This window comes from Cohnella yongneupensis (assembly GCF_042655785.1).
In the GTDB taxonomy this organism is placed as follows: Bacteria; Bacillota; Bacilli; order Paenibacillales; family Paenibacillaceae; genus Cohnella; species Cohnella yongneupensis.
The window spans coordinates 1-57,671 of sequence record NZ_JBHSNC010000045.1 but is presented as its reverse complement, the minus strand read 5'-3'; the positions used below and the strand labels follow the sequence as shown (position 1 = coordinate 57,671).

39 protein-coding genes, 1 pseudogene and 1 riboswitch (1 of these 41 running past the window's edge) are annotated in these 57,671 nt (G+C 54.6%); of the genes and pseudogenes, 29 read left to right on the top strand and 11 right to left on the bottom strand.

Features of this window, described 5'->3' with window-relative positions; translation table 11 throughout:
- Window positions 1-565, bottom strand: partial view of a hypothetical protein gene (locus ACFPQ4_RS14745; RefSeq protein ID WP_378112635.1) — the 5' portion only. It extends 296 nt beyond the left edge of the window; the window shows 565 of its 861 coding nt (coding positions 1-565); it begins with the start codon at window positions 563-565; its stop codon lies beyond the left edge, outside the window.
- Between the two features lie 556 nt (window positions 566-1,121).
- Between ACFPQ4_RS14745 and ACFPQ4_RS14740 the strand changes: the two genes are divergently transcribed.
- From ACFPQ4_RS14740 to ACFPQ4_RS14725, 4 genes are all read left to right on the top strand, one after another.
- Window positions 1,122-3,962 carry a glycosyl hydrolase family 28-related protein gene (locus ACFPQ4_RS14740; RefSeq protein ID WP_378112634.1) on the top strand — a complete coding sequence of 947 codons (2,841 nt, stop codon included), beginning with the start codon at window positions 1,122-1,124 and terminating at the stop codon, window positions 3,960-3,962.
- Window positions 3,963-4,059: 97 nt separating this feature from the next.
- Complete coding sequence (locus ACFPQ4_RS14735; RefSeq protein ID WP_378112633.1) at window positions 4,060-4,284, top strand: DNA-binding protein; 225 nt, start codon at window positions 4,060-4,062, stop codon at window positions 4,282-4,284.
- A gap of 127 nt (window positions 4,285-4,411) precedes the next feature.
- Window positions 4,412-5,218, top strand: coding sequence for a VCBS repeat-containing protein (locus ACFPQ4_RS14730; protein ID WP_378112632.1), 807 nt, complete (start codon window positions 4,412-4,414; stop codon window positions 5,216-5,218).
- 60 nt (window positions 5,219-5,278) lie between these two features.
- The gene (locus ACFPQ4_RS14725; RefSeq protein ID WP_378112631.1) at window positions 5,279-7,081 is read left to right on the top strand and encodes a methyl-accepting chemotaxis protein; all 1,803 of its coding nucleotides are present in this window, start codon (window positions 5,279-5,281) and stop codon (window positions 7,079-7,081) included.
- Between the two features lie 40 nt (window positions 7,082-7,121).
- Here ACFPQ4_RS14725 and ACFPQ4_RS14720 read toward each other — a convergent pair whose 3' ends face one another.
- The 3 genes from ACFPQ4_RS14720 to ACFPQ4_RS14710 all read right to left on the bottom strand — a co-directional run bounded on the left by ACFPQ4_RS14720 (window position 7,122) and on the right by ACFPQ4_RS14710 (window position 9,440).
- Complete coding sequence (locus ACFPQ4_RS14720) at window positions 7,122-8,390, bottom strand: MFS transporter (RefSeq protein WP_378112630.1); 1,269 nt, start codon at window positions 8,388-8,390, stop codon at window positions 7,122-7,124.
- 181 nt (window positions 8,391-8,571) lie between these two features.
- On the bottom strand, window positions 8,572-8,970 hold the full coding sequence (locus tag ACFPQ4_RS14715; RefSeq protein ID WP_378112629.1) for a DUF6691 family protein: 399 nt from the start codon (window positions 8,968-8,970) through the stop codon (window positions 8,572-8,574).
- Complete coding sequence (locus tag ACFPQ4_RS14710; protein WP_378112628.1) at window positions 8,967-9,440, bottom strand: YeeE/YedE family protein; 474 nt, start codon at window positions 9,438-9,440, stop codon at window positions 8,967-8,969. Before ACFPQ4_RS14710 ends, ACFPQ4_RS14715 begins: the two co-directional genes overlap by 4 nt.
- 131 nt (window positions 9,441-9,571) lie before the next feature.
- Here ACFPQ4_RS14710 and ACFPQ4_RS14705 point away from each other — a divergent pair, with 131 nt between their 5' ends.
- Complete coding sequence (locus ACFPQ4_RS14705) at window positions 9,572-12,352, top strand: glycoside hydrolase family 3 C-terminal domain-containing protein (protein WP_378112697.1); 2,781 nt, start codon at window positions 9,572-9,574, stop codon at window positions 12,350-12,352.
- 64 nt (window positions 12,353-12,416) lie between these two features.
- Here the strand turns inward: ACFPQ4_RS14705 and ACFPQ4_RS14700 are convergent.
- A pseudogene (locus ACFPQ4_RS14700) lies at window positions 12,417-12,536 on the bottom strand (VOC family protein); the annotation flags it as partial.
- A gap of 169 nt (window positions 12,537-12,705) precedes the next feature.
- Between ACFPQ4_RS14700 and ACFPQ4_RS14695 the strand changes: the two are divergent.
- From ACFPQ4_RS14695 to ACFPQ4_RS14660, 8 genes are all read left to right on the top strand, one after another.
- Window positions 12,706-14,430 (top strand): sensor histidine kinase, encoded by a 1,725-nt coding sequence (locus ACFPQ4_RS14695; RefSeq protein ID WP_378112627.1) that lies wholly within the window; start codon window positions 12,706-12,708, stop codon window positions 14,428-14,430.
- Window positions 14,431-14,482: 52 nt separating this feature from the next.
- On the top strand, window positions 14,483-16,078 hold the full coding sequence (locus tag ACFPQ4_RS14690; protein ID WP_378112626.1) for a response regulator: 1,596 nt from the start codon (window positions 14,483-14,485) through the stop codon (window positions 16,076-16,078).
- Between the two features lie 147 nt (window positions 16,079-16,225).
- Window positions 16,226-17,128: an ABC transporter permease gene (locus ACFPQ4_RS14685; protein ID WP_378112625.1), complete on the top strand. Its 903-nt coding sequence runs from the start codon at window positions 16,226-16,228 to the stop codon at window positions 17,126-17,128.
- A gap of 12 nt (window positions 17,129-17,140) precedes the next feature.
- Window positions 17,141-18,067, top strand: a complete 927-nt coding sequence (locus ACFPQ4_RS14680) for a carbohydrate ABC transporter permease (protein WP_378112624.1) — start codon at window positions 17,141-17,143, stop codon at window positions 18,065-18,067.
- 58 nt (window positions 18,068-18,125) lie between these two features.
- A complete protein-coding gene (locus ACFPQ4_RS14675; RefSeq protein WP_378112623.1) occupies window positions 18,126-19,670 on the top strand; it encodes an ABC transporter substrate-binding protein in 1,545 nt (514 codons plus the stop codon).
- A 78-nt stretch (window positions 19,671-19,748) separates the two neighbouring features.
- Entirely contained in the window at window positions 19,749-21,041 is a 1,293-nt protein-coding gene (locus ACFPQ4_RS14670) for a glycoside hydrolase family 125 protein (protein ID WP_378112622.1), read from the top strand.
- Window positions 21,042-21,332: 291 nt separating this feature from the next.
- Window positions 21,333-21,533, top strand: a complete 201-nt coding sequence (locus ACFPQ4_RS14665; protein ID WP_169282690.1) for a cold-shock protein — start codon at window positions 21,333-21,335, stop codon at window positions 21,531-21,533.
- A gap of 87 nt (window positions 21,534-21,620) precedes the next feature.
- Window positions 21,621-21,833: a cold-shock protein gene (locus tag ACFPQ4_RS14660; protein WP_378112621.1), complete on the top strand. Its 213-nt coding sequence runs from the start codon at window positions 21,621-21,623 to the stop codon at window positions 21,831-21,833.
- Between the two features lie 142 nt (window positions 21,834-21,975).
- Here the strand turns inward: ACFPQ4_RS14660 and ACFPQ4_RS14655 are convergent, their stop codons facing one another.
- Window positions 21,976-23,355, bottom strand: a complete 1,380-nt coding sequence (locus ACFPQ4_RS14655; RefSeq protein ID WP_378112620.1) for a glycosyltransferase family 4 protein — start codon at window positions 23,353-23,355, stop codon at window positions 21,976-21,978.
- 183 nt (window positions 23,356-23,538) lie between these two features.
- On the opposite strand from ACFPQ4_RS14655, the gene galA reads away from it, so the two are divergent.
- The 10 genes from galA (at window position 23,539) to ACFPQ4_RS14605 (ending at window position 48,193) form a co-directional block, all read left to right on the top strand.
- Window positions 23,539-25,914 (top strand): beta-galactosidase GalA, encoded by a 2,376-nt coding sequence (gene galA, locus ACFPQ4_RS14650; RefSeq protein WP_378112619.1) that lies wholly within the window; start codon window positions 23,539-23,541, stop codon window positions 25,912-25,914.
- Window positions 25,915-25,917: 3 nt separating this feature from the next.
- Window positions 25,918-28,179, top strand: a complete 2,262-nt coding sequence (locus tag ACFPQ4_RS14645) for a hypothetical protein (protein ID WP_378112618.1) — start codon at window positions 25,918-25,920, stop codon at window positions 28,177-28,179.
- 135 nt (window positions 28,180-28,314) lie between these two features.
- Window positions 28,315-28,644, top strand: a complete 330-nt coding sequence (locus ACFPQ4_RS14640) for a helix-turn-helix domain-containing protein (RefSeq protein WP_378112617.1) — start codon at window positions 28,315-28,317, stop codon at window positions 28,642-28,644.
- Between the two features lie 18 nt (window positions 28,645-28,662).
- Complete coding sequence (locus ACFPQ4_RS14635) at window positions 28,663-28,959, top strand: hypothetical protein (RefSeq protein WP_378112616.1); 297 nt, start codon at window positions 28,663-28,665, stop codon at window positions 28,957-28,959.
- 124 nt (window positions 28,960-29,083) lie between these two features.
- Window positions 29,084-29,938, top strand: a complete 855-nt coding sequence (locus ACFPQ4_RS14630) for an SDR family NAD(P)-dependent oxidoreductase (RefSeq protein WP_378112615.1) — start codon at window positions 29,084-29,086, stop codon at window positions 29,936-29,938.
- Between the two features lie 121 nt (window positions 29,939-30,059).
- On the top strand, window positions 30,060-31,853 hold the full coding sequence (locus tag ACFPQ4_RS14625) for a sensor histidine kinase (protein WP_378112614.1): 1,794 nt from the start codon (window positions 30,060-30,062) through the stop codon (window positions 31,851-31,853).
- On the top strand, window positions 31,850-32,986 hold the full coding sequence (locus ACFPQ4_RS14620) for a response regulator (RefSeq protein WP_378112613.1): 1,137 nt from the start codon (window positions 31,850-31,852) through the stop codon (window positions 32,984-32,986). The genes ACFPQ4_RS14625 and ACFPQ4_RS14620 overlap by 4 nt, the downstream gene beginning before the upstream one ends.
- Before the next feature lie 167 nt (window positions 32,987-33,153).
- A complete protein-coding gene (locus tag ACFPQ4_RS14615; RefSeq protein WP_378112612.1) occupies window positions 33,154-46,911 on the top strand; it encodes an S-layer homology domain-containing protein in 13,758 nt (4,585 codons plus the stop codon).
- 140 nt (window positions 46,912-47,051) lie between these two features.
- The gene (locus ACFPQ4_RS14610; protein WP_378112611.1) at window positions 47,052-47,402 is read left to right on the top strand and encodes a DUF3243 domain-containing protein; all 351 of its coding nucleotides are present in this window, start codon (window positions 47,052-47,054) and stop codon (window positions 47,400-47,402) included.
- A gap of 194 nt (window positions 47,403-47,596) precedes the next feature.
- Window positions 47,597-48,193, top strand: a complete 597-nt coding sequence (locus ACFPQ4_RS14605; RefSeq protein WP_378112610.1) for a DJ-1/PfpI family protein — start codon at window positions 47,597-47,599, stop codon at window positions 48,191-48,193.
- Window positions 48,194-48,276: 83 nt separating this feature from the next.
- Here ACFPQ4_RS14605 and yyaC read toward each other — a convergent pair whose 3' ends face one another.
- Window positions 48,277-48,903 carry a spore protease YyaC gene (gene yyaC / locus ACFPQ4_RS14600; protein WP_378112609.1) on the bottom strand — a complete coding sequence of 209 codons (627 nt, stop codon included), beginning with the start codon at window positions 48,901-48,903 and terminating at the stop codon, window positions 48,277-48,279.
- 144 nt (window positions 48,904-49,047) lie between these two features.
- On the opposite strand from yyaC, the gene ACFPQ4_RS14595 reads away from it, so the two are divergent.
- Both ACFPQ4_RS14595 and ACFPQ4_RS14590 read left to right on the top strand, forming a co-directional pair.
- The gene (locus ACFPQ4_RS14595; RefSeq protein ID WP_378112608.1) at window positions 49,048-49,359 is read left to right on the top strand and encodes a DUF1806 family protein; all 312 of its coding nucleotides are present in this window, start codon (window positions 49,048-49,050) and stop codon (window positions 49,357-49,359) included.
- Window positions 49,356-50,075: a PIG-L family deacetylase gene (locus ACFPQ4_RS14590; protein ID WP_378112607.1), complete on the top strand. Its 720-nt coding sequence runs from the start codon at window positions 49,356-49,358 to the stop codon at window positions 50,073-50,075. Before ACFPQ4_RS14595 ends, ACFPQ4_RS14590 begins: the two co-directional genes overlap by 4 nt.
- On the opposite strand, the gene ACFPQ4_RS14585 is transcribed toward ACFPQ4_RS14590, so the two are convergent.
- Entirely contained in the window at window positions 50,076-51,233 is a 1,158-nt protein-coding gene (locus ACFPQ4_RS14585; protein ID WP_378112606.1) for an acyl-CoA dehydrogenase family protein, read from the bottom strand.
- Window positions 51,234-51,398: 165 nt separating this feature from the next.
- Between ACFPQ4_RS14585 and ACFPQ4_RS14580 the strand changes: the two genes are divergently transcribed.
- The 3 genes from ACFPQ4_RS14580 to ACFPQ4_RS14570 are packed head-to-tail and all read left to right on the top strand — an operon-like array spanning window position 51,399 to window position 53,885.
- A complete protein-coding gene (locus ACFPQ4_RS14580; protein WP_378112605.1) occupies window positions 51,399-52,250 on the top strand; it encodes a patatin-like phospholipase family protein in 852 nt (283 codons plus the stop codon).
- 43 nt (window positions 52,251-52,293) lie between these two features.
- Entirely contained in the window at window positions 52,294-53,160 is an 867-nt protein-coding gene (locus tag ACFPQ4_RS14575; RefSeq protein ID WP_378112604.1) for an HAD family hydrolase, read from the top strand.
- Window positions 53,142-53,885: a GNAT family N-acetyltransferase gene (locus ACFPQ4_RS14570; RefSeq protein ID WP_378112603.1), complete on the top strand. Its 744-nt coding sequence runs from the start codon at window positions 53,142-53,144 to the stop codon at window positions 53,883-53,885. The genes ACFPQ4_RS14575 and ACFPQ4_RS14570 overlap by 19 nt, the downstream gene beginning before the upstream one ends.
- 290 nt (window positions 53,886-54,175) lie before the next feature.
- Here the strand turns inward: ACFPQ4_RS14570 and ACFPQ4_RS14565 are convergent, their stop codons facing one another.
- Window positions 54,176-54,742 (bottom strand): hypothetical protein, encoded by a 567-nt coding sequence (locus tag ACFPQ4_RS14565; RefSeq protein ID WP_378112602.1) that lies wholly within the window; start codon window positions 54,740-54,742, stop codon window positions 54,176-54,178.
- A gap of 111 nt (window positions 54,743-54,853) precedes the next feature.
- Here ACFPQ4_RS14565 and ACFPQ4_RS14560 point away from each other — a divergent pair, with 111 nt between their 5' ends.
- Window positions 54,854-56,125: a vWA domain-containing protein gene (locus ACFPQ4_RS14560; RefSeq protein WP_378112601.1), complete on the top strand. Its 1,272-nt coding sequence runs from the start codon at window positions 54,854-54,856 to the stop codon at window positions 56,123-56,125.
- A 59-nt stretch (window positions 56,126-56,184) separates the two neighbouring features.
- On the opposite strand, the gene ACFPQ4_RS14555 is transcribed toward ACFPQ4_RS14560, so the two are convergent.
- Window positions 56,185-56,736 carry an Hcp family type VI secretion system effector gene (locus ACFPQ4_RS14555; RefSeq protein WP_378112600.1) on the bottom strand — a complete coding sequence of 184 codons (552 nt, stop codon included), beginning with the start codon at window positions 56,734-56,736 and terminating at the stop codon, window positions 56,185-56,187.
- 115 nt (window positions 56,737-56,851) lie between these two features.
- Window positions 56,852-57,343, bottom strand: a complete 492-nt coding sequence (gene queF / locus ACFPQ4_RS14550) for a preQ(1) synthase (protein WP_378112599.1) — start codon at window positions 57,341-57,343, stop codon at window positions 56,852-56,854.
- 140 nt (window positions 57,344-57,483) lie between these two features.
- Window positions 57,484-57,527: riboswitch (PreQ1 riboswitch) on the bottom strand.
- Between the last annotated feature and the right edge of the window lie 144 nt (window positions 57,528-57,671).

Here is a 57,671-nt window from a genome sequence, read left to right as displayed (position 1 = left end):
TTTTTGATGTAATCTTAATGTAATTATTTGAGAAATTAATAAAAAAACGACAATCGTAATCGCCTTCGTGCCATTGTCCATTTTCATCGAGCATTGCAATACTGGATAAATAATCGACCTCATTATTTTCTTCTATTGCCCCAAATATCGAATAAACTTCCCAAATGGATTTTTGCCCTACCGTGGCGAATTGTCTAAGGGGCACTAGCTTCCCCTTGGTTTCAAAGCCCGATTTTTGAATCATCTCATTCCATCGTGTCAGAGAGCACCCGTAGGGGGTGAATACGTCGCTAAAACAGGACACTAAATATTCAAAGTCTGGACCATTCATTTTCAATATTGAATCCGTCCCTAACTCTGGGTAATGACGATCAGCCAATCTTTCTTGTTTTACCGTGGTATCTAACCGCTCTACCGCACCATTTCGATTAACAATATTTTCGTTTCCCTCTGGTATTTCAAAAGAAGTCTTTTTTCCGAATATGAGAGCTAAAAGGCGGAACTTAGTCATGCCTATCAGCCCCCATAGGACCAGTACACCAAACGCCAAAGCAACCTTCTCCATAATATCTCCTATTTTACATCATTTGATATTAATATTACTGCCATTTTATCATTAAACAAATCTCCCGTTAGCTTAATGAAAGCAAAATTTTTAAATAAACTTCTTCCTAAGTAGACCGAAGGAACGTTTGTTTATGTACTTTATAGGTACCCACTCCCCTCGGCTCCACCATAAAAACTCTGACCGCACGAGGTCAGAGTTTTTTTGTGGGCAAAGATGGGCAGTCACCCCAGTCCGACCGCGCACAGGGAACGAAGTGGACGAGCAGGGCATCTAATTCTACCGCTAAGGTTGTCATCGTCGAGTAGGCTTCGTCAGCCATTCCAATAAAGAATTGAATACTCCCCTGGCGGCGACACCATAGAAAAAGCGACACAAGCCCCGCCATGAAATGAAGCGGGGGCGTTTGGGGAGCGAAAGGGCCATTAAAGGGCTCCCCCAACAAGCCAAGAAAAGCGTATAAACTTTGCATTCATCACATTTGGGAGATCTGTCAATTCACCTATAATGTGTAACTGAGAGGCAAATAGCAAAGGGGACTTTACGAGAGATGCGAATGCTCAAGAAATTGATCGGATATGCGCTAGTTTTTTTAACGCTGTGTGCCAGCATGACTTTCATCGGGGCAGAGCAAGCTTCGGCGGCGGATCCAGCGCCGAGCTGGAGGCTGATCGAGCCGAAATACGATACGATCGATACGTTCGTCGCCGCATACAACGTTGCGGATTACGGTGCGACGGGCGACGGAGTGACCGATGTAACCGCGGTTTTCCAGCAACTGCTGGACTCGCTCTTCAGATTAGGCGGCGGCACCTTGTTCGTTCCTGAGGGTAAATACGTCATTCGCGGCAATCTGGAAGTGCCGAAGGGCGTAACGCTGCGCGGCGAATGGAGCAAGCCTGTGAAGGGTGAGCCAGTCAAAGGCACGATCCTGATGGCTTATGCCGGACGAGGTGACGAGGAAGCGACGCCGTTCATGACGATGGTGACATCGTCGGCCGTGCGGGACATGGCGATCTGGTATCCGGAGCAGCTGCCGGACAGCATTGCGCCTTATCCGCCGGCGATACTGTTCGGCAAGCCGAACTACTTCGGTAACGAATTCGCGAATGCGAAGAACATTACGCTCGTGAACGCATACAGCGGCGTAATCTTTTCCCGAAAGAACGGAGGTACCGCGCCGGTTATTCAAGGGATCTACGGTACGCCGCTCTCCCGAGGCATTGAGATCGATAACATCGTCGACGTCGGGAGAATCGACTTCATCGACCTTTCGCCGGCGTACTGGGCCGGATCGGGGCTTCCGAATTCGCCGGCTGTAGGAAGCGCGTACGAGAAGTGGATTTACGATAACGGAACCGGCATCGTCATGCGGCGGAACGACTGGTCTTACACCGGATTCATTACCGTTGAAGGGTATAGTGTCGGATTTCTATCGGGCCTGTCGAAGACGAGCGAGGGCGCTTCGGCGAACGGACACAACTATGGACTTCATCTAATTAAATGTAAGACGGGCATCAGGTTCGAGGGAACGAGCGATGTAGGCGTCATGTTCACGAACGTGAACATCGAGCAGAGCGAGTCGGGCATCGTAATCGACCCGAATCGCGCGGGCACGATCCAGCTCAGCGGCTGTACGATCGATGCCGTTACGAAAGCGATCGCGGTGGATGCGACTTCGACGACCAAGGTGTTGATGCAGCAATGTACGATTAACAGCGGCGCGGTCGATATGCAAGGCGGCACATTGGTGGCATCGGACTCCGACTTCAACAATGCCGCTCCTCAAATCGTGCTGGGCACCGAGTCTCGCGGTAACATTATAGGCAACCGCTTCAAAGAAGAAGCGAAGATCGAGAACAACTCGCGTTATATTACGATTATTAAGAATGAACCGACCGAAGTGAAGAAGCTGCCTGTTTTCCCGGATGTAACGCCGGAAGAGCACAAACCGGCTAGAATGGCGTTGTATGTCGTCACCGACGCTCCGTTTAATGCGAAGAACGACGGCAACTCAGACAATACGGCGGCTATTCAGTCAGCGCTGGATAAGGCTGAAGCGGACGGGGGCGGAGTCGTATTCCTGCCGCCGGGCAAGTATAAGGTGCTGGGTCATCTGACCGTGCCGACTGGCGTAGAACTGAAGGGATCCGTCGATAACAGCACGGTTCCTACAGGTCCGGGAAGTACGATCGAGGTATACGCAGACCGGGACAACGAGTCGGGCGAGCCATTCCTGAAGCTGTCGGCGGATGCGGGAATCCGTGGTCTAACGTTCAACTATCCGGAGCAAGTGTCCGCGGATCCGTTCGTCGTGGCCGCCTATCCTTATATGATCCAAGTTACGGGAAGCAATGCCTACATCATTAACGTCGGCATTCGCGCCGTCTATAACGGGATCGACCTGTTCACGTACAAGACGGATAACCACTATATCGATTTCGTTGCCGGACATGTGTTCCATAATGCGATCAAGGCGGGAGGGGGTTCAACCGGCGGCAAAATCTACAATCTGCAATTCAATACGCTCGTGTACGCGGCCGGTAGCGAGTCGAAGTTCGGCGGATGGGCGAATTCGCCCAAAGGAAATAACAGCTCGTCCTATGATTACGGAGCGAAAAACTTGAATTTCCTTGTGCTCGGCGACGTCAGTAACGAGACGCTGTATAACGACTTCCATTACGGTTCATATAAGGGCGTTACGCTTACGTCTGAGAACGGCAAGGGGCCGTCCGGCGTTAGCCTCGGTCTGGGCGTCGACGGTTCGACGAAGTCTATGGTGTTCGAAGGCTTGGGCGAGGGCGGAATTGACTTCATCAATACGCAGATCGTCTCGATCGGCGCAGGTGATGATACGCGTTACTTCGAATCCAGTCCGACTTATAGCGGGGAGTCGACGTTCTTCAGCATCGACCTGTGGGGCTCGCCGAAATACGCGCTCGAGTTGGAGAACGGAACGATTGGGTTCCAGTTGGGCAACTTCGCCAATTCGGGTGAATACGGCTTCGGTAAGTTGAATGCCGGCAAGATTAAGCTTGATACGACGTCCGTATCCTCTTCCAAAGCTATGTTGAACGCAGGCAAAGAACCGCAGTTCACCGTGCAAACGTCGATTATAACGCCGACAGGCATCACCTTTAAGAAGGCGGCGGCATGGACGAACAACTTGACGGTGAATCCGTTCGTCGTTCCTGTATCCAGCAAATCCGAGGCTAGCGAGAGCACGCCATCCGCTTCCGCTGCTCCAGCCGAGTCTGCCGCAGTGAATGCGGGCGATGCGAAGGATTCCTCGGGCGGCAACGCCGGCGTCTTGATCGGTATTATCTCGGCAATCGTCATTGTAGGCGCGGTCGGAACGATAATTTATCGTAAGAAGAAGCTCTCGAACAAAGCTTAAGCTACAGACGTTTTAGGTGGAGACCAAAACTTCTGCTATAATAAAAGTACGAAGTCAAGAAAGTTATTGGCTAAGAGTAGGAAGGTTGCGCCGATCTATGAATGTATTCGAAGACTGGAACCTTAAAGTGAAAAAAACCTTTAATGCAACGAGTAATGAAGTTGTGTTAACCGTTATGGAAGCAGGTACTTTGTTAGGCCTTTCTAAAGATCAAATGAAAACCTATGCAGATAAAAGCAGTCTAACCAAAGTGCCGATCAAGAGAAGCGTTCATAGGTACCTTTTATTGAAGAGTGAAATAGAAGAGTTAGTAAAGTTGTGATTTTAACTCCGACCTCATGAGGTCGGAGTTTTTTTTGTTGACGGCATTGTTCAGGCGCTGAAACCTCCCGCTCGCCCATGGCATAAGATGCTAAGCAGGGCAAATGCGGAGAGGTGGAATCATCATTATGGCTGGTGCGCATATCTGGGGAAGTCACTACGTGTTCAGAGCCGGCACTGTCGTATTGGATGCGAAGTGGGGAGATGTAAACGGGGATGGAACGCCAGACCAGGTTTATTTGACAGGTAATCCTACGGGAGACATCAACAGTTCCTTTATCGAGAATATACAACTAACCGTTATGGATGGTCGAAGCGGTGCAAGATACACTAAACAACCGAAGGACAATGCAGGTTATAATCCTCGGCTCTTCTTAGGTGATTTTACTGGAGATCGCGTGGATGATATTTTGGTAAGCATCGAGTCTGGTGGCAGCGGCGCCTTCACATATAATTTCATTTATTCCTTTATGCAGAACGTGTTTCACGAGCTCTATAACAACGATTGGTTTTACGAAACATACAGCGACGCCTCTGTTAGCTATGAGGACAACTACAAGGTTCGAATCGTAAACCGATCGTTGAAGAAAGAATATCTACTGGACATCAGCCAGCGCGATCCGTCGTACTTGTCTGATTTGTATGACTCGAAAGGGAAGTTGAAAAAACCGGTTGAGGGCAGCGTGATGGGCGTAAGCGGAGCTTATCCGATCGACCTGCAAGGGGACGGAGTATACGAAATATGGCCTTTCCAACGCGTGATCGGTTTGTATAATGCCGACGTGTTGGGTTATTTGCAACCCCCCTTAAACTGGGACTCACAAACCTCTAAATTTATCCCTTTGTTTCAATGGGCATCCGTTAACGGTAATGATATCCTTGTCGATATCACTCGTTTAAACGATTATTTACATTGCGATAACACAAAAAGGTAAGGGAGATAATACCAGACCCATAAGCTGATAGTTAAATGGGCCTAGCTGGGGGATGTCAGGATGAGGGAAAAGATCGTACATCTTTCGATGAAATGGAAGTTAATATTAAGTTTCGCGGTCGTTGCTCTACTATTCGCGGGAACGGCCATTTACCAAGGGAATAAAACGAAGCAAGTAGAAGTGTCGATGGAATCGCAAAAGGTAGAGATGGAGAATAGAATCGCCGTAGCCAAAGTGACGCAGTCGCTGCAGCAAATGAACACCTTGGAGTCTGCCGTGGCCAAATCGAGCGATTTGGAAGCCGTCGATCTATTCGCAGAGGCGCAAAAACAGCTTTTCGACGAGATGGCATCCATCAACTTTAAGGTCGATACGGATTCCTACCAAGCATTACAGCAATTGCAAAGCCAGGCCAAGGAGTATACCGCCAACTTTGACGAAATAGTCACTACGATGAACGACACGGAAATGGACCCCTTGGACGTTCTGGAAAAAATCGACGGGTTACATACGAAAGCTCTTGATTCGATTCAAACGATACTAACGCTTAACGAACAATTATACGTTGCTGCTGCCGATAATGCCGACCAAGCGCAGAGCCATTCGTTTGATTTGCTGAACCGGACGATGTCGATTTCCACGTACGTGGCGGTATTCGTCTTTATTTTCACGATCGTGATTGCGATATTGTTGATCCGTTCCTTCTTAATTCCGGTGGGCAGGCTACAATCGGCGCTGCGGAAAATAGCCGAGGGAGATTTGCGGCATCAAATTCAATCTTCTTCGAACGACGAGTTAGGCCGCCTGAGCGATCATTTCGACCATATGGTGATCAGAGTACGGGACATGCTTCAACAAACGCATTCCGTTGCCTCTTCGCTTGCGGCGTACTCGCATTCTTTTCAACAATCCTCATCGATCACCGCCCATGCGAATCAAGATATCGTGAAGACCATACAGGAAATTTCCGTAGGCACGGAGCAACAGGCAGGGCAAACGGAGCAAAGCGCCAATCTGATTCAAGAGCTGCACCGGGAAATCCATGACATCACGGAATATACCGGAGCTATGCTGAAGACAAGCGAAGATGCCAATCGAAATACGCGAAAAGGGGCTGCGGTCGTTACCGAGCTGCAGAAAGCTTCCGAATTTTCCCGTGACTCTATCGGTAAAGTTTATGAGGCGTTAAGCAGACTAACCGAGCTATCGACGAAAATCTCCCATATTACGAATTCCATTACGGACGTATCGAACCAAACGAACATTCTTGCGTTGAATGCGGCTATCGAGGCGGCACGAGCGGGGGTCCATGGCAAAGGCTTTGCGGTTATTGCCGAGGAAGTAAGGCTGCTGTCGGTACAGACGAAGGAGTCGTCCGTGCATATTGGCGTAATGATCGATGAATTACACGCCGGCATGGAAAACTTCCGCAATCATATGCTCGAGACGAAAGTAAGCTTGGAGGAACAGGATCATAAAGTAGCCGATACGCTGTTCTCCTTTACCGCGATCGACCAATCGATCCAGGAAATCAGCACGCAGATCGGGCAAATTCATCACAAGGTAGATACGACCCAAGCTAAAAACGCGACACTTGCCGAAATCGTTCAAAACGTGGCATCGATTGCGGAAGAAACCGCGGCGGGAGTTCAGGAAGTAAATGCTACCAGCGTTCAGCAGGACAATGCGATTCGCGGAATCGCCCAGCAAGCGGTCGACATCAATGAATTATCGCAAAAGCTGTATCAGGAATTAAGGGCGTTTAAAATCGAAGACGAGTCTGTCGAAGAAATCGTCGAAGCAAGCGTAGATGAAATCGTCGAGGACGATGCGCAGGCAGTGGAAAGCGACAAAGTAGCGTAAGAAACTGAACCTAATCATGTAAAAAGACCGAGTGACGGCATTACGCCATCATTCGGTCTTTTTTGGTTCTCTCGCGGAACATCAAGAAAATAAGTATAGAGGCCGTTACATATAATGCGCCCGTAATGCTGAACGTAATCGCATATCCCCTGTAGTAACCATGGGTGGATACGATATACGCTTGAACGGGTCCCATCGTCGCCCATCCGAGCATGAAGGCGGTTTGGATGCAGGAGTTCGCCAAGCTTTGCTTCGCGGGGGAGACCCGGTCCATAAGCGTGGCGGATACGAGCGGATTAGCCGCGTTCATTAAGGCTTGCCTGAATAGGAAGCTGATCGAAGCTACGAGAAGCAAATTGGTGAATCCCGTTAGCAGCAGGAACGGCAGCGAGAGCGTCTGGAAAACGACGATCGCTTTCACTTGTCCGATCCGATTGGCTAAAGTCGGTCCAATGAGCATCGAGAGAATCGTCATCACTTGACCGAGCGCAAGCAAAAGGCTCATGCCGCTGAGCGAGACTTCGAAGCGATTCGTGAAATACAAGTTCAGGTACGGAACGACTAAGCCGGAACCGATCCCGATGATGAGCTGTACGGCCGCGAACTTGAGGATGAATCCGAGTTCCCGTGGCTCCCGCGCCTGTTGTTGCGGCGGGGCGGATGTCAGGGTCACGTCGGTAGAAACCTCGGTGCGCTGAAAGTTGGAATTGCGCATCGTCTGCAGCGGCAGGTATGCGAATAAGGTAGCGATCCCGCCGGCAAGCAAGACGAGCTTTAGCGATAGCACTTCGCTAAAGCCGGCGTAGTGCAGAAGATCGGAGACGACGCCTCCGCTGAGACTGCCCGCCACTTGCGAAGCAAGTACGAACGCGGAGTAAATGCTGAATATCCGCAAGCGCTCCGACTTGGCCACATTATCGGCAAGGAAAGGAATCGCCAGCACTTGGAAGGCGGTAGCGAATAATCCCGTAAGAACGGCCAGGATCAGCAAACTGCTCTCCGATTCGAGCAGCGAGCGACACGTTAAGAGGATTCCGCTGCCTAACGCGCCGATCATGAGCATTCGTCTGCGACTTACGCGGTCGCCGAATAGTCCGATCGGAAGGAAGCACAGGGCAGTGGCTAGCGACTGCATGCTGACGACCGTACCGCTCATGGCGTCGGCATAGCCGAGCTCGTGGATATACAGATTGTATAAGACCGAGAACAAGCCCGTGCCGAATTGATAGAGCATGTTAGATAAGAAAAATAACCGTACGTTGCGTGGCCAACCCTTCCAGTCGGCTAGAGCGGATGCGGCGAATCTCATTTGGCAGGTGCCTCCTGATGCTAGTCCATCAACCAACAGTACTATGAAAGGTGACGTATAGCAATCGGGAAAATTTTCAGCGTAGGCGTATTATTTCCCCGCCGATTCCTCCTGAATCGGAAAGCGCAGGACAATCGATGTTCCCCAGTCTTTTTTTACTCCGAATGAGTGGTGTTGCCCTTCAATGCTTGCTCCAAGCATCCTTCACCAGCACCCCCACGAACAACCCCGCCATTACGCTCAGACCGAGAAGCTTGCCCGTGCCGACCATCGCTGCCGACACGGTCGGGCATGTTCCGGTAATGGCCCAACCGATGCCGAAGAGAGCACCGCCCCAAATATGATGCTTGCGGACCGGTAGCTTCGTTAGCTTCAGCGGGCCGCCTAGCAGTGTGCGCCATTTCAGCTTCGTTAACAGCATCAACAACAGCATCGATACGACGACCGACGAAGCCATGACGAGATAGATGTACGCGTGCTTCATCAATAGTCCTTGATGGATGACGTCGTAATCCGTAAATTGCGCTAAAGCGATTAGAAATCCGAATGCTATGCCGAATAGGAATCCCGTTAGCTTCATAAGGTACCTCCGGTTACAAGGTTAAGAATCCAAGTTACGATAACGGCTACGCCGAAAAATACGATAGTCGATACGATACTGCCCGGAGATAACGTGGATGTTCCGCATAAGCCATGACCTGAAGTACAACCGCCGGCCGAGCGGGCGCCGATCCCCATTAGCACGCCGCCGATGAACAGGATAGGAATAAGGGCCGGGAGCGTAAGCAAATCTCCTAACTTCCCATAATAGGAGGCCGGGCCGACATTTCCGCTAATCCATGCGCCAGACATACCGCCAAGCATTACGCCGAGCAAGTACCAAAGTCGCCAGGCTTCTTTCATCGGACGACCGAGGAGCTTATCCGTGAGCTGCGCGTAAAATCCGGTAGCTCCCAACGGTTTATTGGATACCGCGTACATGGCTGCAACCGTAATTCCGAATAAGGGCCCTAGATAGTACCATTCCGGCTGGTCGTGAAATAAGGACAACGATAAAACCTCCCCGATCGTTATTGATTCATCCTAATATTACCATGTTGAAGAGGGACGATTTAAACTTTCGCTTATAATTTGTTACTATGAAAGATGCAGATGAAATCGGGAGGCTTTATAAATTGAGCATGCAAACACTAGGATCTCCATTAGAGGGTTTTGCTGAATTTAGCCGTAAGGTATCGGCGGAAGGCGCGGTACTGCTCAAGAACGAAGGCCAGGTTCTACCTATTCAACCTAACGAGCGCGTGTCGGTTTTCGGCAGAACGCAAATTAATTACTACCGCAGCGGCACGGGGTCCGGCGGTAGCGTCAATGTCGTCTACACGACCAACCTGCTAGAGGGATTACGGAGTAAGAAACATATCCAGATCAATGAACAATTAGCTGCGGTATACGAGAAGTGGATTGCGGAGCATCCCTTTGATAACGGCGGGGGCGGATGGGCGGCGGAGCCTTGGCACCAGAAGGAGATGCCTTTATCGGATGAACTGGTGTCTGAAGCGAGAAACCAATCCGACAAAGCGATCGTCGTCATCGGACGCACGGCGGGAGAAGACCAGGATAATGCCGATGCTCCGGGCAGCTATCGACTGACTTCGGAAGAGATAGAGATGCTGAAGCGGGTAACGGCTCAGTTCGAGCAAGTCGCAGTCGTGTTGAACGTATCGAATATTATCGATATGAGCTGGCTGGATGACGCGAATTACGTGCATCCGATCCGAAGCGTAATCTATGCTTGGCATGGCGGGATGGAAGGCGGTAACGCCATCGCCGACGTATTGGCCGGAGACGTTACGCCGAGCGGTAAATTGACGGATACGATCGCTTATTCCATAGCCGACTATCCTTCGACTCGCAATTACGGGAACGAGCTCACCAATGTTTACGAAGAAGATATCTATGTGGGTTACCGCTACTTCGAGACTTTCTGTCCGGAAAAGGTACAGTTCGAATTCGGTTACGGGCTATCTTACTCCTCGTTTGCAATGAAGACTGAGGAAGCACAATTGGCCGTCACTGAGGGAAAACAACATATCGAGATCGGCGTAACCGTGACAAATATCGGATCAACCTATGCCGGCAAAGAAGTCGTTCAGGTTTATTATGAAGCGCCGCAAGGAAAGCTGGGCCAGCCGGCGAAAGCTTTGGTGGCCTTCGCGAAGACCAAAGCGCTTCAACCGGGCGAATCGCAGCGCCTTTCGGTAAGCTTCCCAATTGATGCGATGGCTTCCTACGACGATGGCGGCGTTACGGGACATGCTTCGGCTTATGTCTTGGAGGCCGGAACGTACCGTCTGTATGTCGGGAACAGCGTAAGGAATGTGACGGAAGTAAGCGTACAGGGTCACAGCGGCTACACAGTGGCAACCCTTCAAGTCGTGGAGCAGCTTGCCGAGGCGCTGGCGCCGACAGAGAGTTATGCAAGAATGAAACCCGGCGTCCGCAAAGCCGACGGTACGTACGAGCTCGCAGCGGAAGAGGTGCCGACGCGCAAGGTTTCGCTCGCGGAGCGCATCCAAAGCAATCTCCCCGCGACCTTGAAGCAAACCGGAGATCAAGGACACAAGCTAAGTGACGTCAATGACGGAAAAGTAAGCATGGAAACGTTCATCGCTCAGCTTAGCGACGAGGATTTGGCGGCGATCGTCCGAGGAGAGGGCATGAGCAGCCCGCTCGTTACGCCGGGTACAGCTTCGGCTTTCGGCGGCGTAAGCGAAGGTCTTCTCGGTTACGGGATTCCGCTTGCTTGTTCGGCGGACGGACCATCCGGTATTCGGATGGACAGCGGGCATAAGGCGACGCAAGTCGCGATCGGAACGCTGCTCGCCGCAACGTGGAACACCGATTTGGTCGAAGAGCTTTACGTGCTCGAAGGAAAAGAACTATTGAGCAACAATATCGACGCTTTGCTCGGACCTGGCTTGAACATTCGCCGCAGTCCGCTCAACGGGCGAAATTTCGAATATTTTTCGGAGGATCCGCTCGTTACCGGGATGTTCGCGGCTGCGTGCACGCGCGGAATTATGAAGGGCGGCTCGAATGCCACGCTGAAGCACTTTGCTTGCAATAACCAGGAGAAGTATCGCCACACGGTCAATGCCGTCGTATCCGAACGCGCGCTAAGGGAAATTTACTTAAGAGGGTTCGAAATCGCGGTCAAGCAGGGCGGCGCTAATTCGATCATGACGGCGTATAATCCCCTCAACGGGCATTGGACGGCATCCAATTATGATCTGAATACGACGATTTTGCGCGGAGAATGGGGCTTCCAAGGCATCGTGATGACGGACTGGTGGGCTGTTATGAACGATTCCGTTCATGGAGGCGCAGCGAGTCGGAAAAACACGAACTGGATGGTTCGCTCGCAAAACGACCTCTATATGGTTGTGACTAACTATGGAGCGGAATCCAACGTGTGGGGAGACAATACGTTGGCCTCGTTGGATAACGGCACTTTGACCCGCGGGGAATTGCAGCGCAGCGCGATGAACATTTGCCGATTTTTGATGCAGGCTCCGGTGTTCTCTCGGGAACTGACGACGGAGGAAAAGGTTGAACGCTTCGAACCGAATGCTTCGCTGACAGCGGAACAAGCGCATTCGTTATCCGCGGATGCACAAGTCAACGTTACAGCCGATGGACCTCGCTTCGTAAGCGTCGAACAGTCCGGCGTCTATCGAATCACCGTTCGCCTTATGTCTTCGGAATTCGCTTGGGCACAAAGCGCTTGCAACGTATTCCTGAACGATCGATTGATGACGACCGTTCAGACGAACGGAACGGAAGGCGCTTGGATCAAGCAAAAGCTTGGCAAGATCGAATTGTTGGCGGGGCTTTACGAGCTGAAGCTGGATTTTGTCAAACCGGGTATGAAGATCGAGTGGATCGAGTTTATGCGGTTGTAACGTCCGTGCTATGGGAATCCGTGTCGAAAGAGGCACGGATTTTTTCTAATTGGGCGCAGGCCTCAAACGGCATGCCGGCATAACCGCTCCAATCCTCGAACGTCCAACCGAATGCCTCTCCATAAAATCCTTTCGCACGCTCCATATCTTCTACATGAATTTCGAAATGAACGATTCTTCCCATAATTTCCTCCAATGCTTCGACAGTTTTATATGTTTCTTTCTAGGTTTACTTTTCTTTTTTGATATATAACCGACTGGAAGTAAATGCTGAGATCATGCGGGTTGACACTCGCGCACGCCGAGGATTACGATGAATTTTTACGGAAAATAAGGGAGATAGGGATAACAACATGAAACTGCGCCACTCTCTGAGCTTCAAGTTTTTTATCGGCATATGTCTGATGTGTATTCCGTTAATCGCGTTTTTGTTCTATAACAACATCTATTCGATGAACGTCGTCCGGAACAAGGTTGCTTCGACGAACAATGCGCTCTTGACCCCTTACGTGGATCAAATAGATAGCGCATTGCAGGAAACGAGCAAATATTTGTCCACGAAGGCGTTCTCCGACTTTGATATTAATACGCTTAATTATTATCCGGTCGGCACGACGGATTACGTGTTGACGCGCATCGCGATCGTCAATAAGTTCAGCACGGACATTTATTTGAACAGCAGCCTGGATGCCCTGTTCATGTATAAGCGGGACGTCGATGACCTGGCTGTCGCGACCCAAACCGACTATTACGCCAAAGAGGCAATGATAAAGTCCAATATTGCTAAGGTGATCCGCGACTACGAGGAGAAAGGCGTACAAAATTGGGAGATCGTGAGCGCGGGCGGGCGATACTTTCTTGTTCAAGTCGTTAAGGCGAACAAAGAGGTTTACGTAGGCTCGTGGATCGACCTCGCGAAGTTCGCGGCTCCGCTCAATCCGGACAACGCGGAAGATACCGGCCAGGCGCTGCTCCTTACCGCGCAAGGGAAGCCGCTAACGGAAGCGACATTGTCCGAAGAGACGCTGCAAGCCGTTCAATCCAAGATGGCGGGTTTGGCGGACGGTTATCAGACCGTCATAGACGGCAAGCAGAAGTATCTCATGCTCGGGCAAAAATCGAAGATCGCCGACGTCTATTTCGCTAAGCTGATTCCGGAACAACAAATGCTCAAGGAGCTGTTCTACTTCCAAAGGGCGATCTACTTCCTGCCGCTCGGGGCCGTCGTTATTATGCTGCTATTCCTGCTCTTCATGAAACGGCTGTTCATGAATCCGGTCGCCGGCTTGATCGGAGGCATGCGCAAAATCGGGCAAGGCAAGCTGGACGTACGCCTGATGCCCGACAAGACGAATGAGTTCGCCTATTTGGCGCAATCCTTTAACAAAATGGCTCAGGAAATGCAGGATTTGACCATCCACGTGTACGAGGAGAAGCTGCGCGTGCAGCAGGCGGAGTTCAAGCATTTGCAAGTGCAGATCAACCCGCATTTTTATATGAACAGCTTGAACTTGGTGTATAACATGGCGGTGCTCGAAGACTTCTCGTCGGTCAAGAAGCTTTCCGTGCATCTGGCCGAATATTTCCGGTTCATTATTAAGACGAACGGGAAGAACATCACGCTCCAAGAGGAAATTCAGCACATTCGCAACTATCTCGAGATTCAACAGCTGCGATTCGAAGATCGGCTGCGGTATGAGATAGAGCTGCCGGAAGAGTGGGAGCCCTTCGTTATTCCGCCTCTTGTCGTGCAGCCTTTCGTGGAGAACGCCATCATTCACGGGTTCAAAAAGATGAAGAAGCCGTTCGAAGTGAACATACGCGTGTCGAGAGACCCCGAGAGCCAGGATCGGTTGCTTGCGGTCATTAGCGATAACGGAGTCGGTTTTCCGCCGGACATGCTCGCGCAGCTTCAAACGGGGAGCTATTACGACCGAACGGATAATGACCATATCGGGATATGGAACGTCATGCATCGCTTGAATATTCAATACGGGAACCAAGCGCGGGTCGAGTTCCGCAACGGGGAAGACGGAGGCGCGGAGGCGCGCATCTATCTTCCGAGAGAATCGGCATAGCCGGTGCTTACGAAGCGCGTTTCCGTTGGAAACGCTAAAGGAGGAATAGACTATGCTGCAAGTGTTGATCGTCGACGACGAGCCCGTTGCGATTCGGGGAATCGTGAAAGGAATCGATTGGGAGGCGAACGGATTCGGTCCTCCGCACGTCGCTTATGACGCGGACGACGCCATGGAAATCATGCAGTCCGTCGCGATCGATCTGATGATCTGCGATATCGAGATGCCCGAAGTGAACGGGTTGGAGCTGTTGGCATGGGCCAACGAGCATTGCCCGGGCGTGAAGACGATATTCCTGACCGGGCATGCCAGCTTCGAGTACGCGCAGAAGGCGATCCAGGAAGGCAGCTTGGATTACTTGCTGAAGCCGGTCGAACACGACGTTCTTCAGACGGCGATCGATAAAGCGTTGGAGAAGATCGAGCAGGTGAAACGGCAGGAAGCCGTACACGAGAACTACGAGCTGTACCAAAGCCTGTACCAGAAACAGAAGCCCGTCGTGACGGAGCGCTTGTGGCAGGATATCGTCCAATACCGGATCGTTCCCAAGGCAGAAGAGTGGAACGAACATTTTCGCGCGCATCAGCTTCCTCTAAGGGGAGACAGCTTGGTGATGCCGATTCTGGTCAGCATCGAGCAGTGGCAGGAAATTTTGAGCCAGCGGGACGAGGAAATCATGGGGTACGCGCTGCGAAAAGCGGCGGAGGAAACGTTCCTCGACAAGAGAGCGGGTATCGTCGTCGGCATCGCGGAAGGGTTGAATCTTGTTCTGCTATATGGGAGCGGAGAATCGGGAGAGGTAGAAGCCGTAAGAGAAGAAGCCCGGACTTACGTGCGGTTCTCTCAGGAACATTTTCGCTGCAAGCTAAGCTGCTATATCGCCGAGCCGACCCCCGTAACGCGAATAGCCGGCGTATACGAATCGCTGCTCGCCATGGAGAAAGCGAACGTATCCAACGTGTGCTCCGTTCAGCTGTTAAGCGAGGAACCATTGCCGCAGGTACAATTGCAAGCTTCTCCGGCATTCTCGGATTGGGGCGCGCTGCTGGAAACGGGCAAGGAGCGGGAATTGCTGTTAAGACTCGACGAGAGCATCGACAAGCTTCGTTCTTCGGCGGATCAAGAATCGATGGACGCGTATTATTTCGGATTGATCAATTTGTTGTATCAAGTTTTTCACAACAAAGGCGTGTTCATTCGAGAAGTATACCGTCCCGGCGTCCTTGAGGAGCTGCTGCAGCATCCTCGGTCGATCGTCCAGCTACAGAAGAACGCGGCGATTTTACTGTCGGGAGCGGCGAAGTACATCGGCGAGAACAGCCAAGGCAAATCCGCCATGCTCGTCAAAGTCCAGCAGTATGTCGAAGACCATCTGACGGACGACCTGTCCAGGGAACAGATCGCGGAGCATGTCCGGCTGAATGCGGCGTATTTGTCCCGATGGTTCAAAAAAGAAACGGGGCGCTCGCTGTCCGAGTACGTGCTCGAAGCGAAGATGAACAAGGCGAAGCGGATGCTCGTAGACACCAATATGAAAGTCAGCTTCATTGCGGAGTCGCTCGGTTATTTGCACGATTCCCATTTTGCGAAAATTTTCAAGAAAGCCGTCGGGCTTACGCCGTTCGAATACCGCAAACAGTATCAATAGGAACAATCGGGACTGGCCCTCGGGTCAGTCTTTTGATTTGCCGGCGAAAATAGTCACCGAAGTGATGTACAAGTAACCGAATTAGATAATGGGGGGAGGCGGCGCGTCCTATACTGGATTCAGGGAAGCGAAAGGAGCCAAGGCAGCATGAAGCACGTCAGGAAATTTTGGCCGTTCTATCTGATGACCTTACCGGCGGCGTTGGTCCTGCTGGTCAACAACTACATTCCGATGATGGGAATCATTATCGCGTTCAAGAAGATCAATTACACGGACGGGATTCTCGGAAGCCCGTGGAGCGGCTTCGAAAACTTCAAATATTTATTCAAAACGGACGCAGCGTACATCATAACCCGGAACACCCTACTCTATAACGCCGTATTCATTATTCTCAACCTTATTATCGGCGTCGGACTCGCGATTTTGCTTAACGAGCTGAAGAGCAAATTTCTGCCGAAGGTGTACCTGGGCGTCATGTTCTTGCCGTTCTTCCTGTCCGCGATCGTCGTCAGTTATATCGGATATGCGTTCATGAGTCAGGAGCACGGGTTGATCAACACGGCGCTGACAAGAATGGGGCTGACCCCGGTCGATTGGTATAGCAATCCGGATTTGTGGCCTTTCATCCTTCCGCTAGTCAACGTCTGGAAAGGAATCGGCTACTACGCGATTATTTATCTGGCCGCGATACTGGGCATCTCCGAAGAATACTACGAAGCAGCGTTGATCGACGGTGCGGGCAAATGGAAGCAGATGGTCAAGATTACGCTGCCTCTGCTAGCTCCCGTCATGATCGTAATGACATTACTGCAGATCGGACGTATCTTCTTCTCGGACTTCGGCTTGTTCTACCAAGTAACGCTAAATTCCGGCTCGTTGTTCCCGACGACGAACGTCATCGATACTTACGTTTACCGCACGTTCCTGCAAAGCGGAGACATCGGATTATCCTCCGCCGCGGGCTTGTACCAATCGGCTGTCGGTTTCGTGGTCGTGCTCATGTCCAACTTCGTCGTCCGCAAATTCAGCAAAGAGAATGCATTGTTCTAGGAGGTGCGAAAGATGGCATCGGCAGCATTGAAACCGTCGCGAACCAATTCCATATCGCCGCTAGCGAACGTCATCGTTCACGGATTTTTCTGGCTCTACTCGCTCGCGTGCGTATTGCCCGTTCTGCTCGTCATAGTCGTATCGCTATCGAACGAAGACTCCGTGCTTCTTCACGGCTATCAGTTCTTCCCGGAGAAATTCAGCGGGTTCGCTTACGAATTCCTGTTCAGGGACAATTGGCTATCGATCGTTAAAGCATACGGTTACTCTACTTTCATTACCGTGGCGGGAACATTGGTCGGCGTGATCATGATGGCGCTGTTCGCCTATCCGATCTCGCGCAAAGATTTCCCGGCGCGCAAAGCGTTCACGTTCTACGTCTTCTTCACGATGCTCTTCAGCGGAGGACTTGTTCCATTCTACTTAACTTACGTACAGTACTTGGACTTGAAAGACTCGCTGCTCGCGCTTATTATTCCGCTTCTTATATCGCCGTTTTTCGTGCTCCTGATGAAGACGTTCTTCACTTCTTCGATTCCTTCGGAGGTGCTCGAATCCGCGACCATCGACGGAGCGGGAGAGTTCCGGATTTTCTGGGGCATCGTGCTTCCTCTGTCGCTTCCCGTGCTGGCTACCGTCGCGTTGTTCACGACGTTAACCTATTGGAACGACTGGTTCCTGAGCATGATCTTCATCACGACCGAGGATAAGATCAGCTTGCAGTACTTGATGTACAAGACGATGCTGAACATTCAGTATTTGACCTCCAACCCGAACGCGACCCAAAGCATCAGCGCGTCCGGCGGCTTGCTCAACTTGCCGAGCGAGACGGTCCGCATGGCGATGTGCGTCGTCGGCATCGGTCCGATGATGCTCGCGTATCCGTTCTTCCAGCGCTTCTTCGTCAAAGGGTTAACCGTTGGCGCCGTGAAAGGCTAATCCCGGAATTTCCGGTTAGCATATACAAATAGTCATCATCTTAGGGGGGCATTCATCCATGAGTCTCATGAGAAAAAAATCTACGGCAATTGCAGCAACTATGGTGCTTGCGAGTTCGTTAACGTTGGCCGCTTGCGGCGACAAAAATTCGGGTAACGACAGCAACGGCGCGGCAAGCCCCGCAGGTTCCAGCCCGGCTGCTAGCCAAAGCGCATCCGGAGCGGCTTCCTTGAAGCCGTATAATCTGACGATGTACTTCCCAGGCTCCGCGCAGCCTGACCAGAAGAAAGTCGAAGCGAAGATGAACGAGTATCTGAAAGACAAGATCAACGCTACGATCGAACTCAAGCCAATCGATTGGGGCGCATGGGGCGACAAGATGAACCTCATGATCGCTTCCGGCGAAGAAGCGGACATCATCTTCACCGCGGCATGGAACGGCTATTCCACGAACGTGGCAAAAGGCGCATTCCTTCCGTTGGACGAGCTGTTGCAGTCGAACGGCCAAGACATTTTGAAGACGCTTGATCCGTTGTTCCTCGAAGGCTCCAAAATTAACGGCAAAAACTACGGCGTTCCGACGAACAAAGAGCTGGCGGCGACTAAAGGCTTGGCGCTTCGTAAAGACATCGTAGAGAAATACAACATCGATCTGTCCCAAGTGAAGACGATTGCCGATATGGAGCCGATCTTCAAGCTGATCAAAGAAAAAGAACCGAAAATGATTCCATACTACATGTTCGGACCTGAGAACGGCGTCAACATGATTAACCAGTGGGACTACATGGGCGACTCCTCGGTTCCGGGAATCGTGATCAAGGACCAAACGAGCACGCAAGTCGTGAACGAGCTCGATTTGCCTGAAACGAAAGAACGCATCAACATGATTCGCGACTGGTACTTGAAGGGCTACATCAACCAAGATGCGGCTACGACGAAAGTATTCCCGGGCGATCAAATGAAAGCCGGCAACGTATTCGCTAAGGCTGAAAGCTTGAAGCCGGGCAAAGACGCGGAGCTTACGGCATCCACGGGTCTTCCATGGATCCAAATCGAGCTTGCCGGACCGACGATCAGCACGGGCGACACGACGGGCTCCATGCTTGCGATCTCCCGCACGTCCGGCGATCCGGAGCGCGCGATGATGTTCATCAACTTGCTCCACACGGACAAATACTTGAACAACTTGCTTAACTTCGGTATCGAAGGCGAGCACTACGACAAGAAGTCCGACGAAGTAATCGACACGACTAAAGGCGCTAAGACGTACAACCTTGGTTCCTCTTGGATGTTCGGAAACCAATTCCTGAACTACCTGCAACCGAACGAAGATCCGCAGAAGTGGGACAAGTTCAAAGCGTTCAACGCTAGCGGCAAAGCTTCCCCTGCGATCGGCTTCACGTTCGACAGCGAACCGGTCAAGAGCGAAATCGCCGCAGTCGTCAACGTGAACAGCCAATATCAAACGGCGCTGTACACCGGTTCCGTAGATCCGGAAGAAGCGATGGCTAAATACACCGCTAAGCTGAAAGACGCCGGCGTAGACAAGATCATCGCCGAGAAACAAAAACAATTGGACGCTTACCTGGCTTCCAAGAAGTAATTCGATCGTATGAGTTAAGAGCCCGAGGGATTGCCTCCTCGGGCTTTCATTCTATTCATCATGAGGAGAACGGCCTATATGCAAAGCGTTCAATTAGAAATTCCGAAGTCGATGCAAAATAAGATCAGCGAAGTTCAAGAACTTCTTGCTAGCCGTCCGAAGCTAGCCGAATTGTTCGCGAATTGTTACCCGAATACGTATCTTACGACGCTGAAGCCGCAACCCGACGGAACGACTTTCGTCATAACCGGCGACATTCCGGCCATGTGGCTGCGCGATTCCGCGGCTCAAGTGCATCCGTACTTGAGTCTCGCGTCGCACGACCAAGAAATACTGGAGATGCTGACGGGCGTGATCCGGCGCCAAGTCCGGTTCATCCTTCACGATCCGTACGCCAACGCATACAACGAAACGGCTAACGGCGCGGGCCACCAATCGGACCTGACCGATATGACTCCGTTCATCTGGGAGCGTAAGTACGAAGTCGACTCCCTCTGTTATCCGATCTGGTTGGCTTACTGGTTATGGAAAGAAACCGGCAGCGCGAACCATCTTGACGCGGAGTTTTGGCAAGCGGCCGAAGCGATCATCGCGCTGTGGACGACCGAGCAATACCATGCGGAGCGTTCCCCATACAAGTTCGATCGTCTGAATCCGTGGGCTCCTTACGATACGCTTTCCCACGAAGGCCATGGCGCTCCGGTCGCTTACACGGGAATGACCTGGTCGGGCTTCCGTCCGAGCGACGATGCTTGCACGTACGGCTACCTCATTCCGTCGAACATGTTCGCGGCCGTCGTTCTTGATTATGTCGCCGAGATGGCAGCGGTACTGTTGCCGGCAGCGGTAACGTTGATCGCCGATGCCAAGAGACTGGGCGGAGAAATCCGCGACGGCATCGACAAGTACGGTAAAGTCGAGCATCCGGAGTTCGGTACGATCTACGCTTACGAGACGGACGGGATGAACAACTACGTGCTCATGGACGATCCGAATATCCCGAGCCTGCTGTCCGCGCCGTATTTGGGTTATTGCGAAGCAGACGATCCGGTCTATCTCAATACGCGCAGCTTCATCCTCAGCAAGAGCAATCCTTATTACTATTCCGGCAAAGTCGCCAAGGGAATCGGAAGTCCGCATACCCCGGATGGCTACGTTTGGCACTTGGCGTTATCGATGCAGGGATTGACCGCGTTGGACGAAGCGGAGACGGAAAGCATTATCGCCACGATGGAACGGACGGACGCGGACACGGGCTTCATGCACGAAGGTTTCCATTGCGATGACCCTGCGCAATTCAGCCGTCCTTGGTTCGCTTGGTCTAATTCGCTGTTCAGCGAGCTGGTGATGAAGTTTATCGGGAAGAAGTGAGCAGTTCCCCAAGAACCGCAGGCTTAGGCGACGAAATACGAAGAACCCGGCAGAAGAGTGTCGGGTTCTTCCCCGTTCGGGGAGAGTCATTTTGAGTCGCCATAAACTTTTGCTCCATTGGAAGTAGCTATTATGGACGGGATGTGGTATGATGTGTATATAGAAGCCGTGACCTAATTCACATAACGTAGAGGGTTATTCTTTTAGGACAATAACCTTGTACGCTATGTGAATTTTTTATTTCTAATAAAATAAGAAGGTCATGTAAATATTATTAAGGTGGTAATCACTATGGAATCAGGAACAGTGAAATGGTTTAACGCAGACAAAGGCTTCGGCTTCATCGAAGTTGAAGGCGGCAACGACGTATTCGTACACTTCAGCGCGATCGTCGGCGACGGCTACAAATCTTTGGACGAAGGCCAACGCGTCGAGTTCAACATCGTACAAGGCAACCGCGGCCCACAAGCCGAGAACGTTGTAAAACTGTAAGCTACAACTGCAAGCCCCGAACGAAATTATCGTTTGGGGCGTTTTTTATCGCTACACCCATTCCAAGGAAAGAAAGAGGGATGCACTGTGTATTATTCTCGAAAAAGACCGTTGGAGGATCTTCCCCAAGAGTTGACTGCCGTTTGGTCTTGTTCAGATGAGAACTGCAACGGATGGATGAGGGCGAATTTCGTGCTCGCAAACTCTCCCGTATGCTCCCAATGCCATTCCGAGATGGTCAAAGGCGAAAAAATGCTGGCAGCGGTATTGAACACCAGTCCTTTGCAGGATAAAGTGTGAATAGTGAGCTGTAAAAATGCATAACGGACGTCCATGAAATAGAGGGAGCTTGGCCTTTGGGGCTGGGCTCATTTTTTTTTTTTTTTTTTGACGAATATAGGTGACTGCTCTGCGGCTGAACCCCGTAAAGCAGTCACCTATTTTATCGTGCAATGGATTTATAGATACGCTCGTATGTGTCGGCTTCTTGTTCAAGTGTTGGAAATTGCACGGCTCTCATATTGGCTTTGAAATCGTTAAGCAGTTGCGGGTTATCAAGCAATTGGCCGATTCGTTCGGCGAGGTGAGCGGCTTCCCCAATGCGGAAGGTAAAGCCGTTGAAGCCGTCCGCTACTTTCTCCGCCATCCCGCCTACGTTGGATACGAGAGCAGGAACCTGACTGATCAGCGCTTCATGGAGCGTTAACGGATAATTTTCGTACCAGATCGACGGAACGACGGCAACATCGACATCCTGGTAGATGCGCGGAAGATCATTTTCCGAATATACGCCGCAAAACTCAACGCGACCGTCTAAGCCGGCAGCAGCTTGTTCCAACTGTTGCATATACTCCGTCTGGCCGGAACCGTAGATTTTCAGTCTTAGTCGCTCGGTCGGTATCATAGACATCGCTTCCAGAATCAGATGGACGCCTTTGTGGGGGGCTAACGTTCCACCGTAGAACAGCGTCAGGGTGTCGCCGGGTTGATAGATCCGTTCGTTCACGCGAATGTTATCCGCCTTCATACCGTGATTAAGCACTTCTACGGGCAGGTTTGGCAAGTTGCCTCTGATTAGATTAGCTAAAAAGACGGACGGAGAGAGAACTCGGCTGGCCGATCGCAATAGCGGGATGTGCGATTGGAGTCGTTGCTGAACATTCGGAATCTGGCAGTAATTTAGGCAGTTGCCGCCATCGCCTGGTCCCCCGCAGAGGGATTTATCGTTTCGAAGCATAATGCCTTTCGGGCAGATGAACCAAAAGTCCGTCAAAGTGACCACGTATTTGATCCGAAGCTGTTTGCAAGCTTGCATAAAGGCCATTGTTCTCATCGGATGTCCGACATGGACGAGGTCGGGTTTTTCCGCGCGCAATACTTTTCGTGCGAACAAGCTTAATCCCCTGTCGCCGACATCGAACTTCAGGGCAGGATCGAACTGTTTGTGACGATAGGCGACGACAGGTACTCCCTCGTGGATGTATTCCCGATAGATAACTTCGCCGACCGCATGCGGGTAATTTTCCGGAGGAAGCTGGCTATAAGTGACGACTTTCACGCGGTGTCCCTTGCGGATCATGGACCTGGCCATGTTCAGAATGAATTTCTCGGTTCCGGCGTACGATTCCGGGTAGAAGGCATGAGTAAGGAACAATAGCTTAAGCTGCGTGCGTCGCCGGCGGGTAGACTTCCTTCTAGTGTTCCTGCGCAGCCACCTTTTACTTGTTAACCGTCTTGGCTTGCCTCTTCCGATGCGCCCCTTCTTCCGGCTTCGCCTAAATTTAGGCTTCGTTGTAGACCTCCTCCTCGGCTTGAGCGCCACGGTAGGACCTCCATTCCTTCGATTCATCTATTCATGAAGTACTATATGAGATCTTCACGCTAAATTCGTGGGTGGGCTTGCAACGGAAGGGTAGAAAGTACACTTATTCACCTTTTTCACAATAGACCGACCGGTTGGCGTCGTGATACCGTAACCTCGAATAGCAGATGGAGGTCGAGCGGAATGGCGCATGCGGGAAGAAGCAAAGAGCGATTCGACGAGGACTGGTACTTTTATAAGGGCGATATTCCGATTCCTTATGCGGTCAAGGGCGGAATGACCGGGGGCATTACGGATTGCGGACAACGCGAAGAGGGCGAATGGTTGGAGATCGCCTATGTGGATAAAGAAGCGAAGCACGTTCAAGAAGGCTGGAGGAGCGTTCGATTACCTCACGATTGGGGCGTCGAAGGGCAGTATGTGAATGATGCAAGCTTAGGCTCGCGGGCGGGAAGTCACGGTTATCTGCCGACGGGGATCGGATTCTATCGCAAGCGGTTCAAGGTTGCGGCGGAGCAGCTCGGTCGTAGATTGACGTTACAATTCGACGGCGTCACGGGGCGAAGCACCGTATGGGTGAACGGTCATCTGATCGGCGAACGCTTCGGCGGCGCTACGAGTTTTGTGTACGACATAACGGATGTGCTCCGCTATGGCGAAGAGGGAGATAATATCGTCCTCGTTAAGGTAGACGCGACCGACCACGAAGGCTGGTGGTACGAAGGATGCGGCATTTACCGGCATGTGTGGTTGCTCTCGACGGAATCGCTGCATTTTGCACAGTGGGGCACCTATATCACGACTCCCGATGTATCCGAAGAGCTTGCAACCGTGCGCGTGGAAACGCGAGTAGTTAACAATGCGGCGAAGTCGCGGAGCTTCGAGCTAAGAACCGTCATAACGGAAAAAGGCAGCGGACGCATCGTTACTGAACAAGTCGTGCATACGGATACGGTCGGCGGGCTTGAAGAATTGGATATCGTGCAGAGTGTGCGAGTAGACGCCCCTAAGCTCTGGTCGCCGGAAACTCCTAACCTCTACTTGGTTATCTCTGAGCTCTATGAGGAAGGAAAGCTGATCGACCGCTATGAGACTGCTTTTGGCATTCGGACGATCGCATTCGACGTCGAGCGCGGTTTTATTTTGAACGGAAATCCATACCTCATTAAGGGAACCTGCAACCATCAGGACTTTGCCGGCGTCGGCGTTGCGATGCCAGATTCGTTGATCGCGTACAAGCTGAAGCTGTTGAAAGAGATGGGATGTAACGCGTACCGCAGCGCCCACCAACCGCCGGCTCCCGAATTGCTGGATCTGTGCGATCGGCTCGGCATGCTCGTGATGGACGAGAACCGCAAGCTGGATAGCAGCCCGCGAGGGATTCAAGAGCTCAAGAGCATGATCCTGCGCGATCGCAATCATCCTTCGATTATTATGTGGAGCTTGGAAAACGAAGAAGTGCTGGAAGGCACGGTAATGGGTGCGCGAATCATCAAGACGATGGCGGAAGTGGCGCGCAAGCTGGATCCGACAAGGCCGACGTTGGCCTCGATGAATCACGGCTGGGATACCGGGGGCTATGTCGACGCCCTCGATATCGTCGGATATAACTACGGACATCGAGGATCGGACATCGACGGACGGCGCAAAAGCCCGAATCGTCTCATCGTAGGAAGCGAGTCCGCCAGCTACACGACGACGCGGGGAGTGTACGAGGAAGACCCGGTCAGAGGACTCTGCTCCGCCTACGGGACGAACATTCCATCCTGGGGCTGCAGTCCGGCGAAGTCGTGGGAGGACGTGATTCGGCATCCTTTTCTGACCGGGATATTCATATGGACGGGCTTCGATTATCGAGGCGAGCCGACGCCATACGAATGGCCCTGCATCAACTCGCATTTCGGCATGATGGACACGTGCGGGTTTCCGAAGGACATCTATTATTTCATAAAAGCGATCTGGACCGACGAGCCGTTAGTCCACCTGCTACCGCATTGGAACTGGCCGGGGCGCGAGGGTGAACCGACTCGGGTTATGGTTTACTCCAATTGCGAGACGGTCGAGTTGTTCCTCAATGGCCGTTCGCTCGGAGAGCAGCCGGTCGTGCCGATGAACAGTCTGGAGTGGAACGTCGCGTACGAACCGGGCGAGCTAAAGGCGGTCGGCAAACAAGGCGGCGTCATCGCGGCGGAGGGCATTCGGGTAACGACCGGCAAGCCGCATGCGATTAGACTGGAGCCCGACCGGGCGATTATTGTCGCCGATGGCTCGGATGTAGCCGCAGTACGTGTCAGTATCCTCGATGATCGGGGGAATGTCGTGCCTTACGCGGATTCCGAGGTTACTTTTCAGGTGGAGGGTGCAGGTTCTTTGTTAGGCGTCGGCAACGGTAACCCGAGCAGCCACGAATCGGATAAGGCGAGCAGCCGTAGGGCATTCAACGGTCATGCGCTAGCATTGCTTCAAGCGGGTAAAGAGACAGGGCCTTTAACACTGAAAGCAACCTCCCAAGGGTTAATGCCGGCAACGATTCGCATTGAAGCGGGTAAGGAGGGGTGAGCGATGTCTACAACGGGGTTTGGGTTAGATGAATCCGGGATAACGCTTGCGGTATGCGTAACGAAATACGATAAGGCGGACCCGGTCGAGCGCATCGAGCTTCCCTTGAATAAGTTAGTGGAGCAGAATGTCGTAGTGCTCGATGCCGGTTGGTCGGTGACAGTGGCGAGCGAGGGAGACGCGAATCGTCCGGAGGGAATGTCGCTTATTGCTGACTTCCGGTCGGACGGCGTCTCTCTGCAATCCGCCGTGGCGCTTTCGTTTAACTGGAGCGACTGGTCGGAGCATAACTACGTGCTTGTGCCAGGGGCGGTGTATGCAGGGAATCGGTTCGGCGTGCGGGAGCTGCCTTATGCGCCGTGCTGGACCAAGCTAGCTGATCAAGGGCCGGATGTGCCTACGCTCATCACCGATGTTCCTCGTCTGTCCGTCGAACCGGCGACGCCTTCGGCGATTCACTTATTGACCGGAGATGCGGCTACGCCAGCCATTGGAGTCATGGATGTGAAGTCGGGGTTCGGATGGCTGTACGTTACGGAGCAGGCAACGGTGCTCGGAGATACTTCGATGCATATAGAAGAAAGCGTGGATCGAAGCTCGGCGCGATTTTCTTTACAGGCACCGGGCATTCGGCCGCATACGAAATACGAGATGGCGACGACGAAGGTGCCGAGCCCGGACAGAGGGCATGACTTCAAGCCGGGAGACGGAGTGCGGTTGACCTGCCGCGTCTACCGATTCCCTTGCCGAGACGTTCAGGCGTTATTTGAACGGTTCGCCGAGGTGCGTAGTCAGGGGCGGTTCTCCGATGAGCTGTCGCCGAGTCTGCCGTTCTCCGCGGCGTGGGACATTCAGGAGCGTAAGTACAACGCGATGAACTGGAACGAGCAACTCGGCTATTATGCCGTTGGCACGGTCGATATGAAGCACCAGGATTGGCAGATCGGATGGGTAGGGGGAGGCATGTCGAGTCTGACATTGCTTCTCGAAGGCAGCGAATTGTCGGTGAATCGCGCTCTCGATACGCTTCGATTCCTATTCAGCAGCCAGACGGAGTCGGGCTTTTTCCATGGCGTATGCTACAACGGACAATGGTATGGCGACGAATTCAATGGCGATCCGGATCGTCCGCATCCCGAGCAATGGCATATTTTGCGCAAAAGCGCGGACGCGCTATATTTCATTATGAAGCATTTGGTAGCGCTGGAGCGGGTAAGCCCCGAGTTTGCGATACCCGTGGAGTGGCTCGAAGGGACGCGGCGACTAGCGGATGCGTTCGTTAGGCTGTGGCGCGAGTACGGCCAATTCGGCCAGTGGGTTCATTCGGGAACGGGACATATTCTGATCGGAGGCTCGGCGGCAGCGGGGATTGCGCCGGCCGGTCTTGCCTTGTGCGGCGGCTATTTCGGCGAGGATGATTACTCGCGTATAGCTGAACAATCCGCGCGGCACTACTACGAGCAATTCACCGCGAAGGGCGTCACGACGGGCGGCCCCGGCGAAATCCTGCAATGTCCGGACAGCGAGTCGGCGTTCGGGCTGCTCGAATCGTATCTCGTACTCTATGAGACGAGCGGCGATCGGGAGTGGATCGTGCGGGCGGAGGAAGCCGCGTGGCAGTGTATGACTTGGTGCGTATCCTACGATTTCATTTTCCCGGCAGGGTCGACCTTCGATAGGTTGGGCATTCGTACTACGGGTTCTGTCATCGCCAACGTTCAGAATAAGCATAGCGCGCCGGGCATCTGCACGTTATCCGGCGATTCGTTACTCAAGCTATATCGGGCGACGGGGAAGCAGCAGTACTTGGAGCTGCTGCGTGATATCGCGGGCAACCTGCCGCAATACTTGTCGCGAGAGGATCGTCCGGTCAGAGGCTGGGACGGTCACGATATGCCGCCGGGTTATATGAGCGAGAGGGTCAATATGAGCGATTGGGAAGGCCAGGCGTGCGTCGGCGAAGTCATTCCGTTATCGTGCTGGTGCGAGGTGTCGCTGATGCTTACTTATGCGGAGCTTCCCGGCATCTACGTAAATACGACGAGCGGAATCGTAACGGCGATCGACAATGTCGCGTGTAGTTTGGAGACTTCTAAGGATGGCGGCTCGGTGCTCGTGGTCAGCAATCCCACGGCTTTTCCGGCGAAGGTGAAGGTGCTTGCGGAGGATGAGACCGAGACTGGGCAGCCGCTCGGCGTTTGTGCTTCACCGCTGTGGAAGCGTATAGAGGTACCCCCGGGAGAGACGGTTCGGGTGGCGTTGTAAGCACACCCCTGAAGGAACGCGATATGCGTTTTTTCGGGGGTTTTCTTTTTGTGGGTTAACCTATTAGTCAATGTTGATCTGTTGTGCATGTAAACAAAAGGGGGGACTTGGTATATTCGGGTTGGGTGATGAACAATGGGCTTCGATTATCAAGCGATTGGCAGCCGAATCCGGAAAGCGCGCGAAGGCAAGGGCATCACGCAAGAATTGTTGGCAGAATCGTTGGACGTATCCAACGCCTACATAAGCAAGATCGAACGCGGACGATCAGCCGCTAACCTAGAAAACCTGGGGAAGATTTGCACCGTTCTGGAGATGTCAACCGAATATTTATTAAGCGGTACGAGCACTACCGAGGACGACTATTTACGTCATGAGATCATCGAGATGTTGGAAGGCTGTCCGCCTCATAAAATCCGATTGATCGCGCAGGTGATCAAGCCTATCATCGAGTATAAGGAATAACTACAGGGGGGATCGGATTTGAGTTTGGCGTTGCACCTGGCGCACATGCTCATCCAGAATTCGCTTCATGCGCGCTCGCTTACGCATTTGTCCGTAAAAATCCAAGGAAGCAGCTTGTATATTTATTCCCTCGACAAGCAGCAAGACGAGAGTTGCAGGGCGGCACTAACGATGTTTGCAGGAAATCTGTTCATGCTTAGCGTTGCGAACCCTAAGGGGCAATGGCAGCCGGTTCCGTATTTCGGACAACCTTCCGAGTTGTTATCCGTATTGACTAATAAGTTTGCCTTCGCGTTATCGCGTTGGTCGAAGTAGAAAGCAAATGAGACCGCGTCCCGAACAGGGGGTGCGGTCTATTTATGTCTATAAAAATTTCTATTTATTGTTAAATATTTATCATATAATCTTTGTAAACGCACTCAGAGGAGATGGTATTGTCGTGCATGTCTTTAAGGACAAGGTTTGCATCGTAACGGGAAGCGCATCGGGAATCGGTCTCGAGATCGTTAAGCAATTATCCGAATACGGAGCGACGGTCATTATTGCGGACGTGAACATGGAAGAAGCGATTAAAGTCGCCAAGGAAATTAACGATCGCGGCGGTAAAGCGGAAGCTGCATACGTCGATGTAACCGACAGCGGATCGGTCGAAGCGCTTGTAAACGGCGCGGCGGACCGCTACGGGAGATTGGACTATATGTTCAACAACGCGGGTATTACGGTTATAGGCGATTTTCGCGATTTGCCGCTTGCCGAAATCAAGAAGGTGCTCGACATTAACTTGAACGGCGTGCTGCATGGATCACATTATGCCTATCAAGTCATGGCTCGGCAAGGCTTCGGACATATCGTCAATACGGCTTCCGGCTACGGCCTGACGCCGGGTCCGACGCATTCCCCTTACGTGACTTCAAAATTCGGAGTCGTAGGCTTATCCGAATGTTTGCGTTACGAGGGCGCCGATTTAGGCATTAAAGTCAGCACCGTATGCCCGGGATATATTCGTACTTCGCTTGTCGAGAACGTGCGTACATACAATGCTGACCCGAAGGAGATCGTCTCGGGCATTCCCGTCAAATTGGTCGAGCCCGACAATGCCGTTCGGATTATTTTACGGGAAGTTTCCCGCAATCGCGCGATTATTAAGTTTCCGTCTTACGTCGGGGTACTGACGTTCTTGTATCGGTTCATGCCGAGCTTGTTCAAGCGTCACGCGCTTAAAGAAATTCGTCGGTTCAGATCCATTCGCAATGCTGGCGCCGGCAAGAAGCTGAGCGAAGAAGCGCAAGTCTAACGGCTCTCTCCTGCGCGGCCGGATTCGCAATCAAGGCCACATCCAAGCGGATGTGGCTTTTATTATGATAAAATGGAGGAAAATCGTCGATTTTTCGGATTATATCGGGGGAAAATCAGCCGTGAACGTAAAGCAATGGATGTCGATTATGCTGATTCTCGCGGCAGCGCTCATGCTGCTCATAGCTTGGCTTTCCTACCGTAAACGCCATCTGGCCGTCGCTAGGACGATGATCCTGGTCATGTTAAGCGGAACGTTCTATGCGGTCGGTTATGCATTAGAGGTGCTGAGTCGTAATTTATTCGAGATGAAGCTGTCGCTACAAGTCGAATACTTAGGAATCCCTTTCGTCACGACGCTGTGGTTGTTTCTCGTCATTCAATTCACCGGCTCCGCGGCGCGAACAAGGCGGCTGCTCGCATACGCGCTGTTCGTCGTTCCTTTCGCGATCTTTTTCCTTCATCTGACCAACGAATGGCATCATCTCGTCTATGAAAGCTACGTACCTAACGAGACGTCTTCCTTGCCGCTATACACGACCGTCAAAGGTCCGGCGTATGCGGTCCATTCCGCCTACAATTATTTCGTGCTGATCTGCGGGCTATGGCTATTCGTTCCGATGTACCGCAAAGCATTGCCGGCCATGCGTAAGCAAATCGTCGTATTGGTGCTTGGCATCGTAATGCCGGTGCTTTTTAATTTAATCTTTTGGTCTGGTTGGCAAGTCGACATGACCCCCTTCGGTTTCGTCGTGACGGGCTTCGTCTACGTATGGGGCATTTACAGATTCAATCTATTGCGCTTGACGCCGCTGGCGCAGGCCAAAGTATTCGATACGATTCGCGATGGCGTCATCCTTCTCGACTATGAAGACCGGATCGTCGGGTATAATCCGGCGGCGGAAGCCCAGTTCCCCGAATTGTCGCATGCGCAGCGCCAACCTGTGCCGATAGGTGACGCGCTAGCGGCGTATCCGGAGCTGGTTGAGCGTGTACGCGTGACCGGCGGTAAAGACGATAAGTTTCCGTTTCAGCGGTTGGGTGGGATGCAACGCAAGCATTATTCTTGCACGCTCTCGGGCATTATCGATACGGACGGAAACGCGATCGGCAAGCTGTTGACGTTCAACGACATCACGGAGCTGAAAGAAACCGAGGAGCAATTGCGCGAGAACGCTCGGCAGCTTTCCGAATTGAACGCGTTCAAGGACAAGCTGTTCACGGTCGTCGCCCATGATATCCGCGATCCGATCGCGCTAATGGTTAGCCTGACCGAACTGTTAAGCGAAGAGCAGGTGGCCGCCGACACGGAGTACTCGGCGCTGCTGCAAGAAGTTCGTGATCAAGCGCGTAGCACGTTCAGTCTCGTCGATAATTTGCTCAATTGGTATCGCGGGCAGAGCGGGCATATCGTATTCCGTCCGCTCGATTGGAACGCGAAGCAGGTCGTCCGCCAGGCGCTGGCCCTTGCGGGAGCGAGGGCGGAGATGAAGCGGATCCACCTGGAGGAACACGTCGATGCCGCCTTAGCCGTCAGTGCGGACAAGGAGATGTTCGACTTGATCTTGAGAAATTTGCTGTCGAACGCGATCAAGTACACCGGCGTCGGCGGGGAGGTCGAAGTGCGGGCATCAAGAGAGGGCGACCGGGCCGTACTATGCATCAGCGACAACGGACCGGGCATCGACGCCGAGACAACGGAGCTGCTGCGGCAAGAGGAGCCGTTCCTGAAGTTGGCCAGCGGCAAGGACGAAGCGAGCAAGACGCGGTTCGGGCTCGTTCTGACGCGCGAATTCGTCCGCATCCACGGCGGGAGGCTATGGTTCGAGAGCGGGCCGGTAGGCGGAACGCGGTTTTATTTCACGTTGCCGATCTCGCGCGACGGCAAGAACGCGAACGGAGGGGATGAGAGATGAAAGTAATCGTAGTGGACGACGAGCCGGCCATGCATTTGATCATGCGAAAAATGCTGACGAAGCTGCCCGGCGTCGAGCTTGTGGGTACGTTTGCGGATACGCGGGCGGCAGACGGGTTTCTAAGCGAAAATCCCGACGTCCAGCTTGCGTTCGTTGACGTCTCCATGCCCGAGGAAGGCGGTCTGAAATTCGCCGCGCGCAAAGAATCGACGGATGAGCCGTTGCAAATCGTGCTCGTCACGTCGCATAAGGAATTCGCGGTGGACGCCTACGATTTGTCCGTGCTCGATTATCTCCTTAAGCCGGTGTCGCAAGAACGGCTGGAACGGGCGGTGAACCGTGCTTTGGCAGGCCGTAGGTCGTTGCAGGCGCGAGCGTCCGATCGGGATGCGGACAAGCCTGCCGTTACCGCGCTCGGGGACATCGTCGTTCGGAACGGCTCGGTACGCGTGAAATGGATGTCGCGCAAGAGCGGAGAATTGTTCGCGTACTTGCTGCTGAATCGCGGCCATCGCATTCCTCGTTCGCGGCTTGTAGCGGAAATATTCGCGGGGATGTCTTCGGGGAGCGCCGAGACGTATTTGAACACGGCGGTCTACCAGTTACGCAAGTCGTTAGAGCCGCTCGGGCTGAGAGAGGCCGTACGTTCGGAGAATGACGGGTATGCGCTGGAGCTTGCAGACGCTTCCGTCGATTACGTTTCGTTCGAGAACTGCGTGAACAAGTATCAGGAGATCGGAGAGAGCGACTTGGATGCGGCGCTTCAGACGGAACGCTTATTCACCGGCGATCTGTTCGGAGACAAAGCGTACGTGTGGGCGATCCACGAGACGGGAAGGTTGGCCGGACTTTATTCGTCTTTCGTCAAAAGACTGGTCGAGGCGCTATTGGCGAATGCCGACGTCGCGGGCGCCGAGTCGCTGCTGGCTAAGCTGTACGCCCGCGATCCGTTGGACGAGGACGTCGTCCGCTTGTCTATGCGGACGCATGCAACTGCCCGGGACAAGAAGACATTGACCGCCAAATACACCGACTATGTTAGGCTGCTTGGACGCGAGCTGGGCATCAAGCCTTCACAGGAGCTGGTTCTGTTCTACGACGAACTACTCACGGGATTATCCGACAAAAAATAAATATTTTCAACACCGGCTCAAATCCGCGAACCCTTGTGTTATGCGGATTTGGGCCTTTTTTCGCGCGTTTCTTTCATTATTCTTTTATTGGCGCCTCTTAAGATTAGACTAGGGAGTTTTGCGTTCGGGCTCTATCCGGAGTTCGTAGCAACTGAGAGGAGTCAGGAATGATGAAGAAGCTGCTTATAGGCAAACTGCCAAGGAGAGCGCTGATCTGGACGTTGATCGTCAGTCTGTTGTCAGGGGTTATTACCCCTGCAACCCTATCGGCCAAAGATTTGTTAGCTTCACAGCTGGCGGAAGTGGCTACGCAAGCAAGTGCAACTGCCGACGGACCATTGCCGAACGATATTCAAGGCCATTGGGCGGAAGGAGCTATTGCGGAGTGGATCAAGCTCGGGCTGATACAAGGCTACGAGGACGGTAGTTTTCGGCCGAACCAAACAATTAGCCGCATCGAGTTCGTGACGCTTGTGAATCGCGCATTCGGCTTCTCTGGCGGCGGAGCGATTTCATTCGCAGACGTGCCGGCAGGCGCCTGGTATATACCGCAAATTCAAGCGGCCAAAGCCGCGGCGTATATCGGCGGTTACACAGACGGCACTTTCCGGCCGCAAGGGAAACTGTCGCGCGTCGAAGCGGGAACAATACTGTCTCGGCTCGTGCCCGTCGTAAGCCGTTCCAGTGAGGAGCCGCTAGGACAGTTCGCCGATCGCGAAAGTGTTCCTAGCTACGGCCATGATCCATTAAACGCGGTATTAGCCTCGGGTTACATGGAGGGCTTCCCGGATCGGACGCTCCGGCCGTTGCAGCCGATTACGAGGGCGGAAGCGGTGACCTTGCTGAATCGATTGCTGAAACAATCGAATTCCGGCGTTCCGGGGCGCATCGTCATTAGCGCGAAAAACTTGGACGCAGCGGGTACATATGGACCGGCGACGGGCAACTTTAACGTGGTTGGCGGATTGACGGTGCTTGCACCGGATACCGTATTGCGTAATTTGACGGTTACGGGCGATTTGGTGATCGGTGCGTCGGTCGGCGAAGGAGACGTTACGCTGGACCATGTCACGGTACGCGGCCGTACCTTCGTGAACGGCGGCGGCGAACATAGCGTTCACATGAACGACTCGTCGCTCGGTACCGTAGTCGTAGATAAAACGGGCGGTCGCGTGCGCGTCGTTATCGACGGGACGACTGTCATTGAGCAGATGGACGTGCAATCCGACGCGCTCATCGAGTCGGACGGAAGCGAAGGCGGAGGCATCTCGGGCGTGGTCATCACGGCGACGGGAGAAGTCGTGTTGTCCGGCGCGTTCGCGAAAGTGGAAGTTCGCAGCGACGTTCGACTGACCGTCACGTCTGGGACGATCGCCGAGCTACAGGTAGGCGAATCGAGCTCGGCTTCGAAGATCGCGCTGGGCGACGGCGTCATAGTCGATAATATGGAGCTGCACGGGATAGCTAGCGTAACCGGGGAGGGGACGATACAGCATGCGCTCGTGGATGCCGTAGGTGTCACGTTCGAGACGAAGCCGAAGGTCGTTGAAACGACGGATCGGGGGGGCTTGACCGGCGGAGGTGTGGCTGGTATTCCAACGGGGCCAGTCGGTCCTACGGTGCCAACGAATCCTACGAACCCGAATCCGCCGATCGATTCGACGATATCCGTCGTGGTGTCGGCGACGCAGCCGCAGATGACGGGCGTGAGGGTTGTGCTCAACCCGGCAGTAGCCGGGCTAACGGCAGCGAACTTCAACGTGCGAACGTCTGGCGGACAGAGCGCGACTGTCACGTTCGCAGGCAGCCTTGACGGCGGAGCGACTTATGCGCTTTCCGCCGCTTTAACCGAGGGGCAAACCTATACTGTAATGGCGACAAAAACGGGGTATGCATTCGGCAGTCCCGTAGCGTTCACGGTTCCCGTTACGACGGATCCCGGAACGGATTCAGGAACGGATCCTAACGCAGTGTCCGTGACTGCCTCTGTTTACGACATCGGCGCGACCAGTTTCTCGCTTGCGTTCGACGGCGCTGTGGAAGGCTTGACGACGAGCGACCTGACGCTTAACCATCAAGGCGACGCCGTTGGGGTTTTGTCCGCTGACACCGCGGACAACGGTCTATCGTACTCCGTAGTCGCGATGCTGTCGGAAGGTCAGACCTACACGCTCACGATCGCGAAGGCGGGCTACTCTTTCGGTTCACCGCTGACGATCCAAGTGCCGGGATCGGGGACGACGGATCCAGGAGAGACGAGCGACGTCGTCGTAACCGCGACGGCGAGTCAGCTGTCGACGGCAGGCTTCAAGTTGAGCTTGGACAAGCCCGTCTCCGAATTGGAGATGGACAGCTTCGTTATCACGAACGGCGACAACGAGCGCGTCGGTGTCGACATGCTGGCGAGCGTGTCCGCAGGCCGGGAATACGAAGTGTATGCCGCGCTCGCCATCGGTAAGTCGTATACCATCGCGCTGAACAAAGCCGGGTACGCCTTCACCGAGCCGCTCGTCCTGAAAGTAGCGGCGATCGATGCCGCTTCGTCAGTCGGCTGGGTATCGTTCGGAGGCTTCCAGCTGAACTTGGATCGCTCCGTTAGCGATATGTCGATCGAACGCGCGGAAGTGATGAATGTCGGCGGCGCGGCCGTAGCGGATGCCAGCGTTCAAGTCGGTAGTGGAGGCAGAACGCTCGTAGTCGCGGGAACGTTCACTGCGGGAGCGACTTATCATTACCGGATCTATATCGGCGATTACGTCTTCGAAGGCGATGTCGCTGTACCGGTGACGATACCGGTCAGTCGCTATACAACGTTCGAAACGACGAGTAATGGGAGCACGAGCTTGCGCGTCACATTCAGCGTACCTGTACCGGGCTTGACCGCCGATTCGTTCCTTTTGTCGCATAACAACGGCACGCCTTACCTCATCGGATCGGTGTCCACGACGGACGGCGGCAGCAGCTACGTTATCGGGCCGGACAACGCAGCCTACAGTGACTACGTGCTGGACGTCGAGCAATCGGGCTATGACTTCGGGGGATCCAAGAAGGTCATACGAACGACTCTTAATCCGTGGTATGGGACGAGTCCGTATCCCGGCTTTTTCGCGGGCTTTAATCCGAGCCTGCCGGGCGGCGTTACGGCGAATGACTTCCGAGTGACGGACGAGCGGGGTAGCCCTGTATCCGTCGTCTCGGTCGAGAGCGAGCAGGGCGGCTTCGTCGTTCGGTACGACGGCGTTCGCGGACAGACGTTCCGCATCGAGATCATCAAGGACGGGTACGACTTCGGCGCTCCGCGAAGCAACACCGCGGCTTACTCAAACAAAGTGCTGAACCCTTCCTATACGGGTTTCACGTTATCGCTGAATCCGCCGGTTGCGATCGATACGGTCCGCGGGTTCCGGTTGAACCGAATGACAGCGGATTATCAGATCGGTGCGACGGTGCCGATTCAAGGCGTGACGACATCGAACGGCGGCAGCAGCTACGAGATTGCGGCGAGCTTGACACCGGGTAATTACCGTTTGCTGATCGATGCTCCGATCGAGATGACCGTCTATTATTTCACCGTGAGTGCGGTCGCGACAATCGCCGTCGGCAAAGTGCTGAATACCGGAATACGGGTCTCGCTCGACTACGCGGTTGACGGGCTGGACGCCTCCAGCTTCCAGATCGTGAACGTGGAAACAGATGCGCAGGTATGGATCAGTGCGGCGGATACGCAGGACCATGGCCGCACATATTGGTTGTCGGCCGAGCTCCCCGGAAGGAACTACGTCGTCAAGCTGAATGGTCATTTGCCGGTGGGCGGAGTCGCTTTCCAAGTTCAAGGCACGCTCGACGCAGGCAACTTCTCGGCTCTAAATCCGACCGGCACGGGCTTCGATCTCGCCTTCGACAATCCGGTACCAGGCTTACTGCCGGCGGATATCGACCTGCGTGACGCGCAGAACAACCGCGTCGTCGGCCTAACGCTGTCGACTTCGGACGGCGGTCGCACGTACCGCATCCATGCGACGCTCGGCGGCAACAAAGACTATACGCTCACGCTGAGCAAAGCTTTCGTCCGGTTCGGTCCGGCGGTCTCGTTCCATGTGCCGTACAGCTTGACGGCGACCGTGACGGAGACGAACCGCGACGGCTGGATCGAGCTGCGGTTGTCGCAGCCGCTGACGGAGGCGCAATCCGGCGGTATCGTCGCCAAAGACGATGAAGGCAATACCTTCTATCCATACGAGTATGTCATGTCCGGCGGTGGTACCGTTTACCGGATTCGTCTCGCGAACATTTCCATTACGCGTTCTTATATGCTAGACCTGAACCCGGGCGCGAATCCGGATTTGGCTGCGTATCGGCTGACTTCGCCGACGTTCGCGTTCCCGGTGGCCATCACGTCGGCGATCGCTTCGCCTACGGGCGTCACGGTGCAGTTCGAGGCTCCCGTCGCGGGGCTGACGAAGGCGAACTTCGTTATTCGCGGCGCTTCCGGCGAGACGTACGCAACATCCGCGGCGGCAACGGCAGACGGCGGCAGCAGTTACGCATTGACGGCAGCGCTCGTCCTGGGCAAGTCTTACACGGTGCAATATAAGCCGAACGCTTCTTATCAAACGGCAACCGGGATTCCATTCGTCGCGAGCAAGACCATTGCGGCCACGATCAAGAACGTTACGGCGCAAGGCTTCAAGCTGCAATTTGGCGAGAAAGTCGCCGGGCTTCTGCAGTCGCAAGTCGTGCTTCGCGACGCCGGGGGTAATGTGGTCGGGCAGTATTTGTATTCGTTCACGACGGCCGACCAAGGTTTGAGCTATCAGTTTCGCTATGACGTCGGAGCGGGAGTCCTTGAGCCAGGGGCGGGATATACCCTGGCGATCGCGAGAGAAGAATTCGCGCTAGCGGCCCCGATCGCGTTCGACATTCCGATTCCGGGCGTCGTCACGGTCGATGGCACGACGAACAGCGATATCGTGCTGACGATCGGCGCCTATCCTTATCCGATGCCGGAGCTAGCCGCGGGCAACTTCGACTTGCGGGATGGCAAGGGCAAGCTCTTAGCAGTCACCCTTACGAAGCTGAGCGGCAATCAATATAAGCTGACCGGCGCCCTTGATACGCTGGCAACGTACACGCTTACCGTGTCGTATCCGGGCTACGACTTCGGCTCGTCGCTATCGATCGGCATGCGCATTCTCGTCGGTCTCGACACGGGGCTGCAGACGCAACACGGGTTCACGCTTTTCGTCAGCCCGGCGCTTCCGAACCTGGCAGCTTCCGAGATTACGATCTCCGACCGCGACGGCCATACGATTTCGGCGCAATCCGCCGTGGCGGCGTTAAACGGGTCCGCATACCAAGTGACCGCGCCGTTAGCGGCGGGCAAGAAGTACACGGTTTCGATCGCCAAACCGGGCTACGAGGTCAAGTTCTCGATTCCGTTCAGTTTGAACAAGCGGTCCGCGACCGTGGATAGAGTATCGGTAAACGGCTTCACGCTGAACTTCGACCGCATGCTTAGCTGGAGCAGCGCGCTCAAGCTGAAGGTGCTCGACGACCAAGGCGCCGAGCAGCGGACGACAGGCATCGTCTCGAACGACGGCGGGGTGAGCTATCAGATCGAAGTTGCATTGACGCCGGATCGAGTCTATACGGTCGAGATAGATCGGATTGGCGACGACTTCGGGCCAGGCATTCCGGTTATCGTAAAGTCGGTTGGCGTTTCCTTCGCCGGTATGGAGGAAGGTAGTAGCCGAACGTTCGACCTCGTGCTCGACCAGCCGCTGCCGGGCATGCGTCCTGGAGACTTCGTGCTCCGCAGGGCGTCCGACGGACGCAAAATCGCCCTGTTGTCGGCCGAAACCGCCGATGGCGGTATCTCATATAAGTTGTCCGCGGACTTCTTCCAAGCGGAAAGCTATACGATAGTTCCGGCAAAAGACGGTTACGCATTCGGCGATCCGATCGCGTTCACCGTTCCGATTCTGGCCACGCCGGCGGTTCTGCGGACCGGGCCGAAGGAAATTGAAATCGGCTTTAACGTCGCCGTTCCGGGCTTGAACGCCGGGGAGGTTACGCTTCGGGATGCTGATGGTAACGTATGGCTTGCCGACACGGTCGTGACGGCTGACGGCGGTTCGACGTATACGATCCGCGCGAATTTCGTTGGCGGACGGAGGTACTCGCTTTCGCTCGCCAAGTCCGGATACGATCTCGGGGACGAGTTGACGGTCGAGGTTCCCAACGCGATAACGGCCAAGCTTGATCAGGCCTCCGAAGCTGGACTTACCCTTGTGCTCTCGCCGGCTGTAAATGGCCTGGATGCGAATGACTTCCAGCTCCGCGATTCGAACGGGCAACCGGTCGCCGTCGCGGACGCCTCATCGGCGAACGACGGCACTACGTACAAGCTATCGACCGGATTAACCGGCGGCGAGCTTTATACGCTGACGATCTCGCTTGCCGGGTACGACTTCGGCGCTCCGTTAGTCGCCGATATTCCGATCGCTGTCGGCGTGACATACGAAGACGCCGAAGCAACGGGTCTGACGATTCGTCTGAATCGGGCGGTGCCGGGGCTTTCCGCAGGTAACGTTGCGTTGACGGATCAAGTCGGCGGGTCGACCGTAATCACCGCGTTGACGACGACGGACGGCGGGTTGACCTACACGCTGCAAGCAAGCCTGCAAGAAAAGAAGCGTTATAGCTTGCGGCTGACCAAGTCCAGGTACGATTTCGGCGCCGATGGCACGTTTCTCGTGCCGGTTAAGGTCGGGGTAGCGGTATCGCCGTTCCTCAGCAGCGGCTTCACAATTAAGCTGAACCGTGCGGTTCCGGGCTTGACGGCCGGCAACGTTACCCTCAAGGACACGGTCGGCAAAGCCGTTCCGATCGTCTCGTGGACGGCTTCGGAGGATGGCGCGACGTACGTCGCCCAAGCAGAGTTGGCCGGCCATGCGATCTATACGCTGCAAGTGATTGCCGACGGTTACGCGTTTGGTTCGGCGGCGCAACTTGAAGCACAGCCCGTCGTCCTATTGAGCGCTCGCAACATCGACGCTAATGGGTTCGAGCTCGTGCTAAGCGAGCCGATTCCGCGATTGAACATAGCCTACCTGTTCCTGGCCGGCTCCGACGGCATCCGAATTCCGCTGAACGCAGTGTCGTTCTATGACCAGTCGGGCGCAGCGAATACGGGGCTCGTCTATAAGGTGAACAAGCCGCTCGCGCTCGGGATCCCTTACACACTGTCGATCGAGGATCCGGCACATCCGACGACGGGGCCGCTTGAAGTCATCGCGCCTCGCGCGGTGACGGTTCAGGTCACGGGTCTCTCCAAGGACGGACTAGCGCTAAAATTTAACCAACTGGTCAATGGATTGCTCGCGGAGGATATAAGCTTACTCGCGGAGGACGGGAGTCCGATCGCCGTTGAAGACGTCGTTCCGGGTGAGACGGCAGCGAACTATACGATCCGCACGAAATTGCAGGAAGACCGGACATATACACTCTCGTTGCGCAAGCGGGGCTACGATTTCGGCACGAGCGGGAATGTATCCGTTCAAGTGCCGACCACGGTGGCGGCGACGGTGAAGAACGCGAACGAGGCGGGCTTTACAATCGTATTGTCGAAGCCGGTGCAGAATTTGAATATCTCGTTGTTCAAGGATGGTTTCGTCAAAGGGTACTACGACCTGACGATTACGACGCCGGACGAAGGCAGGACGTATCAGGTAGGGGTTTCCTGGCCAAGCGACTACCCGCTCACGCTTGCGCTCAGCAAATCGGGTTATGATCTCGGGCCGGACCGCACGGTCCAATATCAGAAGAAGAAACCGGAGCTGCAACAAGCCTTGACGAGCGCGGACGGTGCGAGCGTCCTGCTGACCTTCGACGCGAGAATGATGTCGTCGGCTTCGGACGTGGGCTTCGCCGTGAAGATCAACTCGACTTGGCAAAGCAATGTGCGCGTAGCATTCGTGAACGCCACGACGTTCAAGCTGACATGGACCGGTCCGCTGGTCAAGTCATCCGATAAAGTCTCCGTCGCGTTTACCGGAATTAACCGGGTGACGGGGGAGAACAGGGCCTATCTGGCTCCGTTCGCCGAGACGCCGGCGATCAACAGCTCGAGCGAGCTCGGGCTCGTCCAAAACTACGCGTACATCGGAGATCCGAAGCCGGCGGCACAGTTGCTGCATAGTCAGTTCGGCTACGGCGCTCTCGAGACGGCGGTGCTCTTGCGTCAAGGCGGCTTCGCTGCTGCAAAAATCTCGGGCGCGCTCAGCTCCGAATACGGTCTGGACAGAACGGCTTTGATCCGCGTATACGCCGATATGGGTGCCGACGCGGGCACGGCATTCGACGCGCTGCATGAAATCTCGTATTTGCCGAATACGCCGGAGGAGTGGATCGCTTCGTTTCTTCAGGCGGGTTACGCTGCAGTCGAGACGGGTACGGTCTTCCGAGCAAAAGGCTATCAGGTCAAGGATATCGTCCGAGCGTTCCGATTGAAGGGCGTCTCCGCCGGCGATGCGGCTCGCGCCATGCGCTATTCATTCGGCGAAGCGAATGCGTCGGCCGCGGTTGCGCAATTGAAAGGGTTGTACGATGGCACGAATGTCGCCGATGCGGTACAGCTTGCGTACGGTCTGTCGAATGCGGACGCCGTCCTGGCGCTGTTCGCGGGCGGGGTAATTGCAAGCGATGCGGCTACGGCGATCGTGAGCTTGTATAGCGCCGACGTTCTTGTCGAAGTCGCGTTGCTCCGAGATGCCGGTTACGCCCCGAAAGATATCGGTGCGGCGATCCGCCAAGGCAGCGGCTTCGAGAATGCGCGTACGGCCGTAAAGACCATGAACGGAGCGGGCATGCAGCCGCGCGATGTCTACCTCTTCGTCGGTGGCTTGTATACGCCGACGGAAGCGGCTGTCGCGATGCTCCGCGAGCAAATGTCCGGCTACGCAGTCGCCGGTGCGGTTCAAGCGTCGGGCGACGGCGCCTTAATCGCCATCAACGCGCTGCGGCAAAGCGGCGCAGAAGACGAGGCGGTTGCCGGATTCGTCAAAGCCGCATGGGGCTCTTCGCTGACGTTGCAAGAAACGGCGAAGCAATTCGTCCAAAGCGGCATGACCAAGGAGAAGGCGGCATCGCTCTTGCATAATGTTTATGAGGCGGACGTGATCGATGCGTTCGTCGCGTTGGAACCGTTGTTCCACCCGTGGGGCTTCGATTCGAAAGGTTTGTTCCTCGCCTTGCTGAAAGGCGGTTACGATCCGGCGGAGGTCGCTGCATACTTCCTGAAGCACGTCTACGCCGGCCGCAGTCCGGTATTCGATGTGTTCGTCAACGAGGCACAATACCCGATCGACCGGACGCTCGCTTACGTGCACGACGCCATAACGGCGGACGGCACGCCCTATCCGATGCAGGACGCAGTGTATGATCTGTTCGCGTTCGGCGCGCGGTATTCGGCGCAAGATGCGCTTGCCGCATTGCGTGGAGCGTATGCGAACGACGCGAACGAAGCACCGACCGCGGCGAATTTGGCAGCGGCGATGAGCAAGATGTATACGCTGAACGATTACGGCCCGGCGCTCGTCAAGCAGATGGGTTTGTCGTTGCCAATGTGGCTCGAGCTGCAGACGACGAACTGCCCTTGCAACGCGAGCAAGCTGGCCAAGGACGCGAAGTATATGTTCGGCCTGTCTTCGGTCGGCGACATTACGCTCGCTCTCGGCGCGACTGGCAAGTTCACGCTGCGCGAGCTGATCGACGGAGTGATCTCGCTTTACCCGGGGAACAGCCGTGAAAGCCAAATGGCTCCTTTGACGGGCGTTCTGAGAGACTCCGGCTATGCGATCGCGGAGCTCGCCGCGGTATACGACGACGAAGGCTGGGATTGGATTCGCAGCTTTAGCCGTTACGGAATCGCGGCGAAGGAAAGCGCGTCCTACCTGATCGGCAAAGGATTTTCGAAGAATGACGTAGTCTTGAAGTTGCGCCCTTATCCGGCGAAAGATATCGCGCTCGTCCTGCGCGAGCAGTACGGACTGTCGGACGCGGACGCGATCGCCGCTCTGACGGATCAACATTTTTACGATGAGAACGAAATCAGCTCGGCGGTCGCTTGGGCATACAACGGCAATCCGGTCGCGCTGTGGGTCAAGACGCTGCGGGCGCAGGGAGCTACGGCCGGCTCCGTCATCTCGTTGTTGATTTCCCGCTATCCGGAATATCGCGATCCGGGACTCGCGGGCACCGCGCTCGTCAAAGGCGGCTACGCCATGGACGAAGTGATGCAGGCGCTCATCCGCCGTTCGAGCAATCCGGACTTGCAGAATACGATTGCGACGCTCAACCAGTTGTTCGCGCAAAGCCAGATTTCCATTGCGCAGTTGCTGGCTGCCTCGTCTAGCGAGTCGCCGGAAAGCGGTCTCCTCTTCCTGAAAAACGCCAAATTTACCCGTGCTCAGCTCGCTTGGGCTTTGAAGGATTACTATGGCGTAGACGCAGGCAAAGCCGCGTCCCTGCTATCGGACCAATATCCATACGACTTGTCGCAGGTGATGCAGACAGTCGCGGACGTCTACGGTCAGAGCAAGGCGGCAACGGCCGCCCTGGCGCTAGACGCCGAAGGCATTACGACGCTGGCCGGTGCCGTTACTTACTTGCGGGACGCCGGATTCGGCTTGAAGGACATTGCGCTCGCAGCGAAGACGAAATTCAACGCTCCGATCGGGGAAACCGCTCAGCGATTGACGGAAGGCAGCAACGAGGGCGCGAACGTAATTCTGTACGCGGTCGCGGGCGCTTACGGGCTGACAGCCGAGCATGCGATCCACGAGCTGCTCGCCTATCGCGGCCAAACGTCGTATGCGCAAGCAATCGCGTTCCTTTACGCGGGGCAGCAGTTCGGCTTGCCGACCGCGGCGAAGCTGGCCAAGGAAGAGTACGGATTGTCTTCCGGAGAAGCGCTTCAGCAGCTTCGAGCTTTCCGGATGTACGCAGACAAGGATGTCGCGAACGCGATCGCCTTGGCGTATGGCGTGTCCCAGAACCAAAGCGTCGTCGATTCGCTGGAAGCGAGCGGTATCGCCGCGCTGGAGGACGCAGTGTCGTACTTGTTGCGCATGAACTTCGATTTGGCGAGTATCGTACGCGTAGGCAAAGAACATTACGGCTTGAATCAAAGCCAAGTCGCGGCGGCGCTCGACGCTTCAGGTTTCTTCGATGCAGCGGGCACGGAAGCGGTGAACGCCATCGCCCTCGTCTATGGTCAGACACTGAGCGAGACGATCGTTGATATTCTGGACGGCCTTGGCGCGACCACGTACGCCGAGGCGCTGCCAGAGCTTCGTCTACGCGGATTTACGCTGGATGATATGGTGTTGGCGGCGAAGGAGCATTACCGGTTGTCTACGGGCGAGATGCTGAGCGCGCTTTTGCCGAAAGCTTGGTATCCGCTTACGGACGTAACGGCGGCGGTATTCTCGATCTACGGCAAACCATTCTCGGAAAGCGTCGGCGATCTGCTGAGGGATGCTGTGGTTGCCACCGCGGAAGAAGCAACGCCGATGCTGAGGCAGATGGGGTATTCCCTGAAGGAAGTCGCGACGGCGGCGAGGGAAGTGTACGGCTTGACCGCTGAGCAAGCGATCGCTTCGCTTAAGAACGCGGACGCAGGCAACGCGGCGATGATCGAAGCGGCCGTCGCGGATGCGTACGGCACGCAGGTCGCCTCGAGCGCGGTCGGGTTGCTGAACGCAGTCGGCGGCATAGCGGATCCCGCCGCAGCCGTCGCATACTTGCAAGGAGCGGGCGTTCCGCTCGGCGAGATCGCCGGGACGCTCGGGTCCGTCTACGGGCTGATGCCGAGCGAGATTGCGGGCACGCTTGCGGCGACGGGGCTGTATGATGCGGCGTCGATCCTGTACGCATTGACCGCGAATGCGGCTAGCGGCACGTCCGTTACAGGCATCCTAAGCAAGCTGGGCATTACGACCGCGTCCACCGCGGCCGCAACGCTGAAGGAAGCCGGATTTAGTCTAGATGATATCGCGATGACGATGAAGCTCGACTTCTCGCAGTCGCCGACTCAGACGAAGGCGATTCTGACAAGCCTTGGCAGGTACGGCGCATCAGCCATCGAGCGGGTCGTGTCCGCCGCGTATCAGGAGCAACCGAACGCCTCGGATTCGTTGTCGTACATCTTGGATTCGTACGGCATTACGACCGCGGAGGGCGCGGTGGCGTTCTTGAGCAAGTCGAAGAGCACGGCGAAATCCGCGGCGCTTCAGCTCAAAAACCATTACGGCACGGACGCGGATCGGGCGTCAGACCTGCTAAGAACTTATTACGACGCAGGCGACGTCACGCTGGCGATTTCCGCCGTCTACTACACGGGCACTAATCTATCTATGCTGGAGCAGCTTATTCCGCCGGGCTATGCATCCCAGCCAAGCCATGTCGCGAACTATTTATCGGGCAAAATGACGCTCAAGGACATCGCGGTCGCGATGAAGGAGCTGTTCCATCTGAGCGCGCTCGATGCGATGGACGCCATGTCTGCCGTGAACGCGACGCCGGAGGCTCTGTACAACAGCGTGACCGAAGTGTACGGAGGCGATCCGCTTTTCGCGAAGCTGGCCGATCAGAAGAATAAAGGCGCAAGCGCGGCCGTAGTCGCGGTCGATATGTACCGGTACGGCAAGCTGACTTACGACGACAAGTATTTGGTCGATACGCTTGACTCGCTCGGTTATAGCGACGCAGAGATTCTAAGCGTAAGATACATGTACTTCAACGCCGGCAAACGCAACGAGGGCACGGTCGAAGAACAAGCGGCGCTCCTGACGCGGTTCGGCGTGAACACGCCGGACGCAATCGTAAACTTCCTGATCTTAAAGTATGGACGCGGGGGTACGGTCAACGCGGTTGTGTTCGCGAGAATCGTTCGCGCGGGGCTGCCGGAAGCGTCCATGAAGGACTTCGCGCTGACGATGGCCGCCCAAGGGTTCAACCATGGAGACATCGAGAACGCCTTCGGCTACTTGAACGAAGACAAGCGCGCTCTCTCGGATAATCTGAAGACGCTCGGCTACTCGGCTTACGAGGCCGCAGGTTTCGTGGGCCGCGTGTACGACGTCATTGACGACAAAGTCCGGGTGCTCAAAGGAAATGGGTATACGCTCGAATCATACATCCGATATCTCAATTTCAACGCGGCGCTCGTGAAAGCGTTGAGAGAGTCGGGCTTCTCCGCTTCGGAGATCGCGATCGCGGCCGTCCGTTCGGGAGCAGAGGGTAATTACGCCAGAATCGCGATGGATTTGCGGGACGGCGGATTCACGGACCTGAAAGTCATCGTCGGCGCCATCCTCGATACCGGTTACCGGCCGGAGTGGATTCCGAACGATCTGAGGGAAATCGCTTCGCTGAAAGATTTGGCGAAAGCGATGAACGACTCGGGAAAGGCTTCGCTAACCCAAATCGTAACCGGCCTGAAGATCGCGGAAGCGAACAATAAGATGATCTACGACATCGTGAAGGAGATCAGCAAGCAAGAACAGGCGGCATTCACGGACGAGCTGTCGTTCGCGGAACGCAAAGCGCTCGATGACGACGACATCGCGATACTCATGACGATCGGATCGCTAAGAGAAGCCGGATTCAGCTCCCATGACAGCGCGGGACTGCTGACGTACGAGACGGGCGACTGGATGACGGCCGCGCTCATTCTTATTTTGTCAGGCTACGATTGGGATGACGTGCTTGGCGCGGTGTGGGACGAGTATCGCGGAGCCATCGGGGTCATGATCCTGCAGACGATGATGGGGCAAGCGATCGGGAAAGTGATGCAAGACTTCAAGCAATATTGGAAGCTCGTGAAGATCGTAAAGCGAATCGTTAAGAAAGAGATTACGTAATGAAGAAGGCCGTTTCACGTGGCGCGATGCCATGAGAAACGGCTTTTTTCATACCCCGTAGCGGGCGACCAGGTTCATCCCGATCCGACTTGGCAACAATGGTAATGCTCACATCATGCCATCGAGGAGGCACAGGCACCATGTCCGAGTTCAACCATGTCGTGGAAAAAGACGGAGACATTCATCCAAGCAACGTAGAGAACGCGCTATCGAACATCGACGCCGAGGAAAGAGAGCGCATCCTGCGAAATTTCGACGAGTTTAAGGGTTATCTAGCCAGACGTATTAAAATGGCGCAAGGTATTGGCTTAAGCGAGGAACAAATCGCGGTCATCGCTCAAGAGGTCGCCGATTACTTGGCCGATCACGAGGATGCGCGCAATAGCGAGGAGAAGCTGCTGAAGGAGCTATGGAAGGCGGGTACCGAAGAGCAACAGCACATGCTCGCCCACTTGCTCGTAAGAATGGCTCAACCGCAGCGCAAACATTAACGAGACGAGGGTGCCCCGACCGAGGGATTCGGTGGGGGCACCCTTTATTTGTGGCCGCGACGACCTGTCGAAAACGAACGCATCGACCTTTTTTCGACGCCAAATCCCCGTTCCTACGGATCATTGACCGCGCTCGCGACGACAACTCATAATAAGATTTGTGTTACATAAATTTACAGTTGGGAGTGTGTTTGATGTCCAAGCGGGTGCTGATTTTGACCGGTGACGGAGCGGAAGTGCTGGAGGTTTATTATCCGTTTTTCCGGGTGAAGGAAGAGGGCTACGATGCGGTAATCGCCGCGCCGAGGAAAAAGACGCTATATACGGTTTGCCACGATTTCGTCGACGGATGGGACACATACACGGAGAAGCCGGCTCACCAGTTGGCGGCCGAAATCTCCTTCGCGGACGTCGCGCCGGGCGACTACGACGCGCTAATCATACCGGGCGGACGCGCGCCGGAATTTATTCGCAACGATCCGGATCTGCCACGCATCGTTCAGCATTTTCTCGATGCCGACAAGCCGATCGGCGCGATTTGCCACGGTGCGCAAGTGTTCTTGGCGCTTCCGAACCGCTCCGCCTTCGAAGGCCGAACGATGACGGCTTACAATGCTTGCAAGCTGGAAGTCGAATCGCTCGGCGCGCAGTACGCGAGCGAGACGTTGCACGTGGACGGCAGGCTCGTTACCGGTCACGCGTGGCCCGACCTTCCCGGCTTCATGCGCGAGTTCCTGAATTTGCTCGGCCGGACGTCGTCGAACAAGGAATTATCTTCTTCTGTGAACTAATGCATAGGGGTACGATAACAGGCCGACGATCCGGGATCGTCGGCTTTTTGGCATCCGTTCAGATCAGCGCAGCTCGCTTCCGATCAGTACAAGTGTGATTCCAGCGGCGCTCCGGAATCCGTCCGACGCGAGATTAGCGGAGGCAACTCGTTTTCGCGCGGCAAAATCGTTAACGCCAGATGCAGGCTGCGCGCGATCAAATCGGCCATCCGCGAGACGAGGTATAGGCGCGTGCTTTGCAGGAGCATGAGTTCCATGAAGCCGCCGAGATTCACGATGCCCGTCAGATGAATATCTCCTACCGGAGTCAGCTTCTTACCGACTCCCGATCCGGGGCGCAACGGACCTTCGCCGACGGCGATGGAGCCGACGCTCGCGGCGCTTCCGAGACAGGCGTCGACGCCGATGATGAAAGGATTACCGATCGTAAGGCGAATCCCTTCCATCGTGTCGTCCAGGTTCATCGCATGCACCGGTTCCTCCAGCGTACCGAACACGTCGAACGTCGAACTGCGGAATTTGCGGAGCGACGTTCCCACGAGCGGGCCGAGCGAATCGCCGGTGGACCGGTCGGTGCCGATGCATACGATGACAATACGCTTGTCCGGCGGGAGGCGCTTGAGATAGTTCCGAAGCTGAACGGCTAGCCGAATCGAGGCGCCGGGGTCCGTAACCGCTATACGGAATGGCCATTCGGGTATGAGGTTCACGACATCACTTCCTAGATAGAAGATCGTAATATCGCAATGATACATTATGTATCATTAGAAAGGTGTCGGAATTTGGGGGGAGGAAATAAATTTGTGGTAAATTGATTTTATACGACTTATTAGCAGCAAAGGAGCATGGAGACGATGAAGGAAATCATCAAAAGCGACGTGGAAACCGCGCTTCGAGGGTATCGCGCGCACGATGCGTATTTGCACAGCGAAGCCACGTCGTTCGTGTTCGTGCGGAACTTCCGCATTCAGATCACGGACACCGCCGTCGCGGGCGAGGGACCCTATCGCGTCGCGATAAGATTCGAAGGGCACGGATGGCTCCGCATGGAGGGGCTTACCCATTACGAGATTGACGCGCAAGGCAGGCTGCTGCTAGCCGGATTCGACGAGCAAGGAAGAATGCACGTGGCGCTAGAGCTAGGAAAGGAGCCGTTCCCGGAATGACGAAGCGAAAGATATTGGCGGTATTCGCCCACCCGGACGACGAGACGTTCATCTGCGGCGGGACGCTTGCGAAGTATGCGAGCATGGACGTGGACATCACGCTAGTTAGCGCGACGCGGGGAGAGATGGGGCGCCGCATGGGCAACCCCCCTTACGTGAATCGGGAGACGATGCCGGAGGTTAGAGAGCTGGAGCTGCGGAACGCATGCGATGCGCTTGGTGTCCGACAACTGATCTTCTTTGATATTCGCGACAAAACGGTGGAGTTCATCGATCTGGAGTTGTTAACGTCGAGAATCGCGGCGCTGATCGAGGAAATCAAGCCCGACGTCGTGCTGACTTTCCACGAAATATTGGGCGGGCACCCCGACCATTGCGCGATCGGCAAAGTGACGACCGCCGCGCACGAGCGGACCCGGGAGCGCAGCGGCGCGGAGCTGTTCTTCATTACGTTTGGCGATACGCTGGCGAACGCACAGGAAAGGTTCGGATATGATTATCCGAACCCGATCGTTAGAATCGATATTTCGAAGCATCACGATGCCAAGCTTGCCGCATTCCGCGCGCACCGTTGCCAGACCGAGATCGACGGCTGGGTATGGGGACCGGATAAGCAAGCGTTGTCCAAGTTCGGCAAGTACGAGTATTTCATCGCGGGCAATAAGGCTATTCCGCCGCACCCGGGCGAAGACTTGTTCCCGCCGTCGAAGCGTTAGCTAGCGGCTTTCGCCAAGCGCTCCCGCGGCTAACATCTGAAGCACCGTATTGTCCATCGGAGGGTTGTGCAAGCCCGCGCGAACGTCACGGTAATAGCGTTCGAGCGGCGAGCTCTTCGCCAAGCTGGCGCCTCCCACGATGCGCATCGCCATGTCGACGACTTTAAGGGCATTGTGCGTCGCGACGTATTTGGCAAGTCCGAGGTCCGGCTTCAAGCTAGGCCGATTATCCGGTTCATTATCCCAACGGTCCGCAGCCGCGTATAGCAGGCAGCGGGCCGTTCTGATTTCCGCTTCCATGAGACCGATCTGTTGCTGGACGGTCGGCAAATCCGCGATGACCCCTTGCAGGTGGTTCGGGCGGTAAGTCTTCGCGAACCGCACCGCGTAATCCCGCGCCGCGATGGCGATACCGACGTAACAAGCCGGAATATGGAGCAACCAGCCGCCGGCATCGTCGATCCCTTTGCCCGTGATTCGATGATCCGTCGCCGCGAACGCGCCGTCCAGCACGACATCATGGCTCCCTGTGGCGCGCATGCCGAGCGTATCCCAAGTTTCGACTATCGTCACTCGGTCGGACCTATGCACGAGAAATTCGGCCACGCTGTCTTCTTCCGGTAAATACGCCGATACGACGAACCGGTCGAGAATCGGCGACAGCGTGCTGAACGTTTTGCGGCCGGTGATGCGATAGCCGTCTCCTTCTCGGACTGCCGTCGTCTCGGGTTTGCCGCCACGGCTTGGGCTGCCCGAAGCCGCTTCGCTGGCGAACGTGTTGATCATCGCGCCGTCGTGCACGATAGCGCGGCACAACTCCGCGAACAATTCCTCCGGCCATTTGCCGCACGTGCGCAAATGCAGCACTTGGCCGACATGCCAACCGACCGCCAACGCGGTCGAGCCGTCCCCGTAAGCGAGCCGCTCTTGCAGCTGAACCATCTCGTATAACGAGATCTCGTCTCCGCCGAATTGACGCGGCACCGTAAGCTTCAAGTAGCCGGCGTCGCGCATGTCGGCGAAGTTATCGAACGGGAACGAGCCTTCCCGGTCGTGCTTGGGCGCGCGAGCGGCGAACCGTTCGGCCAGCGCCTCGACCGAAGCCGCGCGCTCCCTCTCTTGTTCATTGCGTATATATTGATCGATTAATCGTTGCAAAGTACGTCACCCCGTTCTAAGTTTCAATTCCATTATTGAAATTATTGGTCTTCGAGTCAACATAAGCCGTAAGCGATAGCGTAAATTGACTATCCCGATGGACGATGCGTACAATGGCTATAGCCTATCGAACAGAATCAGAAGCAGCGCAAGGAGGCTTAGTCGATGTCGTCCATCGGGTTAGTGCTAGAAGGCGGAGGAATGCGCGGGATTTATACGGCCGGCGTACTCGAATATTTCTCCGAGCATAATGTGTATTTTCCCTATACGGTCGGCGTATCGGCGGGAGCTTGCATGGCGGCCAGTTATTTGTCCCGGCAGCTCGGTCGCAATCGCGTCGTCAACGTCAACTGGGTGAGCGATCCTCGTTATATCTCATGGAGAAATTTGTGGCGCAAAGGTCAGCTGTTCGGCATGGATTTTATTTTCGACGAAATCCCGAACGCCCTCGTTCCTTTCGATTATGATGCGTTTCTGCAAGGCCAAGAAGAATTGGCCATCGGCACGACGGATTGCGAGACCGGCGAGCCTATTTACTATAGTAAAAGCGATCCGGGCTTCGATCTGCTGAAGGTGCTGCGGGCATCCAGCTCGCTGCCGTTCATCGCGCCGATCGTCGAGTACGGCGGCAAGCAGTTGTTGGACGGCGGAATTTCAGATCCGATACCGCTCCGCCAAGCGGAAAAGGACGGCTATAACCGCAACATTGTCATCCTCACCCGCAACGCGGATTACCGCAAATCCCGCAATCGGTTTTCGTGGATAGTGAAGCGCGCCTACGGCAAATATCCGGCATTCGTAGATACGATGATGCGCAGGCACGCTATTTATAACGGTACGTTAGACTATATCGCCGAGCAGGAGCGATGCGGAAACACGTTCGTCATCCGGCCGACGGAGCCGCTCGCGGTCGGACGGATGGAACGCAATCCGGCCAAGCTCGATGCTTTATATTTGCAAGGATACAAAGACGCGAAGCACATTATGCCGTCATTGCAAGCCTGGATGGAGCGATAATTCCGAAAGATGTTAAAAACATTCGGAGGAGAGGGGATCGAACATGAGTACGTTATACGTCTCCGATATGGATGGAACGCTGCTTAACGATGATCAGCAAATTAATCCGGAATCGGTCCGAATCCTCAATCGGCTGATCGATGAAGGCGTTCGCTTCACGGTCGCGACGGCGCGCTCCTACGAATCGGCGCGAGCGCTGCTGGCGGGGTTGAACCTACAGCTTCCGGGTATTTTCATCAACGGTGTCTTCATTACCGAACTGCAGAGCGGGCGAGCGCTGGAGTCTCATTATTTATCGGGCGAGCTGGGACGAAAGATTGCCGGGCGTTACCTGGAGGCGGGGCTTAACCCCGTCGTGTACACGGTCAATTCCGAAGGGAAGTCCCGGGTCTACTATCGCGGCGTATTCAACCAAAGCGAGGAATATTATTTCACCGACCGATTGAAACGCGAGAGCGATAGGTTCCAATTGGTCGATGACTACGTAGCCTGTCTGACCGAGAAAATCATCGCAGTCAACGCGATCGAGACACCGGATCGGCTCGAAGCCGTCTACGGCGAGCTGTCCGGCTTGGGAGGCTGTATTTGCCATTACGGACCGGATATTTACGCGCCGGGTTACCATTGGCTCGAAGTGTCGAGCGAACGGGCGACCAAGAAGCAAGCGACGCAGCGCTTAAAGGAAATATTCCGCTTCGATAAGCTGGTCTGCTTCGGGGACAATCTGAACGATCTGTCGATGTTCGAGGCGGCCGACGAATGCTATGCGGTGAGCAATGCCCACGAGTCGGTGAAGCTAGCGGCTACGGGAGTCATCGGAAGCAACAATGACGACGGGGTCGCGAAGTTTTTGGCGGAACGGGGAGAAAGAGATCACAGGGGGTTCGCGATATGGCTGCCGGCAAAATAGAAGAATTCTCGATCAACGCGTGGCCATCCCTGCAAACGATACTTATGGACGGATGGTTGCTGCGGTTCGCGGACGGCTACACGAAGCGGTCGAATTCGATCAGTCCGCTATACGAGGGCGGCAAGCAGACGTTTAGCGAGAAGATCGCGTTATGCGAGGACATCTACGATAAAGCGGGACAACCCGTTATTTTCAAAATCACGCCATTCATCCATCCCGAACTCGAACCCTTGCTGGAAGCGCGCGGATACAAGACGATCGAGCCTTCGCTCGTCATGGAACTGGACGATCTATCCTCCGTACCGGAGCCCGATTCACGGTTCGAGCTCCGCTTGACTCCGTCGGTCTCCGAAGAGTGGGTAAACCGCCTGATCTCCATGAACGGCATGTCGGAGCGGGATGGACGAACGACGATGAAGCTGTTTGAGCGGCCGCTCATGCGGACGGGCTTCTTCACGCTCTATGACGGGCATACTCCGGTAGCTTGCGGTCTGGGCGTCGCGAACGAAGAGTATGTAGGATTGTTCGATATCGTCACCCATCCCGACCACCGCGGCCGAGGCTGCGGAGAGCAACTGCTCCGTCATATCCTGCGTTGGGCGAGAGAGGGCGGCGCGAACAAAAGTTACCTCATGGTGCTGAAGGATAACCCTCCCGCCAACAGACTGTACGAGAAGCTGAATTACAGGACAATCTATGAATACTCCTATCGTAAACGTGTCTAATAGTTGATGGAATTAATAGAAGCGCGCAGGAGGTTTTTGTCCACGAGTTACGAGGGTGGCGAGGTTACAGCGAGCACAATTGGAATTTTGCGGCTGTAGCATCGTTTGGCGAGGTTACAGCGAGCACAATTGGAGTTTCGCGGCTGTAGCATCGTTTGGTGAGGTTACAGCGAGCACAATTGGAGTTTCGCGGCTGTAGCATCGTTTGGCGAGGTTACAGCGAGCACCAAAAAGGATCTCAGACTCCACTTTAGTGGAATATGAGATCCTTTCGTGTGTGAAGGGGGCGTCTACGATCCTTTCCGATCGTTGAAAAGCGATTGAATCTCGTGATCCGCCAGCAGTTGCTCGATAACGACGAAGTCGTAGTGTCCTTCTCTTAAACAATATGAGACGACGACGTCCCGCAAGTCGGTCGGACTCATGGCGTAGCCTGCCTTGGCGAGCATTTCTTCCGATTCTTCGTTGTTGAGTTTTAGAAGTACGGCGACCCGAAGCATCTTTTCCTTGGAGGGCTTTATTTCGTCGTTCAGAAGCTTACTCCAATAATCGCGGCTGATTTGACCCTGTTCGAAGGCGGCCGCTCGGTAGGTTACCTTATCGCTTTGGTGCGCTTTGCGACGGATATAGGCACCCAAGGTCGCGGATTGCTTGGCTTGGTCGATCAGGTCGGGCAAGCGGGATGCCCGTCGATAGAAGTGCGTGTCCGACGTTGCATGGGGAGCCGCGCGCGAATCAGAGGGCATAGGGAAACCGATCGCTTCGGCCTCAAAGAGTATGTCTGACGTTACCTGTACTTCTCCCCTCAACTCAGCAAGGAAAGCTTCCTTGATTATATCGAACGTGAGCTGCGACATACGCTTCCCTCCATGTTGCGTAGCAGGCAATAAGTTCCGGCCTATTACGGTCTATACTCGGAATCATAAGCCATACGGCGATGCCGAACAAGACCATTAGGAGGCTCTATTATGCAACCTTTGCATTCTTCTTCCGTAACTTTCACCCATTGTTGGAATCGACCGTACTTGCCGACCGGCGGTGCCGGAAAATGTTACTTGCTCCTCGAAGCGAGAGGGCATGGAGAAGTCCGAGCCGATAGAGCGCCGATTAACGTCTCGCTCGTGCTCGACCGCAGCGGGTCGATGTCGGGCAAGCCGCTCGCGTACAGCAAGCGAGCTTGCCAATACGTCGTGGATCAGATGAACGAAGGCGACGTGCTAAGCTTGGTCGCGTTCGACGACGAGGTATGGACGGTTGTTCCGCCTGCGCCAGTCACCGTTGCGAATAAGTACGACATTAAGCAGCGGATCGAACGTATCCGCAGCGGGAGCTGTACAAACCTGAGCGGCGGACTAATGGAGGGCTCGCGGCATGTTTTGGCGGGTAAGAACGATAGGCCGAGAGCGGTTAATCGTGTCATTCTTTTATCCGACGGGCATGCGAACCAGGGCATTACGAGCAAGGAAAGGTTAGCCGAGATTGCGCGGGAGTATCACGGTTCCGGCGTAGGCATTAGTACGATGGGCGTCGGCGATCGCTTCGACGAGGAGCTGATGGAGACGATCTCGTATCAAGGCGGAGGAAACTTCTATTATATCGATACGCCGGAGCGCATTCCGGTGATTTTTCAAGAGGAGCTGGAAGGCATGCTGTCGGTCGTCGCGAACCGCATGACGCTGACGCTTCGAACGACGGATCGCGCGGCGGTGACGAACGTATACGGATACGCGACTGAACGATGCCCGGGTGAGTTGAAAATCAGTGCGGGAGATTTATACGGCAATGAGGTAAAAGCGATTCTAGTGGAGTTGACGGTAGCCGCCCATTCGCCGGGAAGACACCCCGTGTTGACGCTCGAATGGGAGTACACGGACTTAATGGGAGGAGCAAAGTCGGCTTGCGCTTATCATTGCGAGGTTCATGCGGAGTTTACGGCGGACTCAGAATTGTTGAACATGAACGGCGATGTGAAAGTGCTTCAGCAAGTGGAGTTTGCGCAGTCCGCCAAAGCGATAGAGTCGGCCATGGAGGCGATGGACCGCGGAGATTTACAGGCCGGACAACAGATGCTTCGCGAGCAGGCGGATCAATTGCGCATGATGTCGGATGCGCTTGAAGCGCCGGCGCTGGCCGAGGCATCGGAGAAGCTGTTCGCCCGGCTGGACGACAACTTCGAGTATTCCAGCCGTACGCGCAAGGAGCTGCATGAGCAGAAGTACAAGCAATTGCGGCGGAAATAGCATGCCAAAAAAGCATGGAGGGAAACCAGTAATGGCTCCCAACCATGCTTTTTGACCGTTTACAGCTTAATATTTTTAGCGAAGTTCCAACCGCCCTTAACCGGTGCATTCAGCGTTCCGGTCGCATTTTGCGTCGCGTAGCCGATAACGATGGAATCGTAAGTGAGCTCGATCGTCTCGAACCCGTTATCCGTGCTGAAAGAGGATACGAGAATATTGCCGAGCTCATAGGTAAGCGGCGCTACCGGCGAAACTCCCGGCTTGACGAAGGCAATCGTACCTTTGAGAATGACTTTTCCCGAAGTGATCGCAAGGAAGATTGGGAGAGTTGAGGAATCGGGACGCTTCATGATGACTAAGGGACCCGGCGTCGCTTTGCCGGCTGCTATACCCGTACTGGTTCTGCTGACGACGTTCGTCACGCCTAATTGAACGCTGGCTAGAGGGATCCATTTTTCGTAGCCTCTAACAATCGATTCTCCGTCGATCCCGTCCAATTTCAAATAGATGTCGTAGTTGAGCGGTTGTTGCGATTCGTTAATCGATGCTGCGGTACCTGCGAACGTGCTGAAAGTCAGAGCTAGCGCGCAGGCGACTATGAAGGCTAGCATTACTTTCCTCGGCTTCTTGATCGAATATCACTCCTTAGATAATGAATAGCATCACAAGAGTATATTCGGGGTGTTGCTAGAGTAGAACAACTATTTTGCAGCCGCCAAACTATTTTTACCGATTATCGATCTTCTCGGGATACAGATCATGGTTCATGAGGCGATACTCCGCCATCTGCTCGAACTTGGTGCCGGGTTGGCCCCAGTTGCAGTAAGGATCGATGGAGATGCCGCCGCGTGGTGTGAACTTGCCCCACACTTCGATATACCGCGGCTCCATGAGCTTGATGAGGTCGTTCATGATGATGTTCATGCAGTCCTCGTGGAAATCGCCGTGGTTGCGGAAGCTGAACAAGTACAGCTTAAGCGCCTTGCTCTCGACCATTTTCTTGTCCGGAATGTACGAGATGTAAAGGGTGGCGAAATCCGGCTGACCGGTCATCGGGCACAGGCTGGTGAACTCCGGGCAATTGAATTTAACGAAGTAATCCCGGTTCGGATGCTTGTTGTCGAAGGCTTCCAGCACTTGCGGGTTGTACGCGAATTCATACTTCGTGCCTTGGTTGCCGAGCAACGTGATGTCTTGCAGTTCTTCTTTGGTGCGCATGTAAAATAACCCCTTTCCGATTGGAAGAAGGAGATGTCGGGAACCGGCTCTGTCCGCAAAAGAACAAGAAAAAAACGGCACCTGTTCGCTAACCGGAGGGCAGTGGATGCCTGCGGCTTAGGCGGCGAAAGACTTGTGCGTTTTCCTTAGTTTTTTATAGAGGGAGTTCGCGAACCTCTCCTGAGACAGCCTTATTATTCGCCGTCCAGATTTTCTTCTTCAGTTACATGGGTACTATAGCACAAATAAACCTGGGCAGCCAATCCTGGTCAAGACCCCATTTAGTGGACAGATAAAAAAGCCTAGGCTACAAGCTGGCGTCGGTATT

Coding starts and splice junctions, on each gene's coding strand:
- ACFPQ4_RS14670 (WP_378112622.1), top strand. CDS start 19,749: ATGCAAAGCGTTCAATTAGAAATTCCGAAGTCGATGCAAAATAAGATC.
- ACFPQ4_RS14570 (WP_378112603.1), top strand. CDS start 53,142: ATGGCTGCCGGCAAAATAGAAGAATTCTCGATCAACGCGTGGCCATCC.
- galA (WP_378112619.1), top strand. CDS start 23,539: ATGGCGCATGCGGGAAGAAGCAAAGAGCGATTCGACGAGGACTGGTAC.
- ACFPQ4_RS14740 (WP_378112634.1), top strand. CDS start 1,122: ATGCTCAAGAAATTGATCGGATATGCGCTAGTTTTTTTAACGCTGTGT.
- ACFPQ4_RS14685 (WP_378112625.1), top strand. CDS start 16,226: ATGAAGCACGTCAGGAAATTTTGGCCGTTCTATCTGATGACCTTACCG.
- ACFPQ4_RS14695 (WP_378112627.1), top strand. CDS start 12,706: ATGAAACTGCGCCACTCTCTGAGCTTCAAGTTTTTTATCGGCATATGT.
- ACFPQ4_RS14575 (WP_378112604.1), top strand. CDS start 52,294: ATGAGTACGTTATACGTCTCCGATATGGATGGAACGCTGCTTAACGAT.
- ACFPQ4_RS14610 (WP_378112611.1), top strand. CDS start 47,052: ATGTCCGAGTTCAACCATGTCGTGGAAAAAGACGGAGACATTCATCCA.
- ACFPQ4_RS14680 (WP_378112624.1), top strand. CDS start 17,141: ATGGCATCGGCAGCATTGAAACCGTCGCGAACCAATTCCATATCGCCG.
- ACFPQ4_RS14590 (WP_378112607.1), top strand. CDS start 49,356: ATGACGAAGCGAAAGATATTGGCGGTATTCGCCCACCCGGACGACGAG.
- ACFPQ4_RS14555 (WP_378112600.1), bottom strand. CDS start 56,736: ATGCTAGCCTTCATAGTCGCCTGCGCGCTAGCTCTGACTTTCAGCACG.
- ACFPQ4_RS14580 (WP_378112605.1), top strand. CDS start 51,399: ATGTCGTCCATCGGGTTAGTGCTAGAAGGCGGAGGAATGCGCGGGATT.
- ACFPQ4_RS14640 (WP_378112617.1), top strand. CDS start 28,315: ATGGGCTTCGATTATCAAGCGATTGGCAGCCGAATCCGGAAAGCGCGC.
- ACFPQ4_RS14725 (WP_378112631.1), top strand. CDS start 5,279: ATGAGGGAAAAGATCGTACATCTTTCGATGAAATGGAAGTTAATATTA.
- ACFPQ4_RS14565 (WP_378112602.1), bottom strand. CDS start 54,742: ATGTCGCAGCTCACGTTCGATATAATCAAGGAAGCTTTCCTTGCTGAG.
- ACFPQ4_RS14560 (WP_378112601.1), top strand. CDS start 54,854: ATGCAACCTTTGCATTCTTCTTCCGTAACTTTCACCCATTGTTGGAAT.
- ACFPQ4_RS14715 (WP_378112629.1), bottom strand. CDS start 8,970: ATGAAGCTAACGGGATTCCTATTCGGCATAGCATTCGGATTTCTAATC.
- ACFPQ4_RS14720 (WP_378112630.1), bottom strand. CDS start 8,390: ATGAGATTCGCCGCATCCGCTCTAGCCGACTGGAAGGGTTGGCCACGC.
- ACFPQ4_RS14620 (WP_378112613.1), top strand. CDS start 31,850: ATGAAAGTAATCGTAGTGGACGACGAGCCGGCCATGCATTTGATCATG.
- ACFPQ4_RS14595 (WP_378112608.1), top strand. CDS start 49,048: ATGAAGGAAATCATCAAAAGCGACGTGGAAACCGCGCTTCGAGGGTAT.
- ACFPQ4_RS14615 (WP_378112612.1), top strand. CDS start 33,154: ATGATGAAGAAGCTGCTTATAGGCAAACTGCCAAGGAGAGCGCTGATC.
- ACFPQ4_RS14605 (WP_378112610.1), top strand. CDS start 47,597: ATGTCCAAGCGGGTGCTGATTTTGACCGGTGACGGAGCGGAAGTGCTG.
- ACFPQ4_RS14690 (WP_378112626.1), top strand. CDS start 14,483: ATGCTGCAAGTGTTGATCGTCGACGACGAGCCCGTTGCGATTCGGGGA.
- queF (WP_378112599.1), bottom strand. CDS start 57,343: ATGCGCACCAAAGAAGAACTGCAAGACATCACGTTGCTCGGCAACCAA.
- ACFPQ4_RS14735 (WP_378112633.1), top strand. CDS start 4,060: ATGAATGTATTCGAAGACTGGAACCTTAAAGTGAAAAAAACCTTTAAT.
- ACFPQ4_RS14665 (WP_169282690.1), top strand. CDS start 21,333: ATGGAATCAGGAACAGTGAAATGGTTTAACGCAGACAAAGGCTTCGGC.
- ACFPQ4_RS14675 (WP_378112623.1), top strand. CDS start 18,126: ATGAGTCTCATGAGAAAAAAATCTACGGCAATTGCAGCAACTATGGTG.
- ACFPQ4_RS14730 (WP_378112632.1), top strand. CDS start 4,412: ATGGCTGGTGCGCATATCTGGGGAAGTCACTACGTGTTCAGAGCCGGC.
- ACFPQ4_RS14705 (WP_378112697.1), top strand. CDS start 9,572: ATGCAAACACTAGGATCTCCATTAGAGGGTTTTGCTGAATTTAGCCGT.
- ACFPQ4_RS14645 (WP_378112618.1), top strand. CDS start 25,918: ATGTCTACAACGGGGTTTGGGTTAGATGAATCCGGGATAACGCTTGCG.